This window comes from Phosphitispora fastidiosa (assembly GCF_019008365.1).
In the GTDB taxonomy this organism is placed as follows: domain Bacteria; phylum Bacillota; class Thermincolia; order Thermincolales; family UBA2595; genus Phosphitispora; species Phosphitispora fastidiosa.
In genome coordinates this window covers 1-57,671 of record NZ_JAHHUL010000014.1, presented here as the reverse complement: position 1 = coordinate 57,671, position 57,671 = coordinate 1, and the positions used below count along the sequence as shown (strand labels likewise).

Annotated in this window: 55 protein-coding genes (1 of these 55 running past the window's edge); 3 read left to right on the top strand and 52 right to left on the bottom strand. The window is 45.8% G+C overall.

Features of this window, described 5'->3' with window-relative positions; all coding sequences use genetic code 11:
• The 9 genes from Ga0451573_RS12925 to Ga0451573_RS12885 all read right to left on the bottom strand — a co-directional run.
• On the bottom strand, positions 1-202 hold the 5' portion of the coding sequence (locus Ga0451573_RS12925) for a glycosyltransferase family 2 protein (protein WP_231684544.1). 476 nt of this gene lie to the left of the window's left edge; the window shows 202 of its 678 coding nt (coding positions 1-202); its start codon is at positions 200-202; the stop codon falls past the left edge of the window.
• 11 nt (positions 203-213) lie between these two features.
• The gene (locus tag Ga0451573_RS12920) at positions 214-1,098 is read right to left on the bottom strand and encodes a copper transporter (RefSeq protein ID WP_231684543.1); all 885 of its coding nucleotides are present in this window, start codon (positions 1,096-1,098) and stop codon (positions 214-216) included.
• Positions 1,099-1,125: 27 nt separating this feature from the next.
• Positions 1,126-2,250, bottom strand: coding sequence for a putative cytokinetic ring protein SteA (gene steA, locus Ga0451573_RS12915; protein WP_231684542.1), 1,125 nt, complete (start codon positions 2,248-2,250; stop codon positions 1,126-1,128).
• 177 nt (positions 2,251-2,427) lie between these two features.
• Positions 2,428-3,195, bottom strand: a complete 768-nt coding sequence (gene spo0A / locus Ga0451573_RS12910) for a sporulation transcription factor Spo0A (protein WP_231684541.1) — start codon at positions 3,193-3,195, stop codon at positions 2,428-2,430.
• A 292-nt stretch (positions 3,196-3,487) separates the two neighbouring features.
• Positions 3,488-4,867, bottom strand: a complete 1,380-nt coding sequence (spoIVB, locus tag Ga0451573_RS12905) for a SpoIVB peptidase (RefSeq protein WP_231684540.1) — start codon at positions 4,865-4,867, stop codon at positions 3,488-3,490.
• Between the two features lie 420 nt (positions 4,868-5,287).
• Positions 5,288-6,979: a DNA repair protein RecN gene (gene recN, locus Ga0451573_RS12900; RefSeq protein WP_231684539.1), complete on the bottom strand. Its 1,692-nt coding sequence runs from the start codon at positions 6,977-6,979 to the stop codon at positions 5,288-5,290.
• A gap of 22 nt (positions 6,980-7,001) precedes the next feature.
• Complete coding sequence (gene argR, locus Ga0451573_RS12895) at positions 7,002-7,454, bottom strand: arginine repressor (RefSeq protein WP_231684538.1); 453 nt, start codon at positions 7,452-7,454, stop codon at positions 7,002-7,004.
• The gene (gene mnmM, locus Ga0451573_RS12890; RefSeq protein ID WP_231684537.1) at positions 7,451-8,041 is read right to left on the bottom strand and encodes a tRNA 5-(aminomethyl)-2-thiouridylate-methyltransferase MnmM; all 591 of its coding nucleotides are present in this window, start codon (positions 8,039-8,041) and stop codon (positions 7,451-7,453) included. Before mnmM ends, argR begins: the two co-directional genes overlap by 4 nt.
• The gene (locus Ga0451573_RS12885) at positions 8,034-8,900 is read right to left on the bottom strand and encodes an NAD(+)/NADH kinase (RefSeq protein WP_231684536.1); all 867 of its coding nucleotides are present in this window, start codon (positions 8,898-8,900) and stop codon (positions 8,034-8,036) included. The genes mnmM and Ga0451573_RS12885 overlap by 8 nt, the downstream gene beginning before the upstream one ends.
• Positions 8,901-9,070: 170 nt before the next feature.
• Here Ga0451573_RS12885 and Ga0451573_RS12880 point away from each other — a divergent pair, with 170 nt between their 5' ends.
• A complete protein-coding gene (locus Ga0451573_RS12880) occupies positions 9,071-9,586 on the top strand; it encodes a DUF4352 domain-containing protein (RefSeq protein WP_231684535.1) in 516 nt (171 codons plus the stop codon).
• A gap of 33 nt (positions 9,587-9,619) precedes the next feature.
• Here the strand turns inward: Ga0451573_RS12880 and Ga0451573_RS20085 are convergent, their stop codons facing one another.
• From Ga0451573_RS20085 to Ga0451573_RS12825, 11 genes are all read right to left on the bottom strand, one after another.
• Positions 9,620-10,558: an ammonia-forming cytochrome c nitrite reductase subunit c552 gene (locus Ga0451573_RS20085; RefSeq protein ID WP_231684534.1), complete on the bottom strand. Its 939-nt coding sequence runs from the start codon at positions 10,556-10,558 to the stop codon at positions 9,620-9,622.
• A 14-nt stretch (positions 10,559-10,572) separates the two neighbouring features.
• Positions 10,573-12,309: a methyl-accepting chemotaxis protein gene (locus tag Ga0451573_RS12870; RefSeq protein ID WP_231684533.1), complete on the bottom strand. Its 1,737-nt coding sequence runs from the start codon at positions 12,307-12,309 to the stop codon at positions 10,573-10,575.
• A 105-nt stretch (positions 12,310-12,414) separates the two neighbouring features.
• Positions 12,415-13,233 (bottom strand): TlyA family RNA methyltransferase, encoded by an 819-nt coding sequence (locus Ga0451573_RS12865; protein ID WP_231684532.1) that lies wholly within the window; start codon positions 13,231-13,233, stop codon positions 12,415-12,417.
• Positions 13,223-15,163 (bottom strand): 1-deoxy-D-xylulose-5-phosphate synthase, encoded by a 1,941-nt coding sequence (dxs, locus tag Ga0451573_RS12860; RefSeq protein ID WP_231684531.1) that lies wholly within the window; start codon positions 15,161-15,163, stop codon positions 13,223-13,225. The genes Ga0451573_RS12865 and dxs overlap by 11 nt, the downstream gene beginning before the upstream one ends.
• A gap of 5 nt (positions 15,164-15,168) precedes the next feature.
• Complete coding sequence (locus tag Ga0451573_RS12855) at positions 15,169-15,756, bottom strand: hypothetical protein (protein WP_231684530.1); 588 nt, start codon at positions 15,754-15,756, stop codon at positions 15,169-15,171.
• Positions 15,757-16,485: 729 nt separating this feature from the next.
• A complete protein-coding gene (locus Ga0451573_RS12850) occupies positions 16,486-16,929 on the bottom strand; it encodes a divergent PAP2 family protein (protein ID WP_231684529.1) in 444 nt (147 codons plus the stop codon).
• Between the two features lie 44 nt (positions 16,930-16,973).
• Positions 16,974-17,870 (bottom strand): polyprenyl synthetase family protein, encoded by an 897-nt coding sequence (locus Ga0451573_RS12845; RefSeq protein WP_231684528.1) that lies wholly within the window; start codon positions 17,868-17,870, stop codon positions 16,974-16,976.
• Positions 17,863-18,120: an exodeoxyribonuclease VII small subunit gene (locus Ga0451573_RS12840; protein WP_231684527.1), complete on the bottom strand. Its 258-nt coding sequence runs from the start codon at positions 18,118-18,120 to the stop codon at positions 17,863-17,865. The genes Ga0451573_RS12845 and Ga0451573_RS12840 overlap by 8 nt, the downstream gene beginning before the upstream one ends.
• Complete coding sequence (gene xseA, locus Ga0451573_RS12835; protein WP_231684526.1) at positions 18,107-19,321, bottom strand: exodeoxyribonuclease VII large subunit; 1,215 nt, start codon at positions 19,319-19,321, stop codon at positions 18,107-18,109. The genes Ga0451573_RS12840 and xseA overlap by 14 nt, the downstream gene beginning before the upstream one ends.
• Before the next feature lie 115 nt (positions 19,322-19,436).
• Positions 19,437-22,487: an EAL domain-containing protein gene (locus tag Ga0451573_RS12830; RefSeq protein WP_231684525.1), complete on the bottom strand. Its 3,051-nt coding sequence runs from the start codon at positions 22,485-22,487 to the stop codon at positions 19,437-19,439.
• An 887-nt stretch (positions 22,488-23,374) separates the two neighbouring features.
• A complete protein-coding gene (locus Ga0451573_RS12825) occupies positions 23,375-24,274 on the bottom strand; it encodes a DMT family transporter (protein WP_231684524.1) in 900 nt (299 codons plus the stop codon).
• 256 nt (positions 24,275-24,530) lie between these two features.
• Here Ga0451573_RS12825 and Ga0451573_RS12820 point away from each other — a divergent pair, with 256 nt between their 5' ends.
• The gene (locus Ga0451573_RS12820; protein WP_231684523.1) at positions 24,531-25,289 is read left to right on the top strand and encodes a sporulation protein; all 759 of its coding nucleotides are present in this window, start codon (positions 24,531-24,533) and stop codon (positions 25,287-25,289) included.
• 102 nt (positions 25,290-25,391) lie between these two features.
• Here Ga0451573_RS12820 and Ga0451573_RS12815 read toward each other — a convergent pair whose 3' ends face one another.
• The 31 genes from Ga0451573_RS12815 to Ga0451573_RS12665 all read right to left on the bottom strand — a co-directional run bounded on the left by Ga0451573_RS12815 (position 25,392) and on the right by Ga0451573_RS12665 (position 55,667).
• Complete coding sequence (locus tag Ga0451573_RS12815) at positions 25,392-25,577, bottom strand: hypothetical protein (protein ID WP_231684522.1); 186 nt, start codon at positions 25,575-25,577, stop codon at positions 25,392-25,394.
• Between the two features lie 489 nt (positions 25,578-26,066).
• Entirely contained in the window at positions 26,067-26,930 is an 864-nt protein-coding gene (locus Ga0451573_RS12810) for a bifunctional 5,10-methylenetetrahydrofolate dehydrogenase/5,10-methenyltetrahydrofolate cyclohydrolase (RefSeq protein ID WP_231684521.1), read from the bottom strand.
• A gap of 118 nt (positions 26,931-27,048) precedes the next feature.
• A complete protein-coding gene (locus Ga0451573_RS12805) occupies positions 27,049-27,672 on the bottom strand; it encodes a cyclodeaminase/cyclohydrolase family protein (RefSeq protein WP_231684601.1) in 624 nt (207 codons plus the stop codon).
• A 185-nt stretch (positions 27,673-27,857) separates the two neighbouring features.
• Complete coding sequence (gene gltA, locus Ga0451573_RS12800) at positions 27,858-29,252, bottom strand: NADPH-dependent glutamate synthase (RefSeq protein ID WP_231684520.1); 1,395 nt, start codon at positions 29,250-29,252, stop codon at positions 27,858-27,860.
• Positions 29,243-30,088 (bottom strand): sulfide/dihydroorotate dehydrogenase-like FAD/NAD-binding protein, encoded by an 846-nt coding sequence (locus Ga0451573_RS12795; protein WP_231684519.1) that lies wholly within the window; start codon positions 30,086-30,088, stop codon positions 29,243-29,245. The genes gltA and Ga0451573_RS12795 overlap by 10 nt, the downstream gene beginning before the upstream one ends.
• A gap of 259 nt (positions 30,089-30,347) precedes the next feature.
• Entirely contained in the window at positions 30,348-31,037 is a 690-nt protein-coding gene (locus tag Ga0451573_RS12790) for a PGRP and LysM peptidoglycan-binding domain-containing protein (protein WP_231684518.1), read from the bottom strand.
• Between the two features lie 296 nt (positions 31,038-31,333).
• Positions 31,334-33,316 carry a heavy metal translocating P-type ATPase gene (locus tag Ga0451573_RS12785; protein ID WP_231684517.1) on the bottom strand — a complete coding sequence of 661 codons (1,983 nt, stop codon included), beginning with the start codon at positions 33,314-33,316 and terminating at the stop codon, positions 31,334-31,336.
• Positions 33,317-33,574: 258 nt separating this feature from the next.
• Positions 33,575-33,934 carry an ArsR/SmtB family transcription factor gene (locus Ga0451573_RS12780; protein ID WP_231684516.1) on the bottom strand — a complete coding sequence of 120 codons (360 nt, stop codon included), beginning with the start codon at positions 33,932-33,934 and terminating at the stop codon, positions 33,575-33,577.
• 194 nt (positions 33,935-34,128) lie between these two features.
• A complete protein-coding gene (locus tag Ga0451573_RS12775; protein ID WP_231684515.1) occupies positions 34,129-35,739 on the bottom strand; it encodes a hypothetical protein in 1,611 nt (536 codons plus the stop codon).
• A 137-nt stretch (positions 35,740-35,876) separates the two neighbouring features.
• Complete coding sequence (locus tag Ga0451573_RS12770; protein ID WP_231684514.1) at positions 35,877-37,064, bottom strand: cation diffusion facilitator family transporter; 1,188 nt, start codon at positions 37,062-37,064, stop codon at positions 35,877-35,879.
• Between the two features lie 162 nt (positions 37,065-37,226).
• Complete coding sequence (locus tag Ga0451573_RS12765; protein WP_231684513.1) at positions 37,227-39,002, bottom strand: Ig-like domain-containing protein; 1,776 nt, start codon at positions 39,000-39,002, stop codon at positions 37,227-37,229.
• Positions 39,003-39,193: 191 nt separating this feature from the next.
• Complete coding sequence (locus Ga0451573_RS12760; RefSeq protein ID WP_231684512.1) at positions 39,194-40,162, bottom strand: Kae1-like domain-containing protein; 969 nt, start codon at positions 40,160-40,162, stop codon at positions 39,194-39,196.
• 51 nt (positions 40,163-40,213) lie between these two features.
• A complete protein-coding gene (nusB, locus tag Ga0451573_RS12755) occupies positions 40,214-40,645 on the bottom strand; it encodes a transcription antitermination factor NusB (RefSeq protein WP_231684511.1) in 432 nt (143 codons plus the stop codon).
• A 42-nt stretch (positions 40,646-40,687) separates the two neighbouring features.
• Positions 40,688-40,903 carry a DUF2273 domain-containing protein gene (locus Ga0451573_RS12750; protein WP_231684510.1) on the bottom strand — a complete coding sequence of 72 codons (216 nt, stop codon included), beginning with the start codon at positions 40,901-40,903 and terminating at the stop codon, positions 40,688-40,690.
• Positions 40,904-40,918: 15 nt separating this feature from the next.
• Positions 40,919-41,470, bottom strand: coding sequence for an alkaline shock response membrane anchor protein AmaP (amaP, locus tag Ga0451573_RS12745; protein ID WP_231684509.1), 552 nt, complete (start codon positions 41,468-41,470; stop codon positions 40,919-40,921).
• A 60-nt stretch (positions 41,471-41,530) separates the two neighbouring features.
• Entirely contained in the window at positions 41,531-41,932 is a 402-nt protein-coding gene (locus Ga0451573_RS12740) for an Asp23/Gls24 family envelope stress response protein (RefSeq protein WP_231684508.1), read from the bottom strand.
• A gap of 76 nt (positions 41,933-42,008) precedes the next feature.
• Positions 42,009-43,352 (bottom strand): acetyl-CoA carboxylase biotin carboxylase subunit, encoded by a 1,344-nt coding sequence (gene accC / locus Ga0451573_RS12735; protein ID WP_231684507.1) that lies wholly within the window; start codon positions 43,350-43,352, stop codon positions 42,009-42,011.
• A gap of 73 nt (positions 43,353-43,425) precedes the next feature.
• Positions 43,426-45,372, bottom strand: coding sequence for an acetyl-CoA carboxylase biotin carboxyl carrier protein (gene accB / locus Ga0451573_RS12730; RefSeq protein ID WP_231684506.1), 1,947 nt, complete (start codon positions 45,370-45,372; stop codon positions 43,426-43,428).
• A gap of 229 nt (positions 45,373-45,601) precedes the next feature.
• Complete coding sequence (locus Ga0451573_RS12725; RefSeq protein ID WP_231684600.1) at positions 45,602-46,195, bottom strand: SpoIIIAH-like family protein; 594 nt, start codon at positions 46,193-46,195, stop codon at positions 45,602-45,604.
• A 10-nt stretch (positions 46,196-46,205) separates the two neighbouring features.
• Positions 46,206-46,886 carry a SpoIIIAG-related protein gene (locus tag Ga0451573_RS12720; RefSeq protein ID WP_231684505.1) on the bottom strand — a complete coding sequence of 227 codons (681 nt, stop codon included), beginning with the start codon at positions 46,884-46,886 and terminating at the stop codon, positions 46,206-46,208.
• The gene (locus tag Ga0451573_RS12715; protein WP_231684504.1) at positions 46,883-47,635 is read right to left on the bottom strand and encodes a stage III sporulation protein AF; all 753 of its coding nucleotides are present in this window, start codon (positions 47,633-47,635) and stop codon (positions 46,883-46,885) included. The genes Ga0451573_RS12720 and Ga0451573_RS12715 overlap by 4 nt, the downstream gene beginning before the upstream one ends.
• A gap of 239 nt (positions 47,636-47,874) precedes the next feature.
• A complete protein-coding gene (gene spoIIIAE / locus Ga0451573_RS12710) occupies positions 47,875-49,140 on the bottom strand; it encodes a stage III sporulation protein AE (protein WP_231684503.1) in 1,266 nt (421 codons plus the stop codon).
• Between the two features lie 37 nt (positions 49,141-49,177).
• Positions 49,178-49,564, bottom strand: a complete 387-nt coding sequence (gene spoIIIAD, locus Ga0451573_RS12705) for a stage III sporulation protein AD (protein WP_231684502.1) — start codon at positions 49,562-49,564, stop codon at positions 49,178-49,180.
• A gap of 14 nt (positions 49,565-49,578) precedes the next feature.
• Positions 49,579-49,776 (bottom strand): stage III sporulation protein AC, encoded by a 198-nt coding sequence (gene spoIIIAC, locus Ga0451573_RS12700; RefSeq protein WP_231684501.1) that lies wholly within the window; start codon positions 49,774-49,776, stop codon positions 49,579-49,581.
• Positions 49,777-49,807: 31 nt separating this feature from the next.
• The gene (gene spoIIIAB / locus Ga0451573_RS12695) at positions 49,808-50,326 is read right to left on the bottom strand and encodes a stage III sporulation protein SpoIIIAB (protein ID WP_231684500.1); all 519 of its coding nucleotides are present in this window, start codon (positions 50,324-50,326) and stop codon (positions 49,808-49,810) included.
• A gap of 43 nt (positions 50,327-50,369) precedes the next feature.
• Complete coding sequence (spoIIIAA, locus tag Ga0451573_RS12690; RefSeq protein ID WP_331459420.1) at positions 50,370-51,392, bottom strand: stage III sporulation protein AA; 1,023 nt, start codon at positions 51,390-51,392, stop codon at positions 50,370-50,372.
• A gap of 165 nt (positions 51,393-51,557) precedes the next feature.
• The gene (locus Ga0451573_RS12685) at positions 51,558-52,022 is read right to left on the bottom strand and encodes a CD1247 N-terminal domain-containing protein (protein ID WP_231684499.1); all 465 of its coding nucleotides are present in this window, start codon (positions 52,020-52,022) and stop codon (positions 51,558-51,560) included.
• A 73-nt stretch (positions 52,023-52,095) separates the two neighbouring features.
• Complete coding sequence (gene efp / locus Ga0451573_RS12680; protein WP_231684498.1) at positions 52,096-52,653, bottom strand: elongation factor P; 558 nt, start codon at positions 52,651-52,653, stop codon at positions 52,096-52,098.
• Between the two features lie 76 nt (positions 52,654-52,729).
• The gene (locus tag Ga0451573_RS12675; protein WP_231684497.1) at positions 52,730-53,797 is read right to left on the bottom strand and encodes a M24 family metallopeptidase; all 1,068 of its coding nucleotides are present in this window, start codon (positions 53,795-53,797) and stop codon (positions 52,730-52,732) included.
• On the bottom strand, positions 53,797-54,234 hold the full coding sequence (gene aroQ, locus Ga0451573_RS12670) for a type II 3-dehydroquinate dehydratase (RefSeq protein WP_492207355.1): 438 nt from the start codon (positions 54,232-54,234) through the stop codon (positions 53,797-53,799). Before aroQ ends, Ga0451573_RS12675 begins: the two co-directional genes overlap by 1 nt.
• A gap of 89 nt (positions 54,235-54,323) precedes the next feature.
• Positions 54,324-55,667, bottom strand: coding sequence for a TldD/PmbA family protein (locus tag Ga0451573_RS12665; RefSeq protein WP_231684496.1), 1,344 nt, complete (start codon positions 55,665-55,667; stop codon positions 54,324-54,326).
• Positions 55,668-55,899: 232 nt separating this feature from the next.
• Between Ga0451573_RS12665 and Ga0451573_RS12660 the strand changes: the two genes are divergently transcribed.
• Positions 55,900-56,202, top strand: a complete 303-nt coding sequence (locus Ga0451573_RS12660) for a carboxymuconolactone decarboxylase family protein (protein WP_231684495.1) — start codon at positions 55,900-55,902, stop codon at positions 56,200-56,202.
• An 85-nt stretch (positions 56,203-56,287) separates the two neighbouring features.
• Here the strand turns inward: Ga0451573_RS12660 and ltrA are convergent, their stop codons facing one another.
• Positions 56,288-57,556: a group II intron reverse transcriptase/maturase gene (gene ltrA / locus Ga0451573_RS12655; protein WP_231684494.1), complete on the bottom strand. Its 1,269-nt coding sequence runs from the start codon at positions 57,554-57,556 to the stop codon at positions 56,288-56,290.
• Positions 57,557-57,671: the final 115 nt, after the last annotated feature.

The window sequence follows — 57,671 nt, the reverse complement described above, 5'->3', positions numbered from 1 at the left end:
CACCTTTCCCCAGATTTTTAGTCGTTGAAATGACCACAGCCCCCGCCTCAACCGCAAGTTTGGCGGTACTATCGGCGGAGGCGTCATTCACAACGATTATTTCACTGACTTCAGGGATACTGCTTACAGCTGATACGGTCTCAAAAATATACTTTTCTTCATTGTGAGCCGGAATTAAAACAGAAACTTTACTTTGAGCCACTTTTTTCACTCCTATTGAACTTCTGGCATAAGCTGCCTGGCAGTGGTCTTGATGCCATAATTTCCGGGTTTGCCATAAACTGACATTACCAGTGACAGCTGTCCCGGAATCATATCAATATTATCAACAGTACTGACCTTCAGCTTTTGGTATTCCTTCATATACGAATATGCAACATCACTTGTTTCCACGCCGAATACCGGGATGTTTCGTTCCAGAAAATAATTCATCATCGGTATATCAAGGTTAGCACAACGCTGCCCAACTTCCTCCTGACTACCGCCCACAAAAATCACCGCATCTATGGGGACCCCATAATCACCGGAATTTTTAATTAATCCCAGTTGTTCAAAATAATGTAGGTTCTCCAGGTTCTGAGCGCTGATAATTCCTTCAGCAATCTCCCGGGCCAATTCCTGGGAAACAGCCCCTTCCGAATCATCCTTAAGCATCAGCTTGGTCTTGATACTGTTTCTTATCTCTTCCTGGCTCAGGTCAAAACCATCGAGCACGGCAGTAATTGACACCACATTTGCCCCTGTTATCCCCAGATTCTCAATCCAGTCATCATGAAAACCATAACTGTTTGTTTCAATGACCGCTATTTGTTTCTCAGCTAATTTACCGGAAAACAGCGTCGGAAGAACCTGCTCCTCAAACTGTTTGCTGATATTCAAATCTGACTTGTAAGCTTCGATTTCCTCCTGAGCCACTTTATGGTCCTGTCTCATTTGTTCAAAATCACGGTTCAGATTGCTGACAATCTGTTTTTGCTGCTGTATTATGGCTTCATTGACATTTTCCCCCAAAAAAGACGACCCTACCAGAATACCAATACCCAGAGCCAGAAATACTGCAACAAGTGAGGCAACATGGTACTTGAAGTCAATAATCATTACAATGCCTCCCTAATCAACGTCAAATTATACCCCAAACACAATTTTTAGTTTTAGCCAGACGACTTGGAGAAACTGCCTGGTAACCGGAAACTGGTAAGCTACAATAGCGAACGTAACCGATGCTGCCGCTACAAGTTCTGCCAGATACCTGAATTTGACCTTACTCTTATATAGCTTATTCACACCTTTGGCATCAACCAATACGGAACCAACTTTCAATCGGACCAGAAATGTACTTGCCATACCTTTCCTGCCCTTTTCCAAAAAATCAATCATATTCGAATGGGTTCCCAAAGCTACAATTAAATCTGTCCCCTTGTGATATGCCAGTAACATAGCTATATCTTCACTGGTGCCTGGAGCAGGGAAAGTAACCGCTTTCAGGCCAAGGCCCGTAACCCTTGCCAGGCCTGGCGCCCTTCCATCGGAATACGCATGGACTATTATTTCAGCCCCGCACCGGAGTGTTTCATCACTAATACTGTCCATGTCTCCAATAATAATATCAGGTTTATGCCCAAACTCACGCAGAGCATCAGCCCCTCCGTCGACACCTATCAGCACCGGCTTGACTTCGTGGATATAAGACCTTAAGGCGGACAGGTCATCTTTGTAGGTCTGGCCTCTGACCACTATCAAAGTGTGCCTGCCGCTAAACGAGATCTTTGTATCCGGCATTTTTATATCACCAAGAATAAACTCCTGTTCCTGTTGAGCATATTCAATAGTATTCTGGACAAATTTTTCCAAAACCATACCAATATTTTTCTTGGTATATTCCATTTCTTTTTCTACTATATCTGCAGTCAGGACATCCCCTGATGCCTGCCACACATCCTGAACCGATATCCGGTCACCGGAAATCTCTACAACCTCTCCTTCATGGACCTTCTCCATAATGTCCAGGCCTACATTATCCAACAGGTAAATCCCCGCCTTCACAACCGCCAGCGGGCCAAGATTGGGATAGTTTTCACTAATTGAGGAAGATGCATTAACAACAGCCTTTACTTTAGCATCAATCAAAGCCTGAGCGCTCACCTCGTCAAGATCCTGATGGTTTATAACCGCAATTTCACCAGGCTGGAGCCTTTTTACAAGGTTTTTGGTTTTCCGGTCAACCCTGGCCGTACCTCGGATGACACCCATTGTAATTCACCTTTTCCAAAAAAATATAACCTAAGTATATAATTAGGACATTCCTAATTAACAATTGTACAATATTTACTATGTATAAGCAAGCAAACTATCCACAACAAGGAATTTGCCCGTGAAAACGAACTTTCCCTGATAGCAAGAAAACCTGACAAAGGTCAGGTTTTCTTATTAGCTGACTTTGCTTATCCGAAGCTTGTCAGCAACCATTGCAATAAATTCGGAATTAGTCGGTTTTCCTCTTTCCAGGTTTATGGTATATCCAAAGAATTTATTCATCATTTCGGTATTACCGCGATCCCAGGCAAGCTCTATGGCATGCCTGATGGCCCTCTCAACCCTGCTGGGAGTGGTTGAATACTTCTGGGCAATTAATGGGTACAGCTCCTTGGTTACCCCGCCCAACAAGTTGACTTCATCGACAACCATTTTGATGGCATCTCTTAAGTACTGGTAACCCTTAATATGCGCCGGTACTCCCATTTCATGAATAATGTTTGTTACAGCAACATCAAGATTGCGTGTTTTTACCGGCGGAGTATACTGGGGAATACTCTCTCCTTCAACAAGCTGTCTGATTCTGGTAGCCAGTACCGAAAAGTCAAAAGGCTTAAGAATATAATAATCTGCGCCCAGCTCAATAGCCCTTTGGGTGACACTTTGCTGGCCAAAAGCCGTTAGCATAATCACCTTAGGTCTTGGCTGAGTCCCGGATGTAACCAGCTTTTCAAGAACGCCGATTCCATCCAGATGAGGCATAATGATGTCAAGGACAACAACGTCCGGTTTCTCCCGATCAATAATTTCCATTGCTTCCACGCCATTATTGGCAATTCCCACAAGCACAAAATCGTCCTCCTGGGAAATGAATTCTTTTAACAATTCGCAGAATTCTCTATTATCATCGGCTATTAGAATTTTGGTACTCCTTACACTCATGAAATTCCCTCCTGATAAAATTTTCTAACTGCTTTGTTATCAAAGATTTTCGACGGATAATAGAGAAATCCTCCCCAGACATTAAAAAAAATGGGAATAATTTTAAAACAAATCAGGACAAAAACCCCTTTATAACGCGTAGTAGATGTCGAATGGAATTGTTATTTTATGTTATATTTTCTGTGGTTTTACGGTATTTGTCAAGTAAATATATGTAATTTTCTGTAATGTATTGCCGGTTTTTCTTTTATTATGGAGGTAATCATGACATCAAGGGGATTATACTGTTATGTTATAATCTTAAACTTATAGAGGAAATCAGGGGGTTTTTGTTACCCCCTGATTCCAATTGTCGACCGATTTTTGTTCCGGTTTCTTTTAGCATCCATTCTATCAGGCAGCCATAACCACGAGCGGGATCATTAATAAAAACATGAGTAACTGCTCCAATTATTTTACCTTCTTGTATCAATGGGCTGCCGCTCATTCCCTGGATAATACCACCTGTCCTTTTAAGCAGTCTCGAATCTGTTACTTCAACTATCAAACCTTTACTATCAGGAACACTTTGCGGTAACACTCTCTTTATTTCCACCTTAAATTTTTCGATTTTTTCACCATCCAGAACTGTCAGCATTTCAGCCGGTCCTGTTTTTACCTGATCTGCCAGAGCAATGGGCAGCATTTTACTGTAAAGGGGGTTTTTTAGTTTTCCCTCAAGGGTGCCATAAATACCATATTTGGTGTTTTTTTCAATCGTCCCCGAAAAGTCCTGTTCATTAATAAACATGCCGATTTTTTCTCCGGGAATACCGCTTCTTCCAGCCTGAATACCTTGTATTGAGGCCTTGACTATCCGACCGTCACTCACATCAATCGGTTGATTGGTATCCGCATCTGTGATCACATGTCCCAAGGCGCCATACTTTCCTGTACCCGGGTCGTAAAATGACAGTGTCCCGACTCCTGCCGCACTGTCCCTGATATAGAGGCCAATCCGGAATCTATCTGTTTCCCGGCAGCGTACAGGTTTAATATCTGCGGAAAATTTTTTGCCGCCTCGCTTTACTGATAATTTTAGCTTGTTATCTGATTTCCCTGCAGTATCAATTATTTTTGCTACCTGCTCATCACTGGTAACCTGCTGACCATTAATGCTCAGGATAACGTCACCAACCTCAATTCCCGCCTCCCTTGCAGGATTGAACTTAGTTCCGTTTTTATCCTCTACAATTGACTGGCCAACAACTATAACTCCTTCAGAGTGCAGGAGTACTCCAACGGAGTGACCTCCTGGCACAAGTTTAGTCTGTGGAACAACTTCTACCTTAACATTTTTTACCGGAACGATGCCAAACAGCCTGATTTGTATATTGGCTTTGCCCGGCGATGTCGCCACAGGCCAACCGTCAAAAAAGCTGAAAACCTTACCACTGATATCTGTACCGTTCAACAGGAGTACATTTTGTTGATTTGGTTCAACATAAAGACTGAATTGGTTGAGTAAATTTTGCGGAAACTTCAGATTAAACCTGATATGATCTCCTACGGTTACCCGCTGTTGAGCAGGGAGTGAAAAAAAACTCTTGGCGTGCGGGTTAAAGGTAGCTGCAACTATCAGTGCTGCAATAAGCAGTCCGACCGCTTTACGATATCCTTGATACGACAACAATTATCACCATCACTCTCCTGTTTAATTTTTGTCACCTCCATATTCTGCCTGCAGATGGTTTCTATGACAGCGCTGAATTACATCATGATGTATTGTTGGTTCTGAATTTAAATTAACCTAATTGGCGGTCTTTTATAACATGAAATATCACGGAAAATTTCCATTTAGTCAGTATGCTCATAAAAACTTGCAGCAATTCGTTTTTTTAACGTATTTTAAACTTTTTTGCCAACATGAAAGGTTTTTGCAATTACTTTTCTGTAATAAAAAAAACGGTTTCAACATTAGTCAGTTGAAAACCGTTTTGCATATTTTTTAAATACCGAGAAATAATATTAAAACACTACACTATTTATAAAAACATTATTTATAAAAATGTTGTGAGACAGCGGTAGATGTGTTCCGGATGCTACATTTTAATCAAAAATTTTGTTTAAGTATTTCTTCTGCATGCTCCCTTGACACAGAGGTTATTTTGCCCCCGGAAAGCATCCTGGCAAGTTCCTCGACCCGGCCTTGAATGTCAAGCTTGCTGACCCTGGTAAATGTCCGGGTTTGGTCAGTTACTTTATTGATATTAAAATGGTGATCTGCAATACCCGCTATTTGTGGTGAATGCGTGACACAAATAACCTGTCTATCCTTTCCCACTGCTGAGAGCTTCGCAGCTGTCGCATGTAGTGCATTCCCACCGATACCGGCATCAATCTCATCAAATATCAGAGTGCCCACTGGTCCGGTTTTGGCCAAAATTGACCGGAATGCCAGCATAATCCTGGAAACTTCCCCTCCTGATACAATTTTTGCAAGCGGTTTGAGGGGTTCACCCTTATTTGGTGAAATTAAAAATTCAACATTATCCTGTCCATTTGATAAAGGTTCTCTGGAGGCGATTTTAACATCAAAAGTGACATGAGGCATATTGAGTTCCCTTAGTTCTGCAGTGATACAGGTCCTTAAATCCTTGGCAGCTTGCTTCCTTGCTGCTGTCAGCCTTTCTGCCAGTCCCCGGTATTTTGAACCGATACTCTCAATCTCAGTCCTCAGACTGCTTACCTCGTCATCATAATTATCTATTACGGCCAAAGAGGCTGCTACCTGATTTCTGTATTCAAGAATTTCATTGATGGAGTCGCCATATTTTTTTTTCAGGAGATTAATGCGATTTAATCTGCTTTCTATTTCATCCAGCCGTACCGGATCGGATTCCAGCTTTGCGGAATATGTTTTTATATCTCTGGCTGCTTCTTCTACTTGGTAAACGGCCGATTCCAGCATTTCATAGACACCGTTAAGGGAGCTATCTACAACAGCTAATTCCCTTAATGAATTTAAAGCCGCATGAAGAAGTTCAGCCGCCGGTCTCGTAGAGTCACTTTCATAAAGCAGGGCATATGCCTCTGAAGCCAAAGAGGTTAACCTTTCTGCATTCGCCAGGATATTTTTTTCTTCGTCGAGCGCCTGGTCTTCCCCTGCAACAGGGCTGCAGTTATCAATCTCCTCAAGCTGATATCTGTACATATCTGCCATGCGTACCTTTTCCTTCTCACTGTCCTCCAACTGCCTGAGCTGGGCTCGTAAAGTCAGCAGTTGGCCATAACAGGCAGCCAATTCATCCTTTATCTCATGAAAATCCGAAAGAGACAAATTGTTTTCTCCATATTCATCCAGCAAATCAATATGCTTCTGTTGGTCCAGCAGGGACTGCTGGTGATGCTGTCCATAAATATCTATGAGATTTCCGGCAATTTCCCTGTATAAGGAAAGATTAACGATCCTGCCATTAATTCTACAGATGTTCTTTCCCGATTTCACCAATTCACGCGTCAATATAAGAGCCTCACCCTGTTCCGGCAGGAAACCAAACTGCTCTAACATTCCCATGATTCTCGAATTATTTTCAACTTCGAACACAGCTTCCACAATAGCTTTTTTTTCTCCGCTCCGGATAAACTCAGTAAGCCCCTGACTGCCTGTTACAGTGCCTACGGCATCAATAATTATTGATTTCCCCGCCCCTGTCTCTCCGGTAAGGACATTAAATCCCCTGAGAAAATCCAACTCCAGTTTATCAATAAGTGCGAAATTCTGAACAAAAAGCTTTACCAGCAATTGGTACACCTCACATTATGTACTATTTCAGATAGGAAGAAAACCTGTCCAAAACAGCATTGACAGCTGACTTTGGCTTTACGATAACCATTACAGTATCATCACCGGCCACGGTGCCGATAACCTCATCCCAGCCCTCAGTATCGACAGCCAGCGCCACAGGCTGGGCGGCGCCCGGAGTAGTTTTCACTACAATAATATTTTCACTGTGATCTATGTGCGTGACGGAATCCCTGAAAATCCAATTGATTTTACGGGGAGCGCCGCTAAATATACCTTCACCCGGCAGCGCATATCGGTAACAATCAGCCCCGGATGCCGCCTTTACCAGCCGAAGTTCCTTTATATCCCTGGATACCGTAGCCTGAGTCACCTGAAAACCCTGCCGTTTCAACTCAGCAGCTAACTCTTCCTGTGTTTCAATAATATCTTTTTGGATTATCTCTAATATTTTCCGGTGTCGCTCTGTTTTCATTTCAATCCTCCCATGGAAACCTCAGAAGCCTTTTCCACAACTAACAGGAATGGGGCTTTATTCCGGTTAAGGAAATCTATTTTACAGACATAATATAGTTTTTTATCCAAATGCCTCAGATAGGACTCCAGCCGTTCCTGCTCTTCAGGGCCGCCGGAATGCCCGGTATACATAACAATACACATAACCCCACCCGGTTTAAGCAGGTTGAGGCCAGCTATTACTCCCGTGAGTGTTGTCTCTGGAGCCGTAACAATGTTGTGGTCGCCTCCCGGAAGGTAACCCAAATTAAAAACAACAGCATCAACAGGTTCATTAATGAAATCACCCATGTTTTCATGACCCTGCTCAAAAAGTTTCACTAGCTCTGAATACCCATTCTCAATTACCGCCTCAGTAGTTCTTCTGATTGCTTCCGGCTGGATATCAAACCCGTAAACCCTGCCGTTTAAACCCACCAGTCCGGCCAAGAACAGGGTGTCACTGCCATTGCCCACTGTGGCATCAACTGCCACCCCTCCAGGCTTGACGACAGTTTTCAGGTAACCATGAGCAATGTTCACCGTACTCCTAAAAAGGTTAAACATCCGTGTTCCCGCCCTCTTTCAGCTTGGTCCGCAAAATCTCGTAAAAACCCCGCTGGTTCAATTTCATAAATTTTGCATTAAAAGGCGCTCTCTGTACTATTACATCATCAAAAGGTTCCAGCCGCAAGCCGCTCTGCCCGTCCATTGTAAGCATTACTTCTGCCTGAGTATCCTGCAGTTCAACTTTGACAATACTGTTCTTATCAATTACCATTGGCCTGGAATAAAGGGTGTGTGGGCAAATAGGTGTTACTATCATCAATTCCAGGTTCGGGGCTACCAGCGGACCTCCTGCAGACAAAGAATATGCGGTTGAACCGGTCGGTGTGGAAACTATAAGTCCGTCCGCAGGAAATATATCAACAAATTCATGATTTACATAGGTCTTCAGGCGGATAATCCTGGCAAAAGCGCCTTTGGTTATCACAGCGTCATTCAGGCCGTAAAATTTACTTATTTCCTTACCCTTCCTGATAACAGTGGCCTGAATCATCATTCTCTCTTCAATGAGGTAGTTTCCCGAAATTAATTTATCCAGTGCGGGGGTAATGTCAGGAAGTTCGATTTCAGTGAGGAACCCCAACTGACCAAGGTTGACCCCAAAAAGGGGAATGCCTCTTACGGAGGTATTTCTGGCTGTGTTCAGCAGAGTGCCATCCCCACCCAACACAATAATACAGTCAGCCTTTCCGGCAAGGTCGTCCTCAGAGTAAACTGTATAATTAGTTCCGGCACAAAAAGAACCGACTCCGGAAACAATTACTTTTTTGCCATGCTGCTCCAGCCATCTGACTATATTTTTGGTAATTGTTTCTGCTTCAGGTTTTTCCAGGTTCAAGATAATTCCAATACAGTCCATTGTTTTCCCCCTCGGGATAAATAATTCTACAGAAAAAACTGAACTCCTGTCGTAAAAAAATTATTGTTTCTTTCAAGGATAATAGAAACATCTGTCGAATATAAATATCCGTATTGCGGTATTATAACTCCCGACAAAACTGAATAATATACAGATAAAGGAGATGTCCTATGAAAAAACTGTTTACTTTGCTGCTGTGCTCTTTAATTCTAGTCTTTGCCGGCTGTGGAAAAACCGAAACAAAGAATCCCCCGCCCGCACCTGATACAGAAGATAAGGCAGATACTGCACACCTTACCGCTGAAGATAATGAATTTAAAATGTCAGTCAGTAAGGAGATTCGTTCCCTCACTGCCATGAATATCGGTACCAAAGATGGTTATGACGTAGTAAGTATCCTGGTAGCCATTGAAAATGTTTCTAAAGATAATGTACCCATTTCTCCGAATTTTGTGACCTTAAAAACATTAGATGGCGCTGAGTATAAGTATTCACAGGAACTTACCCAGAAGATAACCAGTAAATCGGCCTTCAAGGAGGTAGTCCTCCCTCCGGATTATCGGGGAGGCGGGCTGCTGTTATTTGAACTCAAAAAAGATTCGATACCTGAGACACTAACCTATAAAGATGAAGCTAATCACGAAATGACAATACAGTTTCCTACCAAAACGAAGACAAGCGTATAAAAAACGGGACTGCCAAAAGGCAGTCCCGTTTTTTTATTTCAAAAGGTTTTCCAGCTCCTGGTATCTTTTTTGTGTATAATCAAGGATTTTGGTGGAATAGTCGAAGTTGTGAATTCCCTTGCTTCCGTCAGCGACAACAAATGATAGATTGGTATAGACCACGTTGTATACTTCCCGGGCCGGATCCACCTGAATACCCTGGCTTCTCCGGATATCCAGCTTCTTCTTTGACTCTGCCAGTTTGTTCTCCAGATCCTCACAATTCTTCTCAATCTGCAGCTGCATTTTGGCAACCTCTTTGGCAAATTCCTCTTCAGACTGATCAGCATGACACATAACACAAATACTCTCGGTATGTTCCTTTAAAGCTTCCGCCGGAGTTTTGCCTTCAAAGCTATGGGCCTCATTGGGCATATGACATTCTATGCAGGTAAGCCCTGCTTTATATTTTGAATCTGGAATTACCGGTACACCGACAGCGCCATAACCCAGAAACATCTCTTTCTGGGGATGGTGGACTACTTCACCTGCCACAATTTCTTTTGTGGCATTATGGCAGGAAGTGCACGTTTCCAAAGGATCTAATCTGAGCTTAAACTCACTCTGGGTCAAAACATGACAGACAGCACAGGTTATTGAAAGCTTCACACCCGCAATATCAGGTTTCTGGTCAGGAGGGGCCAGGAAATATTCCGCAGCATGGCACTGGTAACATTCAGCAGTTGCATGATCGCTCTCCAGCAGGCTGGGAAGTGATTCTACATGGCTGCTGGTAGCATACTGCTCTTTAATAGGTATATATATATCCACCCGGTTCTTTTGCTTGTTCTGTTGGAACTCTTTTACCTGTGCCTCTGTAACCTTGGCCCTCACCGGCTCCTTATCATCCTGGTTTCCTTCCCTCTGTAAGCAACCGGCCAAAACAATTGCTAATACAATAATTAACAATAATACTGCGAATTTAGATTTCACAATGTTCCCCCCTCTCAAGAATCAAAGGTATCTTCGCGATTAACATTAAACTTGGAAACCGCTTCTTGCAGTTGATGTACCATACCGGCCAGACTGTTGGCTGCATCAAAGAATTCAATAACGGCTTTAGATTGGGCGATCACCAGTTCCGACATTTCCTGGGATGTCATTACGGTTTTCTTTGATATCTTACTGTTTTCAGTAACTTCCTGGACGATATACTGACTGCTGACAGTTATCTGCTGGGTGTTATTAACCACTTCCCTGGTCTGTTCAGATGCGGTATGGACAGCCTCAATTATTTCTGTAAGTATTTCTCCGGCATCATTGATAACAACTGTACCGGCTGCAACAACCTCCCGGCCTTCATCCATTGATAAGACAGCATCCTTAGATCGTTTTTGAATCTGGGCTATAATCTGGCGTATCTTTTCTACCAGCTGTCCGGAACCGGAAGCCAGTTTGCGGATTTCTTCGGCAACAACCGCAAAGCCCTTTCCCTGTTTTCCTGCCCTCGCTGCCTCAATCGCCGCATTTAGAGCCAGAAGATTTGTCTGCTTGGCAAACCCGGAGATCATATCAATAATCTCTGAAATTTTATTAACATCACTCACCAGTGTTTTGACATCCAATGACAGGTGATCTACCTTCTGTTCAATCAGGTTCATTTGTTCAATAGCCGCCCTGACTGAACCACCGCCCTTTTGGGCCATATCGGCTGCCGATGCCGTAGTTCGGTCAATCATCTGAATACTAAGATTGATGTTGTTGATTGCCTCCATAGCCGTTTCTGCAGATGCCTGCAGCTCTGCAATTCCATTAGCCTGTTGTTTGGCACCCTCAGATACGTCATTAATAGAACGGTCGATTTTTGTGTAGGCTGCAGCGCTCTGTTGGGTATGTGATGCAAAGGCTTCACTGGCAGAAGCAATTTCCCTGCTCCAGTCAACAATCCGCTCAATTATTGCCCTGAGGTTATCCACCATAATGTTAAACGACTTGGCCAGTTCACTAAATTCTCCAATGGAGTTATCCCTTATCTTCTGGGTCAGGTCACCTTCCGCAATGTTTCTGGAAACCCGAACCAGATTCATCAGCGGTGCGGTAATATTCTTTGAGGTTATGAATGTAAGGGTAAAACACCCGATAATGGCAACTACTGCAATTGAATACATGATGCTGCGCGAAGTCAGCAGGATGGTCCGACTTTTCTCTTGGGCTTCAGTGGCCTGTTTCTGGGTCCCTTCAACCAGTTGATTGGCTGTTTCAATCATTTTGTTTCCCGCCAACCGGTAATTTCCCCAAAGGGTGTCAACCAGATTATCCCGTCCGGCCTCCTCATATTTAAAAATATGATTAGCCACCAGATTAAAGTTATCATGTTCTCTTTTTACTCTATTAAGGCTTTTCAGAGTCGCTTCATCCCGAGGGTCACTGCCTATCATATCTTCAAACTCGGTTATCTTTGCTTTAAACTGCCTGTCCAGTTCCCGGTACTTTTCTTTGATGTTCTTATTGCCAACAGTAAAATCCCGGGTCAGCATCTGCTGTTCCTGCACAATAGATTTAATGCTGCCGGCAATATTTACCTGAGGCAGAAACTTATATGTACTGTCATCAATAGCCTGCTGAATCCTGGCCATATTGGTATCAGCAACAATCATAACCAATGTAAGCATTATGACTACACCCAGATATCCCATCAGAATCTTCAGAGTAACATCACTTATTTTAAAATTGGAATAACGCAAGTCGCCCACCCCCCTGTGTGCGTACAGGTTAAAATGCAACTATGTAAATATTCGCCAATATTTTTCAATTTCCTGTTATATCTTGAAACAATTATTAGAAATATGTTAGAAAAACGTGCACCCTGCTTCATCTACGGTTCTGGTTGCCAAAATCTTTAATTCCTCGGCGGTTTGATTAACCTGCGCGTCATCCTTTGATAGGTATGCCAGGTATTCAATATTTCCCTCAGGTCCTTTAATGGGGGAATAAGTCAGGCTATTAATCCTGAAACCTAAGCTCACAGCCTTTTCCAGCACCTTTATGATAACCTCTTTATGAATGTCCGGATCCCTGACTACTCCCTTTTTGCCTACCTTATCCCGGCCTGCTTCAAACTGGGGCTTTATCAGGACAACAGCCTCACCGCCGGTCTGCAGAATTTCCGATATTTTGGGCAGTACCAGCACAAGGGAGATAAAAGCCACGTCTACTGTTACAATGTCCGGGGTTTCGCCCAACAGAGCGGTATCAAAATACCTGATATTGCTGCGTTCAAAATTAACGACCCTGGGGTGTTGTCTAAGTTTCCAGTCAAGCTGCCCATAGCCTACATCAATGGCATATACTTTGACTGCGCCATTCTTGAGCGCACAATCTGTAAAACCTCCTGTTGATGCCCCGATATCTACCACTGTCTTACCTTCAAACTTAATCCCAAAATAACTTATGGCCTTTTCCAGTTTTAGCCCACCCCGGCTGACATAAGGATTGGCAGGTCCGGCAACTTCAATAACAGCGTTGACGGGGATTTCGGTCCCTGCCTTGTCGACACGCTGGCCGTCAACCATTATTAATCCTGCCATAATTGATGATTTGGCCTTTTCCCGTGAAGGGAAAAGGCCTTTATCTAACAGTAAAACATCCAGTCTCTTTTTACCGGACATGATAACACCTCTTTATATTGGCTTTACCCCGCCGGCTTTTTGTCTTTAAAGACCCTGACACCATGCCTTGTGCCTCTTCAAATATATTGGATGAAGTCAGCCCACACTGTTCCCTTAAGGTGTCCTGGGCGCCGTGACTGACAAACTTATCGGGAACCCCTATCCTCTTCACCGGAACCATGATCTCGTGTTTTTCCATCATTTCAAGGACAGCGCTGCCAAATCCGCCCTGTAGTACATTTTCTTCAACAGTCAGAAGCCTGCCGGTTCTGTTGATGCTTTTAAGGATACATTCCTCATCAAGGGGTTTCACAAAACGCGCATTAATTACTTCTGCGCTTGTCCCCAATTCTGCGAGTAATTCTGCAGCCCGCATCGCCTCATTAACCATTGGGCCAAGTGCTGCAATAGTGATATGGTTTCCTTCACGCACTATTTCTGCCTTTCCAAACGGAACGCCGGAGATATCCCCGAGATCCTCCAGCTTAACTCCGACCCCTGCTCCGCGTGGATACCTTATTACCGCCGGGCCGCCATACTGTTCAATTGCAGCTCTCAGCATCTGTCTAAGTTCACCTTCGTCTTTTGGAGCCATAACAGCCAGCCCCGGGATATGTCTCAGGAAAGAAATGTCAAATACTCCCTGATGGGTTTCCCCGTCTTCTCCCACCAGGCCGGCACGGTCTATGGCAAACACCACGTGAAGACCCTGTAAGGCAACATCATGCAGTACCTGGTCATAAGCCCGCTGCAGAAATGTTGAATACAGGGCCACAACAGGTATATACCCCGAAACAGCAAGCCCAGCTGCCAGGGTTACGGCATGCTGCTCGGCAATCCCTACATCGAAAAATCGACCCGGGAAACTTTCCCGAAACTCAGTCAGTCCTGTTCCCGTAGGCATTGCTGCAGTAATAGCAAGCACTTTTTCATTTGCAGCCGCAAGCTGGCAGAGGGTTTCACCAAATATTTTGGTATAAGTAATTTTTGATTTTCCCCTTACATTACCTGTTTTTACATCAAAGGGGCCGATACCATGAAACTTATCCGGGTTGTCCTCGGCAGGTTGATACCCCTTGCCTTTTTTGGTGATAACATGTACCAAAACAGGTCCATGGCTTTTCCGGGCACGTTCCAGTACTGTCCTGATAACTGAAATGTCGTGTCCGTTAATGGGGCCAAGATATGTAAAGCCAAGCTCTTCAAAAAGCATCCCGGGAACAACCAGGTACTTAAAGCTGTCTTTTATTCTTTCCATAGCCTTAACAACAGTAGACCCTATTGATGGGATCTTTTTCATCAGGAGTTCCATTTCTTCTTTGTGTTTATAGTATTTGGGGTCAGTTCGCATCCGGCTCAGGTATCCTGCCAGAGCGCCGACATTTTCTGAAATTGACATCTCATTGTCATTCAGGATTACTATCAGACTGCTGCCAATATGACCGGCATGGTTCAAGGCCTCAAAGGCCATCCCGCCGGTCATGGCTCCGTCTCCGATGACAGCAATAATATTATTCTTTTCACCACGGAGGTCCCTGGCGATGGCCATCCCCAGAGCAGCAGAAATCGAGGTACTGCTGTGGCCTGTATCAAAAGGATCACAGTGCGACTCCGCCCTTTTGGGGAATCCGCTGATCCCACTATACTGTCTCAAAGTGTTAATACCTTCACGCCTGCCGGTAAGTATTTTATGTATATAGGATTGGTGTCCGACATCCCAGATGATTTTATCACTGGGACAATCAAAAATACTGTGCAGAGCAATCGTCAATTCGACCACACCAAGGTTAGGCGCGATATGCCCCCCGGTCTCAGCAACTGTTTCGATAAGCAGTCCCCTGATTTCATCTGCAAGCTTGTACAACTGTTCTATGGAAAAACCTTTCAGGTCAGCAGGGGAATCAATTTTATTCAATAAAGGGGTATCCATCCATTTCACCTTCTCCTGTCCCTGCGCCGGTTCAGGGCAAATAGGTTCAGACCTGTCGATGTCTCAAACCAGGCCAGAATATGTCCCACCATACCTACAATTTCCCGAGAATCGTGCATGGCCTTGTTTTTAGCGAGAGCTTTTCCGCCAACCGTAAGTGAGGCCACTATTCCTGTCATCACCATTGTCATAATGGATTTATCCCAGGTCGGTCTTTCTGAAGCCAGTTGGAATACAATAGCTACTCCGAAAACACCACTGACCGTCCCGCAGATGTCGCCCACAACATCATTACAAATGGTAGCAACCTTTGCTGCGTGCCGAATCATCAGGATGGACTGGCCGGCGCCCCGCAATTTCTTGGATGCCTTGGCATGAAACCATTTTTCATCAGCAACTGCTACCGCAATTCCGATCATATCAAAAATTATCCCAACAAAAATAACAACTAACAATGATAAAAAAGACAGCATAATCAACTGCAGTTTTGGTAACACTATTTCAGAAAAAAAGCTAAAAAAAACGGCCGCAAAAAACGCCCCAGTTCCCATAAGTACTGCAAATTTGAGGGAACTAGGCTTATTATTACCCAAATATTTTCACCTCATACAAGCATCGGCAGCTTGGTACTGTTTTAAGTATATTGTAGGTGGCAGCACGATAAGTAAATATTGTGGCTTAAGGTCCAGCTGGTTTTCCCATTCATCTCCGTCGCGTTACCGCTCCGGCGGTTTCCCTTTATGATGAATCCGTAGCGTCGCCGCTTACGGGGCTGAATTACCACTTAGTCCACACTTTAATCCCTATCATGCCTTAGTAAGCCTAAACAGTCTAGGAGTTTTCCTCAACAGAACTGGAACACTTCTAGCCTCTTTTGCAGTGGTGGTTTCAGACAGCGGATCTATTGAAAGCGGGCCCGCATCCAATAAATCCGATAACCCATAATCCACCAGCACCACTCAAGGCAGGCTACACTGCTTTAAACACTGAACACAAAGAACAGCATCATATACGCAGGTTTCTCCCGGGAAGTTAACCTTGCTCAAACCGGTATACTTCCCGGGCCTCCACGGAGGCTGGGTCAACGCCTACATGCCGTTGTAGATCGCCCTTCCTCCTTACTCCCAGAACCGACCCCCAACTGGGCGTCAGCAGCCGGAACCAGGAACTTCATCGATATGCCCTTTGACGGATTTTTAGGCCCGCCTTCAAAGTGGCAGTCCTGACTAGAATACTGCGCCACCTACATTGTGTTTTCATCAAAGAAAAATTATATCATAAGTCAATTTATTATTCAATACATTTTAGAAAAGTGTAATAATTTAAAGAATCAGGGCAACCATCAATCCCAGTAAAGCGCCTGCAATAACCTCAACAGGAGTATGCCCGAGTATTTCCCTAATCTTTACCGGAGTAATGGCGGTTCTGCTGTACAAATCGTGCAGCAGGTCATTTAGAGTTTGTGCCTGAATGCCTACAGCCTGCCTTACACCTGCGGCATCATACATCACAATAAGGGACATAACAGCAGCTAAAGCGAACACTCCGGAGTCAAAACCATGCTGTTTGCCAACACCAACAGAAACAGCAGTAACAAAAGCTGCGTGACTGCTGGGCATGCCGCCGCTTTTCACTAATCTGACAAGATTTATTTCGCCGTCTGTTATAAGTCCAATAACAAATTTTAAAGCCTGGGCCGACAGCCATGAAATCATTGCTGCTAATAAAGCCGTATTTTTTGCTGTTTCCTGAAATGCTGTTTCCACTGAGTTCCTCCATTTGATGCAGTCAGTTATCCCGCTTGATGCAGTCAGTTATCCCGCTCCAAAAGATATCCCGCAATATACCTAAGCAAATCTGCTTCTCTGCCGAACATATCCAGTGCCCGCAGTGTCCTGTCCACCGCATCTGCGGCCAGCTTTTTGGATACCTCAAGCCCGTATAATGAGGGATAAGTAGCTTTTTTCAGTCTTTCATCACTACCGACTGTTTTCCCCAGTTTTCGCGAATCACCCTCAACATCCAAAACATCATCGGTTATCTGAAAGGCCAGACCGAGATTTTCAGCATACCTGGTCAACGCAGCCAACTGCTCTGCACTGCCCCCTCCCATAATGGCGCCCGCACGGACACAGGCCTTAAACAGAGCGCCCGTTTTATGTGAATGAATGTAGTCCAAAACCTCTTTATCTATAGATTGGTTTTCCGAACTTATGTCAGCAGCCTGTCCGCCAATCATCCCAAACGGGCCTGCTGCCAGTGACAATTCCTTAATTACGGTGACAACCGTTCCCGGCGCAATGCTCTCAGAAACGCAGCACTCAGTTATTAGCCCGAATGCCTCTGTAAGCAGCCCGTCACCGGCCAATATGGCCATAGCCTCACCAAAAACCTTGTGATTGGTGGGCTGACCACGCCTGAAATCATCATTATCCATAGCCGGCAGATCATCATGAATAAGTGAATAGGTATGTACCATTTCAAAGGCAGCCGCAGCCGGCAGCAGCAGGTCGGCATTTCCTCCAACTGCCTCTGCTGATGCCAGCAGCAGTACCGGCCTGAGCCTCTTCCCTCCGGCAAACACACTGTATCTCATTGCCTGATGAAGCGTTTCCGGCATTGCGCTGTTTGAAAGGTAATTATCCAAAGCCTGGTCGATTAACCTGACTCTATCATTTATTTCCCTCTTCAAGGTATCTTTATTCATCCTTTTGCTCCATTGCTCCGGCAGGTTCCAGAATTATTTCCCCACTCTCCTTACAGAGCAGCATTTCAATTCGTTTTTCTGCCTGTTCCAGTTTTTTATTACAAATCCTGGACAGTGAAATCCCTTTTTCAAACCTGGCCAATGCATCCTCCAGGTCCAGGTTCCCTCCCTCCATAAGCCTGACTATGTTTTCCAGCTCATTTAGTGCCTCTTCAAAGGTAGGTTCAGCATTTGTCTTATCTGCGGCCATAAGCGCCCTCCTTAATGTTTTTTACGACACAGTCAGCCGAGCCATCGGTCACAATAACTTCAACCGTGTCTCCCGGTCTGACACCATTAACACTGTTAACCACTCTCCCCCCCGGATCACGACAGATACTGTAGCCTCTTTTCATTGTGGCCAGAGGACTTAAGTCATCAAGCCGGGAAACCTGGAGGGCCAGACAGGATTTCTTCCCGGTTAAATTCAATTTTGCTGCCTGTGCCATCCTTCTAGTCACCTGATCCAGGTCCTGCATCATCCTGTATATTTTGTCCTGCGGCCTTTTCATAACAGGGCTACCGGTCAGGGAATTTAACTTTTCTCTCGATGTGTAGATCAAATTTTTCAGTCCAAGTATCATTCTCTGTTCCAGCATATCTATATTCTTTTGGATTTCCCTGAAATCAGGGACTACAATCTCGGCTGCCGCCGAAGGAGTTGGGGCACGCATATCGGCAACAAAATCAGCAATTGTAAAGTCAGTTTCATGTCCTACAGCGGATACTACAGGGACAGTGCTGGCAAAGATGCTGCGGGCCACCACCTCTGTATTAAAAGCCCATAACTCCTCAATAGACCCGCCGCCCCTGCCGACTATAAGGACATCCAGGTTTGTCATCTCATTTGCCAGACGAATCCCCTCACAAATCTGCCCGGGAGCCTCATCCCCCTGTACCGCAACCGGGAACAGAATAATATGTGCTTGGGGGTATCTTCGATGTATCACAGTAACAATATCCCTCACTGCTGCCCCGGTCTGCGAAGTAACCACACCTATCCGCTGTGGAAATCTGGGCAGGGGTCGTTTCCTTTGGGGGTCAAACAGCCCTTCTTTTTCCAGCTTTTCTTTTAACTGCAGGTAGGCCACATGCAGTGTGCCAACTCCCTGTTGATGCATTTCCTCAACATAGAGCTGGTACATCCCATCCCTCTCGTATACCGAAACATAACCCTTTGCTATAACTGCCATGCCCTCCTTGGGCTCAAAAAAGAGGCTGTTGTTCCTGCTTCTGAACATTACGGCTTTAACAGCCCCGGTTTTGTCTTTTAGGGTAAAATACATGTGCCCTGAGGAATGGTGCTTAAAATTGGATATTTCCCCTCTGACCCAGACATTACTCAGTAAAAAGTCAGAATCAAGTTTTTCCTTTATGTAACCGTTCAGATTACTGACAGAAATGATTTTCACTGTGATTCAGCGCCTTTCTATATGATTACCACCTATTATACCATAACAAAACCCGGTGGTTCCAGTGCAGTATAAAGATACACCCCACTGGAACAACACCGGGCCAAGACAAAGGTTAAATGCTCACCTTAAAAGCTGTCTGTTTTTGCAGCATTTTTTCGGTAACATCGGCATGTTCCGGTTTGCTGAACAGGTATCCCTGCATTTCATAACACTCCTGCTGCTCAAAAAAGGCCAGCTGTTCTTCGCTTTCAACTCCTTCTATAATCACATTAAGCTTAAGGTTTTGGGCCATAACTATGATGGTAGCTACAATAGCCGCATCCTCCAGATCTGTCAGCACATCATGCACAAACGACCGGTCAATCTTAAGAGTGGTAAGCGGAAACTTCCGGAGGTAACCCAGAGACGAATAACCCGTCCCGAAATCATCCATAGCAATCCTGATTCCCATTTCCCTTAGTTTCTTCATCATGACCAGACTGAACTCTACATCCTGCATGGCCGTACTTTCTGTTAATTCAAGTTCCAGCCACTTGGGTTCCAGACCCGTTTCAACTAATATAGCTGCTACCATATCCACCAGATTTCTCTGCCTAAACTGGTGTGCCGACAGGTTTACTGAAATCCTTACCGGGGGATAACCGGCATCCTGCCATGCCTTGTTCTGGGCACAGGCTGTTTTCAGAACCCATTCGCCAATCGGAATGATTAGTCCCGTGTCTTCCGCCACACTGATAAATTCCATTGGCAGGATAACACCTTTTAGAGGATGGTTCCACCGGAGGAGAGCCTCAAATCCGACAATCATACCTTTGCTAATATTGACCTGCGGCTGGTAATATATTTGGAACTCCTCATTTTCCAGGGCTTTCCGCAACGCCACCTCGATTTCCATGCGCTGCACATTCTTCAGATTCATTGCCGGAGTATAGAATTGGTAATTATCACCCTGTTCCTTAGCCCGATACATGGCTGTATCCGCATTCTTGGTGAGTGTTTCGGCATCTTCTCCGTCATTCGGGTACAACACTATCCCCACACTTACGGTAATCTGGAACTCATAACCGTTAAGAATCCATGGCTTTTTAAGGCCATGAATAATTTTTTTGGCAACCTTGACTGTATCCTCATCCCTGCTTATGTCTGGCAGCAGAATAGTAAATTCATCACCACCGACCCGGGCTACAGTATCATTTGACCTCACACAGGACTTTAACTGTTTACCAACCTTTTTCAGGAATTGGTCACCCATTGCATGACCCATAATATCATTAACCAATTTAAAACGGTCCAGGTCAAGAAACATCACAGCAAGCTTCTGCTTATTCCTTTTAGCATTTGCTAAAGCAACAGTAAGGCGGTCAAAAAACAGTACTCTGTTGGGAAGCTCTGTAAGTGGGTCGTGATATGCCAGGTAATTTATAGTCTCTTCTGCCCTTTTCCGATCCGTTATATCACGTACAATCCCAAGGAGTACCTTTTCATGCTCCAACACCGTTCCCTGTAAGCTCACCTCAACAGGCATAATTTTTCCATCACTTAGCTGATGCACTGTCTCGTAAAGGAGCCCTGCCTGTTCTGCCCTGTCAATCTGTCCCGCAAGCAGCGCTTTTGTCTGCTCTGCCCTCAGGTCGGAAACATTCATTGTTAGCAACTGCTCCCTGGAATATCCATAGGTGTTAACCGCAGCAGTGTTAGCTTCCAGTATTTTACCGTCACGGCGGAAGAAAAGTATGATATCATTCGCATGTTCAAACAGCAGCTGATACCTCTTTAACACCTCTTCAGCCTGTATCCGTTCCGAAATATCTTCACCAAAACAGGTCAGCCCGATAATCTCCTCTGTTGAATCTCTTAGTATTGTTGTGTTCCATGAAACCGTCCTCTGCTCCCCTGACTTAGTTTGAATTATAGTAACCTTGTGCAGGTCATCAGGTCCGGCATGCTCTGTGAACAACTTGAAAAAGCCCTCCCTGAACTGGTTTCTGGTAAACTCGGGCATAAATGTATCAAACCAACTGGTCCCCAGAATTTCATCACGCCGCCACCCTGTAATTTCAAGCAGAAAATCGTTACAGAAGGTAATATTTCCTTTCTTATCAAGGGTAACGGTTAAGAGTCTGACATTTTCCAAAATCTCCCGAAAACGCCATTCCGATTTCCTTAATTCTTCTTCGGCCTGCCTTCGCCTGGTAATATCCCTGGCAATTCCTTCAAACCCCACTAGACAACCGGTTTCGTCATAAAAAGGCACCGTATGGTGTTCGGTCCAAACCATATTTCCGTCTTTTCTGAAAGTTCGCATGATAACAGGTTTGCCCTGCTCAACTGTCAGAACCGGAAGCACGTTTAAAACATCCAGGTCATCGGCATGGGTTATTTTAAATAAAAGGTCTGGATCTGCATAATACTCTTCCGGAGTATAACCCGTAATATCGGTGGCAGCAGGGCTGACATATTCAAAACCACGGCTTGGCAGCAGGCGGCAGCGGTAAATAATATCCTGCGCATTTTCTGCCAGTCTGCGGAATCTCGCCTCACCTGAAGATAAGACAGCCCTCATTTTTTCAAGATATACCAGCAGGATACCGGTGGCAACAACAAACTCTAGCACTGCCGCTGTCAGGTATCCCCACGGTGCAAACCCGGGGATCATACCTGCAAAGGGGTAATTCAGCTTATGTATCCCCCATAACACAAATCCCCATCCGGTGAACAGCCTCCCCAGCCCTTCCAAATCCCTGGACCGGAGCAGCATCACGCCTGTCCAGATATAAACAAGTCCAAGGAATAAAAAGGTGGGCAGATTTAAAATATGCAGCGGTATATCCAGGAGAAATCCGGCAGTAATCCAGATACCGTCAACTAAAACGGCATACAGGGGCCACCTTGACAGATGTTTTCCCAGAAATGAATATGTCCCCCACATAAACAGCAAACCACTTGCCAGGGTTGTAAACTGCTGACCTGCAACAATCAAGATCCCGTTAGTTCCGAATTGCACAATTAGTTCTAAAGTAAACCTTAGAGCATAAACTGTCCAGCTCATTGCCCATATCTTCATAAAACGTTCACGGTACCTGAGAAATAAATACCAATATACATGTGTCAGCAATATTGTGCCTAAAAGTGTTGCCATGACAGAAGGAATTATCAAATCCATAATTATTCCACCCTTACAAAATGTCGTCATTTGTCTAATTAGGGTAATATATGGTATATTACGGCAGTAATTAGAATAATTCCTGCAAATTGAGTTTATATTTTTTATCCAGGCCTCTTCATTGATATGACGGGTATAAAGGACCTATCCTGCCTCTGGAAAAAGCAAAGACACCAACCCATTTATGGATTGGTGTGCAATCTTTTCATAATCAGATATTATCCAAATAGAATTTATGCGGTTGCTGTGCCTTAACAGCTTCCCGAGCAGCTGCTGCAGCCGCCCGCATCTTTTTCGGATACGCTAAAACCTTTGCCCATGTAATTATCAACCCAGTCTACAACGAGGTTTGTGTACATGTCATTATACTCCTTGCTGATTACAACCTTAAAACCTTCATATTCGAAAATTTCGTCATTGTCCTTAGCTGACTTTTCCAAAGCCAGACCAAAACTTGGGCCGCCTCAACCCATTCCGGCAAAGGCAACTCTAATCATTTCCGAATCATTTGCATCCAGCACTTTTTTCATTTCTTCCTGTGCTGCATCTGTAAAACTGATCAATTTGAATCGCTCCTTTTTTACTTAAGATTAATGTAGCAACATCATAATACCCTATGAGGGTATTATATAAAATTATTGGCAAAAAGGCAAGACCTGTCTGGAATCAGTGCTTCATTTGGTATTAATTAGCCATCAAACTGACATTTTCCTGCTAAGCTGACATTTTTCCTGCTAAAATTTGTTGACAATTTTGTGTTACAATAACCTTGATTATAGTATGTATCACTGGAAAGGAAAATAGTATGAAAAATGATTTTACCAAGTGCTACCTTGACCTTAATCTTACCGATGCCTGTGGCAAGTGTGTCACCCGCCCGTGTGCCTTTACCGGTTAATCGACTCAGCCGGGCTGTCCTGCTTGCTGTATTTTGTAAAGATATATAACCCCAGAATTATTATGGCCCCGGAAATCAGCTGCTGGGGAGTTGGGTTTTCTCCCAGGAAAACCGCTGCCCATAAAATGGCGCCTAAAGGTTCTCCCAGTATCGCAATCGCTACAACTGAGGCTTGGATATACCTGAGAGTCCAGTTGAAAACAGTGTGTCCGAGCACAGTACAGACGAAGGCCAGTCCAAAAAAGAGCGCCCATTCGTGCTGCGGGTAAGGATAAAACGGCATTTCAACCGCTGCTGTGGTTATGCCCAAAATGATGCTGCTGCTCCCATAAGCAAGTAAGGTATATACGGGAAGCCCTACCCTGCTCCTGATTCTCCTGCCGATAATGAGGTATCCTGACACCGCCACAGCACCGGCAAGGGCGAGAATGTCACCTATCAGAGCCGTTCCGCCTGTTTCAAAATCCCCCACACCGATCATGATACCGCCCAGCAATGCTATAGCTCCTCCGGCAAGGGCTTTAAATCCAATTTTTTCTCCGAAGAAAATATATGAACCAATTACAACCCAAATAGGCTGTGTCGTCACCAAAACCACCGAACTGGCAACACTGGTGTATTCCAGTGAAGTAAACCAGACAACAAAATGTACAGCAAGAAAGACGCCGCTCAGACAAGCCAGCAAACCGTCCCTGAAGGTAATCTCCCGTAAGCCGGTAATTTTCTCTTTCCATCCTATGGGAAGGAGAAGCATAAAGGTAATAAATAATCTGTAAAAGGCTATTGTAAATGAATTTGCATCTGAAAGTTTGACAAACAGGGAAGAAAAAGAAACTGCAATCACTCCAAAAAACACTGCTGAATAGGGATTTACTTTAGCTTGTTTCAATGTGCTCTCCCCTTGTGGTTGTAGTGTTTTGCCATTAACCGCCAGTTACTTAAGCAAGAATAATTCGCTTTAAGTATAAAAAACTCCTCTATTTGATTACGGTGCAATTAAATTCAATTAAAGGAAGGAGATTTTTGGATAATTGTTGAATAAAAAGTAATTAATTATTGTCAAGCTATATATCACAAACCAAAACATATTTTTTTAAGTCAGATTGACCCGAGAGACTACAAAATAATCCGGAGGTGTAAATTCTGTGCTAGAAAAAATGTTGGCCAGTATGGGTATTGGTGCGGCTACGGTCGACCTGGAAATACCCAACCCCCAAGTAGAACCGGGTGAGAGCCTGAAGGGCATCGTGAAAATCTCAGGAGGCAGCGTAGAACAGGAGGTTAAAAAAATTGAAATCAGCCTTATGCTGAAATCTGCTTATGAAGAACACAAGCAGTCGAGGCTGTTAAACAGGGAGGTTTCATCAGTAATCATCGCCGAAAACATGGTAATTACGCCTGGCTATGCAGAGGAAATACCTGTTAATTTCGAAATTCCTTTTGCCAGGAACATGCCAATTTCCAGAGGCAGGACGAGATACTATCTCCAGACAAAGATAGATATCCGTAAGGCTATCGACCCTGTTGACCATGATGATATATTGGTAATTCCAAACACTTACCTCAAAATGTTCTTTGATGCCCTGGCAACTCTTGGTTTTCATGAAAAAAAGCATTCCGGGGACTTTGACGGAGTTTTACAGGAATTTAGTTATGACCCCACTACGTTCTTTGCCCAGGAGCTTGTAGAAATTAAGGTCCATGCAAAAGTAAAAAAATCCGAAATAGATATAACAATTAAAATGGTTAAGAAAAACCGGGGATTAATTGAAAATTTGGTTGATGATATTGACCCAAATATAGCAGTCATTCAATTCACACTCATTTTTAGTAAAATGGAAAACACCCAAAAAACTGCCGATTATTTAAAAGAATTGTTTGAACAAGAGTGCCGGAAAATATAATCCGGTAATATGGTCGTCTGAATTTTAAGGGATATCTCTACAGTTGCCTGTATTGTAGTTTTTACAGGCGCTCCTGATGAGATATCCCTTATCTCTATCTTTCTACGTATAATAAATGGTTAAAGAAATTGTAAAGGTGACTACAGATAAAATTACAGCCAGCGCTAAAAATACTGCAACTCTGGTCAACGAACTCCTGATACTGAACTTCTGAAAAGTAATATATGCACTGATTGTGAAGCTGACCAGCAATATCAAACCTATTCCCATGGTAATAAAAGCTGACATTAGTCTCCCCCCTTCCCCTAAGAATACGTAGTCTTGTGGTTTCAGGGCGGCATATTGTGTGCAATTTCACAAATTGTGCCGGACTTATGTTCTGTTTATATGTTATTCCTGGTTAGCACCAAAAGTTACCGAAAACGAAAAAACTTTAGTGACGGAATATACACTAAAGCTGTCATTAGACCGGACTCATTTAACCATTTACATTCCCCCCTAATCAATAACCGGAAAGGAACTGCAGATACAGGATAAATGAACTTGTAATCATTTTCACATATTTTACCAATTATTTTTATTAATTATACCATAAGTTTCTGCAATTTTAAAGACTTATCTGTACAGATAATTAAAATTTAACATAGACAGGGGTGGATGTATTCCTCGGGCGGACCCCCAGACATCTCCGCCTGCCTCCGGAACACATCTACCCCTGTTATAACATCTTTAGAGTTCAATATTATTGACGCTGTAGCCCCTCAGAAATTGCTGCTCTTAAGCCAGTCCGTTTTGCATTTCACATGCCATTATGGTCTGCTTGCAGAGAACAACAGTAGTTACTGAGCCTACCCCACCGGGTACGGGAGTAATTTTCTGAACAATCGGCTCAACCACGGCATAATCTACGTCACCACAGTATTTCCCAGGGTTGTCGGGGTCTTCATTAATACCGACATCAATAACAACCTGACCGGGTTTTACAAAGTCTGCCTTAACCATCTTGGCACGGCCAACTGCTGCAATCAGAACATCGGCATCTGCACACACTGCAGGAAGATTCTCAGTGCGGGAATGGCAGATGGTAACAGTAGCATGTTCCCTTAGCAGAAGCATGGCAACAGGTTTCCCGACAACCAGAGAGCGGCCCAGGACAACTGCTTTCTTGCCTTTTAAGGGGATATCATAGAATTTCAGGATATCCATACAGGCAGTCGGAGTACATGGCGGGAAGCCTGTCAGGTCATCAGCAAATACCTTGGCTGCACTTCCAAGAGTCATGCAGTCAACATCTTTTTCTACCGGAATCAGCGACCTGATCTTACGCTCGTCCAGATGCTTGGGCAGTGGAGCAAACATCAGGATACCGTTAATTTCTTTGTTGGCCCCAACATCAGTAACGGCTTTTTCAAATGCCTCCTGAGAAATATCAGCAGGATACTCAAAAACTTCATAAGCCATACCTATAGTATCACATGTTTTCTTAGCGCCACCTTCATAAAAAAGGTCATCAGGGCGGGCGCCGACCCGAACAATCCCCAGCTTAGGCATAATACCCTTTGCTTTCAGTTCCTCAACTTTTTTGCTGAGGTCTTCCTTCATGGCATCAGCAACTGCTTTTCCGGCTAATCTTTCAGCCATTATTCTACCTCCTTATTATTGACAATTATAAATATTATTCCCCGGTGTCTAAGCAACCGGAATAATTCCCCGGTGTCTGTGCAACGGGGACAATTAGTTTGTTTCCATAGATCCCTGATTAGGCCAGCTTTTTGGTAACAAGTGCAAGTGTATCGTCTGCAACTTTGGTGCCTTCTGCCAGTAAGCGGTCCATTTCCTCTTGGGTGGCCTTGTTGAACTCAGCATCCTTAATAGAGTTAACATTAATAATGACGTTCATGCTGGCAGCAATGAGAGCGGCCTTCATGAAAACAACGCCACAGGCAACATCGGAAATTGCAAGCATTGTGCCGATTTCACCCATTCTGGCATGAATCTTAATGCCTTCAAAAGCTGCCCTCATAATGTCCATAGGAACTGAACAGGCTACCTTGCAGCAGTTCTCCAGGGTTTCATCCCTTTTCTGAGCCAGTTCCGGAGTATCTTTAGGCAGTCCATAAGCCTTTGACAGGGGCTCAAACACCTCAGCATCTTTGTCTACCAGTGACTCCAGGTCAGCTATTACCTTATTGCCCTTCTCGATTAATACTTTAACTTCATCTTCAACATCAGCATACTTCTTCTTGCCAACTGTAAGATTGCCTACCATATTGGACAGGGCCATTCCTACAGCTCCACCCATTGCTGCCGCTCCACCGCCACCCGGTACCGGAGCCTTTGATGCCAGGACATCAATAAATTCTTTACATGACTTGTCTAACATTGACATAAATACATTACCTCCCTATTCTACTAATAACTTATTATTATTTATTTAGCTGATTTTGATTCTATGCAGGATTACATTATGTTCGTGGAAACCGGTGGTTGTGAATTAATTCACTACTATGTAGGCAGGACTAGCCACCGGATAAATCCTAGTGGCTGTCCTGTTAAAACTCTTCATGATTATTTTTTGAGCAGCTCACAGATACTTGTTGCCGATACCCGGCCTGCTCCCATTGCCTTGATAACTGTAGCGGCGCCTGTTACGACGTCTCCACCTGCATATACACTTGGTTTGGAAGTAGCTCCAGTCTCTTCACTGGCAACAATGTTCCCTTTCCTGTTGGTATCCAGACCCTTAGTAGTCCTTGGAACCAATGGGTTAGGCCCTTGCCCGATAGCCACAACAACTGTATCCATTGGCATATGGAAGTCTGAACCTTCAACAGGAACAGGCTTTCTGCGGCCTGACTCATCAGGCTCACCAAGCTCATACTTGAGACAGGTCATACCTGTTACCCAGTTTTGATCATTACCTATAATCTCAGTTGGATTTGTCAGGATATCAAAAATTACCCCTTCCTCCTCGGCATGATGCACTTCCTCAACCCTCGCCGGCAGTTCTTCCATGGAGCGGCGGTATACAATATGAACCTCCTCAGCGCCAAGACGCAGAGCTGTCCTGGCACAGTCCATGGCCACATTACCACCGCCAAGAACGGCAACCTTCTTGCCTACCTTGATAGGAGTGTCATACTCGGGGAACAGGTAAGCCTTCATCAGATTCGTCCTGGTCAGGAATTCATTGGCTGAATATACACCGTTGAAGTTTTCCCCGGGAATACCCAGGAAGTATGGAAGTCCGGCGCCGGTCCCAATAAACACAGCATCAAAACCTTCGTTTTCGAGAAGCTCATCAACAGTATCAATTGCACCGATGACTGCATCTACTTCAACTTTGACACCTATCTTCTTCAGGTTAGCAATTTCAGCCTGAACAATGGCTTTGGGAAGACGGAATTCGGGAATACCATACATAAGAACTCCACCGGGTACATGAAGGGCTTCAAAAATAGTTACATCATGTCCAGCCTGAGCGCAGTCAGCAGCAACAGTCAGTCCGGCAGGTCCTGATCCGACAACGGCAACCTTTTTACCGGTAGCTGGAGCGCACTCAACAGGCTTTACACCCTGTGACCTTTCCCAGTCAGCAACAAATCTCTCCAAGCGCCCGATGCCAACGGGATCGCCTTTTTTGGCGCGGACACAGTACTTTTCACACTGGGCCTCCTGTGGGCAAACCCTTCCACAGACAGCCGGCAGGGCATTCTTGTCTTTAATGGTTGCGATTGCTCCCGCAAAATCATTCTCTTGAATTTTAGCAATAAACTGCGGTATTGGCACCTGAACAGGACAGCCCTGACGGCATGGTTCTTTCTTACATCCCAGGCAGCGGTTAGCTTCATCTAATGCCTGCTCCACGGTGTAACCCAGAGCTACCTCTTCAAAGTTCTTTGCCCTTACCTTCGGGTCCTGGCAAGGCATATCGTTCTTAATAGGGCTATTGTTTAGTGACATCCACAGCCACCTCCTCCACAACTTCCTGCTGCTAAGGCGCGCTGCTCCTCATCCTTGAAGATTTGGGCACGGCGCATTTGTTCATTAAAATCAACCAGGTGACCGTCAAACTCAGGACCGTCAACACAGGCAAACTTGGTTTCATCACCTACAGTAACCCTGCAGGCACCGCACATACCGGTTCCATCAACCATAATGGAGTTCAGGCTGACAAAGGTTTTGATCCCATATGGCTTAGTCAATTCGGCACAAACTTTCATAGCCGGAATCGGACCTATTGCTATAACATAGTCAACCTGCCCCTTCTCATCAATAATCTGCTTCAGAATATTGGAAACAAATCCTTTCTCCCCGGCAGAACCATCATCTGTACAGATGTGAAATTCGTCACACTGTGCCTTAAACTCATCAGTCCAGAACAGCAGTTCCTCATTCCTGGCGCCAGCAATCCCGATAACCTCATTACCGGCTTCTTTAAGAGCCCTGGTGATAGGAAAAACCGGTGCTATACCCACGCCGGCGCCGATACATACTACACGGCCGTACTTCTCTATCTCTGACGGCCGTCCAAGTGGTCCAACAAAGTCCAGAAGAGTATCCCCGGCTTCCATTTGGCCCAACTGCTGGGTAGTTTTGCCTACCTCTGCAAAGATAAGGGTAATAGTCCCTTTTTCCCTGTCAAAATCAGCGATAGTCAGCGGAATCCTCTCACCTTTTTCATCAATCCGAAGAATGATAAACTGTCCCGCTTGACATTTCTTTGCAACTTTTGGTGCATCGATTTCAAACAGTTTCAGAGTTGATGACAAAACTTCTTTTTTTAGTATCTTGTACATGAAAACTTACTCCCTCCCTTTTTCGAAAGAAACTTTTCGTAATTTTTAGTATATTCGGCGAAAAGTCGTCGATTCCTGCTATTCAGGTCAATTTTTTACCAAAAAAACAGCAGGTACCACTACCTATATATATTATTACAGACAGGCTTGTATAACAATATATTTATAATATTTTTTTCACAAACGCCGGATAATAACCAAAATTAGCTTCAAAAAAAAAAAAAGAAGCCGCCTGCCGGCAACTTAAGTCAGTTGACTCCTATTCCCTTATACCGAGACTGCTCCAGACATAATAATCAACCATACCGTTGACCGGCATGCTGCACTCCTGTTGAAACTTCGATACTGCTGAAACTGTTCCACGCCCATAGCGGCCACTTACACGGCCGCGGAAATATCCGAGCTCTTTCAGCCGTTGCTGCAGTATTTGAACATGTTTTCCCTGTTCTCCCTGCCTTACGATTTGTCCTGGCATAAATCCGGGCAGCCGGGAATCTAAACCACTCGGTTTACCGGAAATCCCCTCTCCAGGATACCCACTGGGACCAAGTCCCGGAAAAATCGGAACCTGTTGGCCAGGATAATTACCGGCCGGTCCCTCATAAAAACCAGGCATATCTCCTGAAGAACCGGGGACCATCCCTCCCTGAAAGCCGGGTAGCCCTGGGAAGACTGACACTCCTGGAAATCCTGACACTCCGGGAAATCCCGTTATCCCCGGATAACCAAACATCGTTCCACCTGGATAGGCAGCGCTGCCATCATCCGGCCCGGCTCCAGGAACCATGCCGCTGCTGTCCGCCGCAACAGGCACTTCAATCACCTGCCCCGGGTAAATAACATCAGGGTCCTGAATACCTGGGTTTCCCTTGACAATTTCCGCAAAGGGAATGCCAAACTGTTTGGCAATACTGTACATACTGTCATTCTTTTTAACAGTATACTTCATCTTTCAACCTCCTTACATCGGGTTCAGTCGGCAGTTCAAACCTGTATCCCACGTCAATATCAGCTTATGTATGACAACAGCCAATGGTTACAACCGGCTTGTCATTTTTTCACGGGAACAGGGCGCACGGCTGGCCGTAACCACAGGCGTACTGAACGAAGCCCCCATTTTGTTACCGGAACCCCGGCTCCTGCGGAGCCGCCGTCCCGACAAAATGGGGGGACCCCCGACGTCGCGGATTACGGTCAGCCGCGCAACGATGTCAGGGAGCATTTTCCCCTACATTCACAATATTTTTAAAAGCGGTGGCGGGCCAACCTCATCCCATTAAGGGTCACCAAAACCGAAGCCCCCGTATCAGCAAACACCGCCATCCAGAGATTTGATATCCCGGCAAGTGTCAGCACCAGGAATATCAGCTTCAAGGCAACAGCTGTGACAACATTCTGTCCGATAATTGTCCTTGTCCTTCTGCCGAGTTTAATTACAGCTGGAATATGCAGTAGTTCGTCATTCATCAGGGCCACATCCGCCGTTTCCAAGGCTGTATCAGTGCCTGCCGCTCCCATGGCTATACCCACATTGGCAACTGCCAGAGCCGGGGCATCATTTACCCCGTCCCCAACCATTACTGTCACACCTTCCCGGGTGAGGGCCTCCACTTCCCTGACCTTATCATCAGGAAGCAGATTGGAACAGTATTCTTTAATCCCCAATCTTCCGGCAATATTAGCCGCAGTAGCCTCATTATCCCCGCTGAGCATAACAATCCTCTCAATGCCGAGCTGCTGCAGCTGCTTTAGGGCATCCCCCGCTAAAGCCCGGGGAATATCCTCTATCCCCAAAATACCCAGCAGCCTTCTTGAGGTTGTGACAAATATGATTGATTTCCCTGCGTTCTCCAGAGCTGCTTCCATCTGTGCAATTTCCTCAAATGGAATGCTCAGCTCAGTTAGCAGCCGCTTGTTTCCGGCATAAATTTCTCTGCCTTCCACCTTGCATACGGCGCCCTTCCCGGGAAATGAGCGGAAGGAATCCGAATCTGGCAGAGATATTTTCCTTTTTGATACTTCAGCCATCACCGACCTGGCCAGAGGATGTTCGGAAAACCGCTCCACAGCGCCTGCGGCCTGTAAAAGCTGCTTACTGTCAATACCATTAACAGGGTAGACGTCTGTCACACTCATCATACCTGTTGTTATGGTCCCGGTTTTGTCAAAAGCAATGTTTTTTACCTTTCCGAGAGCCTCCAGGTAGATGCCGCCCTTGATTAAGACACCGTTTCTCGCTGCATTGCCGATTGCTGACACTATAGATACCGGAGTGGAAATAACCAGTGCACAGGGGCACGAAATAACCAGGAGTACCAGGGCCTTGTAGAACCAATCTGCAAAGGGCAGGCCCAGCAGCAGCACAGGTATTGCAACAACTAAAACCGCACCTATAATGACTGCAGGGGTATAATACCTGGCAAAGACATCAACCAACTGCTGTGAAGGCGCCTTTTTAGCCTGTGCCTCTTCAACCATCTGGATCATTTTTGCCAGAGTGCTGTCTGCAGCCAGATGGGTACATTTAATAAAAAGACTCCCCTCATTATTAAGGGAACCCGCAAAAACCTCTTCCCCTTCAGTTTTTTCCACCGGTTTGGACTCACCTGTTATTGAAGCCTGGTTCACCCAGGACAGGCCTTTGGTTACAGTTCCGTCCACAGGTATGCTCTCTCCCGGCTTCACCAGAATCATATCCCCAACATTAACTGTTTCCGCCGGCATCATGGTTTCGCTTCCGTCATCTGTGATTACTCTTGCTTCCTTCGGCGCCAGCTGCATCATTTTTTTTATTGAATCCCGTGTTTTTTCAATGGTATATGCCTGAAGCAGGTTACCCACACTGAACAGGAACACCACTGTCGCTCCCTCTGACCATAGTCCCAAAAATACTGCTCCAATAGATGAAATACTCATCAGAACATTCATATCCAGAATTAGGCTCTTAAGTGAGTTTAGTGCTGTTTTGTAAACGAAATACCCCCCTGAAGCCATAGCCGCGGCATATAAAAATACTTGAAAATCACCAGCAGTCCAAGCCCATTCGGATACCAACCCCGCTCCCAGCATTAGACCGGAGAACCCGGCCAAAATCATCCTGATTCCGGGTTTTCCGGCAGGCTTGGCAGCATCCCGGGCCCCACCCTGGACCCTGGCATCATATCCATTGGACTTGATAAGCCCGATAATATCCTCAACTGATGTGTTTTTGTGTACTGCCTTGATCAAACCTGCTCCAAAATTTAGCTGAACCTCAGCCACTCCGGGAAGCTGTTCAATTTTTCTGACCAGCTTCCCGGCACAGTCCAGTCAGTCTATTCCAGATATTTCGATTACAGAATTATTTGTCCCGGCCATGGAACCGGCCACTCCAGATTCAATTGCATCCCCTTCAGAAACATAGCCGTTTTTCATAATTTCTCCTCCTAATTATGTCAGTTAATACCATCTCGCTTTTATACCTGTAGAATCCATCGCGGCTCTTGGTTACTCATGAGTTACGTGATCCAGGCACTGGTTAAACAACCCGACAATGTGGGCATCATCAAGTGAATAATATACTACTTTCCCCTGTCGGCGGAATTTCACCAGCCTGCGGCTGCGCAGCGCCCTCAATTGGTGAGAAACTGCTGATAAACTCATCCCCAGCAGTTGGGCCAAGTCACATACACACAATTCTTCCTGGGCCAGAAATCTGATAATTTTCACCCTGTTAGGGTCCCCCAGTGCCTTAAAGATGTCGGCAATATTCCTAATTACCTCTTCATCAAGCATTTCCTTGCGGACGCGGTTTACAGCATCATGGTTAATACAAACTACCTCACACCTGTCCAGCGCTTTCCTCATAAATACCTCCCGGTAACTATTATATTTCATTACTTGAACAATTGTTCAACTGTTCTACTGTTATTGTAAACCAGCCGCACAATTTTGTAAATACAAAAAAAACCTCCTATTAGGAGGCATAAGTCTCTCGGAAATAGAATTTCCTTTATGTTCAAGGCTTTGTACCGGTCATTTCCGAGAGCCTACGAGGCATATTACATATATTCAGGGTCCACTCTGATATCGACACCGTTTTTCAGATTATTTATCGCAGATGAAATGCTCTCAAAACACATTCTCCTGATAAACGGATGCTGTTCAATAGGTACAGAGTCAAGCGTAATCAGGCAAACAACTGCTTCCTTGGCAAGAGTCTCTTTGCCCGTCCTGTGCAGAAAATCGATTGTAATCTTGAGACGTTCTTTAATTACAGGCAGCAGGGGCTTAATCACCCTATTAATGATTCGGTTCTCCAGTTTCATAACTTTTCTGGCATAGGTCTGACCGGTGTTTTTGTCAGCTAATGCCATAATTTCCTCAGCCGTATCATAAACCTCAGGTGTCTCTTCATACCAAACCGCAAATTCCCGTTCCTCAAAAAGCATCTCCAGGCGGTCATAGGAGTCCTGTATCTGCTTCTCTGTCTCAGGAATAAAATCATTATATATGGGAACATATTCCTCAGGATAAATATCATTATCCATACACCGGCGCCAAAAAGCAAACTCCAAGGGTACCCGGTATCCTTCTGAAAGGTTTTTTTTCAAAGCCCCTCTAACCAGGGACAGGCAGTATTTATAGTCATTTCTTAAAACAACGGCACTAAGGGATATCTCCTGAATCATGTTTTCAAAATCCTTTTTAGTCAGCACCGGAATACCAAAACAGTCCTTAATTCCTGTAGCTGTATTTAATAGCAGATTAAAGGCCACTATCCTGTTCTTTCGGTTTGGCAGCGTCCATGCAAGCCAAACAGCCCTGTTACCCTGTCCATCTACTGAACTGACAACCGCATCATATAGCTCTCCATAGGGTTTTTCCCATTTTCTGCGTGACGGCTTACGGCTTCCGTCCTTGTTACACTCTGAGAGGACGCGCCTGGCCAGGGTGCTGATAAACTTGTCATTACAGGATGCAAGTTCATTCAGCACACTCACTTTTCGCGCCCTGAGATTCTTGCCCAAGAGACTTACGGCCGGAGCAGCGATACCGGTTTCATAGGCATATGCCAGAATACCCAGCATTTCAGCAGCAGCATCGGTATTTTCCTCAGCAAGCTGTTTCATTATTTCCTCCTGCCCCTGGTCATCAAAACCGCCAAACTCCTGTAAGAAAAGCAGCTTATCCCCAAGATCTCCCCTGATAAGACCGATCAGGTTATCAGTTGCAAACTCAGCCATTTCCGCCAGTTCGTCAAGATCAAAAAGTGTCGCAATTATCTCTTCCTCCATCCCGATATCAACAAGGAAAGACAAAAAAAGGATTTTGATGTCCTTACTCACCTGACGGGATCTGGTAACTGCCATTATTTCATTTAAGACAAACTGTTCCCCGGAATAAATTTCTCCAATTATCGACAGTAAATTATTGACCTTTATAAACCTGTAGGGGTCTGTTTCATTAAGAACTGTCTTTTTTAAGCGAGAAACAGAGGAAAGCAGCACCTGTCTGTCATCAACCCCAAACAGGCCGGGGAAACTATCTGTTACACTGACTCTTTTGTTAAGGGACATCAATGTATCAATATTATCTTCAATAACCTTTTTATTGAGAAGTCTGTAACTAACTGTTCCGTAGCTTTTCTTTTTACAACCGCTGTACACCATTAAACCTCCACTAAGTAATACTATTTAAAAGTTAAATAATGATATTTTAAAGCCATATGATGATATTCGTCAAAATATCTTATTTACCTTTAACATTTTACGTAGTTTTTATATATTACTCTCAATAAAGCCACATGTTACTTTTTAGTCTTTTCACCCTTTACTTCACAGTCCGGGCAAACCTCACAGTCAGTACAAATACCCTCACAGGGTTCTATATGAAAATGCATATTTGCATCATCAAGTTCGGTCTTAATGTCCCGTTCAATGTCATCACAGTACTCCCTGGCTCGGGAAACAGAGATATCCTTGGGCAGGACAACATGTATGCTTACATCAGTTCCTCCCGGCCCCCTCCGGACAACAAGGCTGTGGTATCCCAGTATTCCCGAACTCTTCTTACCCATCAACCGGATAACTGCCTGTTCTGTTCTAAGAATGCTGCTGTTCACGGCTTCCCAATCATCCTCAGGCTCAAAGTGGACCAAAATATCGTTACTGTGTCTTGACAGCTTTTCCTCCACCAGTGAGGCAATGCGATGCCCTTCCACAAATGATATGTTCCTGTCAATAACCACATGCAGATCACCGTGAATTCGGCCTCCAGCCTCACGGAGACGCACTTTATGAACTCCGACGACCCCAGGTGTCTCCATTACTTCAGTGGCAATATCCCTGTCCAGGCCGCGCGGAGCCTTGTCAAGTAAAGCATTAACCGTTTTCCAGGTCAGACGCAAACTGGCCACAATGACAATAACCGCAACAATAAACGCTGCCACCGGGTCAGCATAGTTTATCCCAAACCGAGCAAAAACCAAACCAACCAGCACTACAGCCGAGCTCAGAATATCACTGGAAAAGTGCAGAGCATCAGCTTCCAGGGCCTGGCTGTTATATTTTTCTGCTGCTCTGGAAAGGGCCCTTGACCGGGAAAAATCGACCACAATAGAAACCACCAGGATAGTAAAGCTCCATACATTCACCTCAATTGGCACATGTACAAAAAACAGCCTGCTTACGGCTTCCTTAATAATCCACACACAGGTAAGGAGGAGCAGCAAGGCCTCGATAAGGGCGGAAAAATTCTCCACCTTGGCGTGCCCGTAATGATGCTCCTCATCGGCAGGTCTGTCTGACACCCTGACGGCAAAATATGTAACCAGGGCAGCAAAAAGGTCCATGGCCGAGTGAGCGGCTTCTGAAAGTATACCCAGGCTTCCGGTATACAGCCCAACAGCCATTTTCCCACCTGTAAGTAACATTGAGGCAAATACTGAACTCAAAGCAACAGCTTTTTTTTCAGCGGTCTGCTGTTCAAGCGTCATAAGACATCCCCCCAATTAATAAAGCCTGTGGTTCCGTTGAGGTCCCACAGGCTATCCTGCTGCATAGAAGCCCGGCTCACCAGATTACCCGGCTGCCTGATCCCTTATTAAAAGTATATCATAGGGCTTAAAATTTATGCAATTGGTTTTGAGAAAAAAGATCTATTTATACACCATTTCTATTTTATGGCCTATAAATTCATCTGCCGGATCATGGGTTTCTCCTGCATAGAAGTTGATAGTAACCATCCTGTTTTCCTTAGTATAAGTTACTGAGAAATTATCTGCAGTATTGATGTTTTCCCTTACACTGGTCCAACCGTTCTGACCCAGTTCCTGTTGATACCACAAGGCGACATCGTTCCCATCAACTGACTGCAGCCTGTCTGAAATGACTATTTTGGCACCGGCAGATGCATACTGGCTGTCAAACCAGAGCTCCCCTGCAAAGATCCGGGCATCCTGGGGAACGGTCCACTCAAATCCAGGGTACAAAGGTATATCTTCGGGAACCTTAGCTACCATATTAACATTATGCCCCTCATTGTGGCAGGAAAAACAATTTGTGCTGCCGGTGTCAATAGAATACTGCACAATTTCCGGTGCATTTTCACTGTGGCATACCTGACAGCCGTTCTGGCTGTGAAACTGGGATTCACTTAGTATCGAGCTCGAATGACACGTCTGGCAGGCTGCATCCAGCCCTCCCTCGTGTGCCGGATGGCCTCCCGACTCACCCAAATCGTGACATGCCGCACATGATGAATCGTCATTGGTGATAGCATCCTGAACCTTGGCTGCTTCATTGGTGTGACAGGTGTTACAGGTCAGGCTGTTACCGGAGCTGTCAGTCCTTCTGTAGTGTTCCCTGGTGAGGCTTTTAGCATGGCATTCCTCGCAACCGGCAGATGATGTCAAGTGACGGTCAGCCGTATCTGTAATGCTATGATACTGGGGGATACCTGTCTGCCAATTCTTATTATGGCATGCGGTACAGCTGTCGGTCGCCTGTACGGGATGATCCGGCGCCACATAAACCGGTAATCCGCTGCTGTGATAGATAGCCGGATAACCAGGTAATTGGAAATGACATTTATAACAATCATCAACCGGATAAACCGGCTTGCCGGCATTCAGATTAGTCCCGTGACAGCTGGCACAGTTGGTCATCAGGTGTTCTGACCGCGGGTGGCAGGATTGACATGTTTCATCATTCACACTAAAAGCCATTTCCTCATATGTATTTGTCTTAAAGGTCCATTGGGCCTGTACCGTACTCCCTAATTGACCGGAGACCTTCAGAGTCACCGTATGAACTGCTTCGTTGGCAATATCTGCGGACGGTGTAAAAGAAACCCTGCCGGTGGCAATATCGAATTCAGGGCTTACCTTTTTTCCGTCGAAAGTCATTTCCAGAGAGTCTGCATCAATTACCTCAATGTTTTTCACAATAGCTGAAATCTCGGGTTTTAAATTAGTCACGACAGCGCCCTCAACAGGGGTCTTTGAAGTTATCTGCGGCGGCGCCGCCACTGTTAAGGACCACGTGTGTTCAGTGAAATTCCCCTTAAGGTCTTTGGATCCCACATATATTGTATGGTCTCCCTGTGACAGGTTGGCCGGGTAATAAATATTTAGCGTTGTCAAATCGTCTTCCCATTCACTTAGCCAGCCATACTCTTTTATGGGTGAAACCGCGCTCCCGTCTACCTTCATAATGACTGAAGCATCACTCACCTTATCAGTGTCTTTGGCAGTAACAGATATAGTAACTTTTCCCGTACTTAACTGTGCCCCCTCTACAGGACTGATTTTCGCATATGAAGGGCCTGTGGTATCAGCAAATGCGGGACCTGTAAAGGTAACATTAATGAACAGAGATAACATGATAACCGGAAACAGAACCCCCCTTAAAAACAGCGGCTGCAATGTTCTCATCTTTTTCGCCCCTTTATAGCTTATTAGTAGGTCCGGATAGCTGATAACTTACTTTTCACCCCCAAATCCAATTACCATATAACTGTATAAAAGTACATTCGACAAATTTCGACATTTATGCCAGGTATTCCTGCCTAATATAAAACTTTTCTTAAAATAAAAAGCACATGCAGCCGCATGCGCGTAAGAACCTACCATTTATTTGTAAATCTGCTCATTCCGAGGAGGGCCGTCCCGACTGCATTATCCCCGCTGAGTTCCCGTGAAGCGAAATAAACCCTGGCTCCCACTGTGCCGTGCTGTAAACGCTCACCCAGCCTTTCCCGGATAAAGCGGTTTGCCGCAACTCCGCCCACTATCAATACTTCCCTGATACCGGTCTCCATTACGGCCTTCCTGATTACCTTTTCCAGGGTGTTAGCTACACATTTTTCAACCGCCCTGGCAATTTCAGCCGGTGGTATACCACGCCCAACCAGGCGCAGCGCCGCAGCTTCCGGTCCCGAAAAGCTGATATCGCAGCCCTTTACGGAAGAAGGAACCGTTATCTCCCCCTGAGCCTTGGCAGCCAGCTGTTCCAAATGCGGTCCTGCCGGAAAGGGAAGTCCCAAACGCACTCCAACCCGGTCAATAAACTGCCCGGCGTGGAGGTCCCTGGTTTCGCCGATAATAGTAATTGCAAAATTTGGTTCATCAGGGCGGACGCCTTTTTTGACCCGCAGCAGTTCGGTAGTCCCGCCGGAAAGGTGTATGGCAAGAAACTCACCGGTTCGCGGACCGCCAGCCGACATAATACCTGCTGCCAGATGCCCTTCCTGGTGCGAGACATCCGCAAAAGGTATGTTCAGCATTGCCGCAATTGAATTTCCATAACTTTCGGCAACCCTGAATACCGGCATATAAGAACTCTTTACCGGCCTGGGGCGGACACTTGCCGCAATTCCGGCAAAACTCTCTCCGGATGTATTTATGGCAATGTGCTCAAAAAGCAAGGGCAGATTATTGATGTGCTGGAATACCGCCTCACTCTGGGCAAGGCCTCTTGCGCCAATACGGACATCCAGTATTTTTCTGGCCTCAGAAAGTAAATTTCCCTCACCGTCGACAACAGCAAGGGAAGTCGTATAGCAACTCGTATCTATTCCCAGGAATTTTTCCATCCCATGCACCCCGCACCTATACTCACGTCTACAACCGGTCTCTACTCACCATTATAATCCTGAATTAGTTGTCACCCGGCGATAATCGTCAAGGTTCTTGACGACCCTGCCAAGAATTCCGTTAATGAACTTGCCTGATTCGGCAGTACTAAACGTCTTTCCCAGTTCGATGGCTTCATTGACAGCAACATTTGGCGGTATCTCGGAATAGCATATTTCATAGAGAGCCATCCTGAGAATACTGCGGTCCACCCCTGCCATACGCTCCATATCCCAATCCACAGCAATTTCATTAATAATCTGGTTTAGTGCATCCATATGTTCAAGAACACCGGAAATAGTGTCCCTGATAAACTGTACCTGCTTCTGGTCCAGTTTGTTCTCTGTGACAACAAAATCAAGGGCATTATCAAATTTAGTCTGCCCAATATCCATCTGGAAGAGTACCTGTAACGCCGCTTGGCGCGCTGCCCTTCTGCTCATGTGGCCCTCCGGAAATCTTTTGGTATATTTAGTGTATCCCTGTTATCGCTTAAATATCCTGTCAACAAAGGCACTCAGACCGTCTCCTTCATCAAGCTGCTTGCCAAATAGGTATCCCAGAATAATCAGGACAATAACGAAAAGGGTTGGCAGCACTCCATATTCAATAATCATCCATCCTAACAGCAGGCCAATAAATACGCCCAGCAGTTTCCCAAGATTGTTGGCAAGAAATTCCTGTAATGTTTGCCCTGACAAAACAACCACTCCTTTCTAGATCAGCCTCCGGGAGCCCTGGCTGTCGTCTGTGGCAGATACACTTTTTACCAGTATCTTAACGGCCTGAACCTTAATCCCGGCAATCTCCTCAATATATGCCGCTACCTTTTGCTGGATTTCGTCAGAAGTACCGGGAATGTTAGTCTCAGGCGCCATGGAAACATGCAAAAAGACACTTACCCCCTCAGGCAGGCAGGCAACCCGGGGTTTTACATCCCTGACACCCTTTATCTGTGCCGTAACCCTGCGCACCATGTTTTCCAGAGCATCAACAGAGACCCTGACCTGCCCCATCCCGGTTTCCTGGACCACTGCCTGAGCAGGACGTTTGGCGCTGGACAGCGCCAGGAAAAGGAACCTGACACTGACGATAAAATACACCATAGCTGTCACACCTAATACCAGGCGGTTATTCATGTGGAGCAATGCTACCCGTAACCAGTCCACAGGGGTTGTCCAACCTGCAGCAGCCAGTCCTGCCAAAAGCAGAATAAACATTATACCAAGTGCATATAACGACAACAGGACCCTGTCGAAAAACTTCAAACTGGCTCAACTCCCTTCATCTAAACCGTTTAAACCCCCTGAATAATCAGGGGGTCTGTTTTACTTTACCCTATGGTCTTCCTCCTTGGACTCAGGGGTCGTGAATACCACTCCCTGGATGTGGACGTTTACTTCAACGACATTGAGACCTGTCATACTCTCAATTGCTCTTTTAACACTTTCCTGAATCTGAATAGCTACATCAGGAATCCTGATTCCATATTCGACGATGATAAACATATCCACTGCAGCTTCTTTTTCTCCGACCTCCACCTTAACACCCTTTGACAGGTTTTTCCTGCCAAGGATTTCGGCTATTCCGCCTGCCAGGCCACCGCTCATTCCGGCAACTCCATTGACCTCGGTAGCTGCCAGTCCGGCGATAATGGCCACAACCTCATCAGCTATACGGATACTTCCAAGCTCAGTGTCATGGCGTTCTGCAAAGTCCTTTTTTTCCATCAGGTTACCTCCTTTGTCCGTGGTAACTGCTATTATATGAATATTATACCAGATACACAGTTATTTGCAACTTCGTCTAATCCTCGAGCCGTCTCTGAATAAAGTTTGTATAGAATTCACCGCGCTGGAAAAACGCATTCTCAAGGATACGAAGCTGAAAGGGTATAGTAGTCTTCACCCCGTCAATGACATATTCCTCCAGGGCTCTTTTCATTCTAACGATAGCCTCATCCCTGTCCCTGCCCCAAACTACCAGTTTGGCAATCATAGAATCATAATAAGGCGGGATATGGTAACCGGTATAAGCGGCGCTGTCAACCCTGACTCCTGTACCCCCGGGCACCAGGTATTCTGTAATCTGCCCCGGTGAAGGCATAAAATTCCTGTGGGGGTCTTCGGCATTTATGCGACACTCAATAGCCCATCCATTAATCCTGATATCTGCCTGAGTATACCCCAGCTTTTCGCCGGCTGCAATCCTTATCTGTTCTTTTATCAGGTCTATTCCCGTTACCAGTTCGGTTACCGGGTGTTCAACCTGTATCCGGGTATTCATTTCAATAAAATAAAAGTTGTTGTGTTTATCGAGGAGAAATTCCACAGTACCGGCATTTGAATAATTAACAGCCTTGGCAGCCCGCACAGCAAGCTCCCCCATCTTCTCCCGGAGTTCCGGCGTTATCGCCGACGATGGCGCCTCTTCCAGCAGCTTCTGGTTGCGTCTCTGGATGGAGCAGTCCCGTTCGCCAAGATAGACAGTATTTCCGTAGTTGTCCGCAAGAATCTGGAACTCTATGTGTCTGGGTTCCTCAACATATTTCTCAATATATACTTCAGCATTGCCGAATGCGGCCTGAGCCTCAGACTGGGCTGTCTGAATGGCCTGGACAAGGTCATTTTTTGATTGGGCGACCCGCATTCCTTTACCGCCGCCGCCTGCAGATGCCTTAATCATGACCGGATAGCCTATTTTCTTGGCTATTTTAACCGCCTCACCCATGTCTGAAATTATTCCTTCAGTGCCGGGTACAACAGGAATACCCGCTTTAATCATGGTTTCCCTGGCCACTGCCTTGGCGCCCATGTTTTCCAGGGCCTCCGGTCCTGGTCCGATAAACCTGATCCCACTTTGTTCACAAATCTCAGCAAAATCTGCATTCTCTGCCAGGAAACCATAACCTGGGTGTATCGCATCCGCCCCTGAAACCTGAGCAGCGCTGATAATATTGGCCTTATTCAAATAACTGGATACCGACTGGGCCGGACCAATACAGTATGCCTCATCGGCAAACCTGACATGGAGCGAATCCCGGTCAGCCTGGGAATAAACAGCCACGGTAGCGATGTCCATTTCCCTGCAGGCCCTGATGATTCGCAAAGCTATTTCCCCTCTGTTTGCTATAAGAATTTTATTAAACATCTTACACCTCCGTTATCGGGTACGTTATCGGGTATGTTTTTGGGAACATTGCTGAACTGACATATCCTGCCCCTTAAACCTTTTCTATAAGGAACAGTGTCTGTCCGTACTCGACGGGATGGTTATTATCCACGAGAATCTCAACAATACGGCCGGAAATTTCGGCCTCAATCTCATTCATCAGCTTCATGGCCTCAATGATACATACCGTTTGCCCTTCAGTCACCATCTGTCCTACTTCTACAAAAGGAGCAGCCTCAGGAGCCGGGGAGCGGTAGAAAGTCCCTACCATTGGCGCTACAACCGGAATCAGATTCTCCCTATCAGCACCCTTTCCCCCTACAGGAGCTCCGGCAGCTTCAACTGCCACAGCTCTGCCATTATTAGCAGCGGCTTCAGGAGAGGCGCTGAAGCCTGTTCCCGGCGCAGTTCCGGATTTTCTGATGGCAACTTTAACTCCGGCGCTTTCCAGTTGGAGTTCACAGATGTCTGTTTCATCCAGCATTTTAATAAGTTCCTTGATTTCTGATAAGTTCATGGTTTTTCCCTCCTTAGTCACTAAACCGTCTGAGTCATTGTTTACCTGTACACTGCTTTCCGGAAGACCGGCCTCCACATCCCTGGGCGTTTCTACAGCGGGAAGTGCAACAGCCGCGTCTTCGGTATCCAGGCCCCTGTTCAGCCGCCACTCAAAGAACTTCCTGGCAACCGGGGGATACATCGCATATGACAGCACATCCTCTTCAGACTCTGCCAAATCCTGTATTTCCTTTTTCATTTTATCCATTATCGGCGCTAACAAGTCAGCAGGCCGGCCTTTTATCAGCTTTACATTACTGTCTCCCAGGATTTGTTGGATAATTTCCTCTTTTATGGGAGCAGGCGGTTTGCCGTACTGTCCCTGAACATAAGCACGCACTTCACCGGGGACCAGCTTATAACGCTTACCTGTAAGTACATTGAGCACAGCCTGGGTTCCGACTATCTGACTGGTTGGGGTAACCAGAGGCGGATATCCCATATCCTCCCTGACCGACGGTATCTCTGCCAGTACTTCATGAATCCGGTGCAGGGCCTTTTGTTCCTCAAGCTGGGATACCAGGTTGGAGATCATGCCGCCGGGTACCTGGTGCTCAAATACCCTCATATCGGTAAGTCTGGTAACTCCACGTTCATAACCGTGCTTCTTCCTGAGGTCCTCAAAATACTTGGATACCTCAAACAGGGTATGGATATCCAGCCTGGTATCATGTGGCGACTCCTGCAAAATCCTGACAACAGTTTCCACAGGCGGCTGGGATGCTCCGAAGGCCAGTGGCAGCGCCGCAGTATCAACTACATCAACACCGGCATCTGCTGCCTTCAGGTAAGCCCCTACAGCGAGGCCGCCGATGTAGTGGCTGTGCAGCTGCAAAGGCAGATTCAGGTGTTTCTTGATGGTTTTGACCAGGTCATAGGCTACATGTGGCGACAACAGTCCTGCCATATCCTTGATACAAATGGAATCCGCGCCCATTTCGGCGAGCTTTTGCGCTGTTTCCAGATAGTGATCCGGGGTATGTACCGGGCTGATGGTATAGACAACTGCTGCCTGAACATGGGCTCCCGCCTTTTTCGACATTTTAATAGGTACTTCCAGATTTCGGATATCATTAAGGGCATCAAAAATACGAATTATATCAATCCCGTTCTGTACCGCCTTATCTACAAAAGCCTCAACCATATCATCAGGATAGTGTTTTAACCCCACCAGAGACTGGCCGCGCAGCAGCATCTGCAGGGGGGTATTTTTCACCGCTTTTTTTAACTGCCGCAATCTCTCCCAGGGGTCTTCATTTAGAAATCGCAGGCAGACATCGAAGGTAGCTCCTCCCCAAACCTCCAGTGAGTGGTAACCCACCTGGTCCAGCTTTTCACATATCGGCAGCATATCTTCAGTTCTCATCCGGGTAGCCCACAGGCTTTGATGTGCATCTCTTAAAGTGGTATCGGTTATTTCTACCTTATTGGGTTTTACCATAATTAATCCCCTCCATCGTTTGTCCTAATTGTCACAAATCCTGCCTCTCATAAACAATATAAAATCCCATCATAAACAACATAAAACTCAGGTTGTGTTTTTACAACCTGAGAATATAGATTTTGATGTTAAAGCCTGCTTTTTATAATTATATGCGGTGCAATACCATATTTCAATATGTTTTACACAAGTATACAATATTACGAGTGTTACAAAACCGTACGATTGTTTACAATTTTGCAAAAACTGCAATGTTATCGGCATTAATGCCGGTAACCCGTGCAGTGATGGCTGTCAGCTTCTCCCTGTCAGGCTGTGTAAGTACGGGTGACTGTATTATTATTGTAACCGATTTTTCCTCAACAAAAACTACGGCATCCTTAAAATCTTCCGCCCGAATCAGATTCTCCAGCTTCATTTCCGTGTCAATGGCTTGTGAAATGGCCAACAACCTCGTCTGGGCCTCATTCCTGATATCATCTGAAGAATTACTGTTATTTACAATCTCCCGCAGCAAATCTATCTGCTGGCTTCTGGTCCGGTCACGTTCCAGCCTGTATTCAACGAAAAAAGCCCCATTTTCAGCACCTTCAGCACAGTTGCTGCCGGCTGCGCTTTCAGGTGCATCCCCGGTGACAGCGCCTGGGTTTCTGATATCCCCGGTATCAATGTCCGCTATTCCAGCATCTGCGGTCCCGGTATCCATGGTTCCGGTGTCACCGCTTGTTGGAATCCCGCTAAGCTGAAACAGCCCTGCTGCTATAAAGAATACCCCTAATATCAAAAGTGCGGTCCATAAGCCTTTTTTCTTTATAAATAACATACTCACCTGATCACCTGCTTTCCATTGGTAGGACCATTACCTTGTACAAAGGGACATCCAGGTAAACCTGTACTGCCATCATCAGGCTAGCCTTTATCTCCGGGTTTCCGGCTCCTTCCGAGACCACGATTACCCCTTTAACCTCAGGTTTGAGCTCCTTCACAACCACCGGCATCTCGCGGCTGCCCTGGGTTTCCCTGACCAAAACAATCTGGCCGTCTTCATTTATCTCCGTTATCGTGCGGTTTGCCCCCTTCTGGTCACGTTCCAGGGTGTCTTTTTTATTTGTAGTCGTATTCACAGCATAGTCCTTTTCAGTTGTGGAGGCCAGGTTTACGGTGACCCTGGTTTCACCGGCACCGCTGATCCGGACCAATGCTTGTTCCAGCCGCTGAGCCAGGAGATTTTCCAGGTCGGTAATCCCCGCTGAAAGACCTTCTGTCTGCTTGCTGCTTTCATCCAGGCTGACATCGCCATTTTGGCCTGACATAATCCCCGGGGCTGACTGCTTATTTGAAGTCTCATCCGGGTCATTATTCCCGCTGCCAAAGGTATTTGCCAGCACTATCAGCAGGACTCCTGCAGCTGCCGCAAGCATCAGCGTATTCATCCTCCTGGCCGCAGGATTTTTTTCTCCGGCTTCATTATCACTCCCCAGTAATTTCCGGAAAAATTCCATTATCTTACTCATGGTGACACCTCCTGATTTCTAATTTCAATTTGCTCCGGTGACAGACCATAAAAATCAGCAACCATTTCCCTTAATCCCCTGTCAGTGCCGGGTTTCTCCGAATTCTCCGGGTCTGCAGAATTCTCTGTTTCGCTCTGAGCCACCTCAATATTCACCTCAACTTCATCTACTCCGACCTGCCCCTGTATATCAATCTGTCCCTGGTTTTTTCCGCTGTCCTTTTCCTGGCTGCTTCCGGTGTCCTTTTCCCGCTTGCTTCCGCTGTCTTTTGACCTGCCGGTCACGGCATCTTCTCCCGCACTGTTTACTGTTGCCGAATCATCAATCCAGAGTACTATTTTATTTATTTTCCCGAAGTCAGGCGCTGCCGTGTCTGCCACCATATCAACCTGCACATCTGTCACATTGTTATTCTGATAGAGTCCTGACAAGGACCTCACCTGCTTTTCCAGCTTCTCTTTATAATCACCGGCAACCCTATTGTCCCTGGCTCGCGCAATATCCCTGCCCTGGTTTATCAGGGCCTCGGTATCCCCGGTGATCCCTTCCGGGGCAGCACTGAGGACCTCAAAGTCAAAACCGGTATTAAATATGGCCAGAATCGGATTTAAAACAGCAATTATAATAAACAACCCTATAATCAGATTGATATATCTCTTAATATCACTTCTGGGTAAAACGATTTCCAGGAAAGCAGTCATCAATATAATAATCAGGATGCTTTTGACCATTAACCGCAGTGTTTCCATGAAAAGTTTCCTCCTGGAAATGATTTAATTCTTTGGGTATTACTTTTTCTTTCATTTTCGAGGCATCAGATCTCAGATTTTTTCTACGGCTGCCTCCGGAAATGACCATGAAATATGGTGAGGTGTTGTACAAGATTTTCCTGGCACTGCCGCCGTTATGAGTCTAGCTGCAAAGCTCCGGCAACAAGGCAGGGAGTCCCCGCATGTCCAAAGATGGCGAAGGCCGCCGGGGAATGAGCCTACCTTAGCATCAGGCTGAAATCCCCTGCCCCAACCACTATGGCAATTACAAAAAAGAACATAATCCCAACCGCGGTCACTGAAGCAAATACTATTGTCAGGCTGTTCCCCATGATGTTCAGGGAATCGGCAATCAGCGTATCTCCTATCGGCTGAATCAGAGCAGCTGCAATTTTATAAATAAGCATCAACGCTAATATTTTCAATACCGGAAAGGCGCAAATAAAAAAAACGGCCAGAATTCCCACCAGTCCCACAGCATTTTTCAGCAGCAGTGATGTCCCCACAACAGCTTCCAGGGCATCGGAGAATAGCTTACCCACTACAGGGACAAATACCCCAATACCAAATTTGGCCGTCCTCATAGCAACACCGTCAGCAACCGAACCGGCGATGCCCTGAACCATCATGAAACCGAGGAATACCGTGAAGAACAGCCCCAACAGCCCCATACTCCAGTTTTTCAGCAGGTCTGCCAGTTTGGAGACATCGACCCTGGTAGTAATTTTATTGGCAAGTCCCAGGATTACCGAAAAAAATATCAGTGGGAAAATTACATTTTTGATCAGGGTGCTGATAGTACTCAGCACCATCAGTGTCAGAGGGTGAAAGAGTGATGCCGTGGTGATATTGCCCATTGCCGTAAGCAGTGTTATCAATACCGGAAGCATTGCATGCATAAATGAAACCATATCTTCTATAGCCTGCCGACCCGTCTGCATAGCTATGGTAAATGAACCCAGCGCCAGGGACAGGAGGGCCAGAAAACACACAGACCAGGCCAGCTTCCCTACAGTTCCCTTTTCAAAGGCTGACTGGACATTCTGCAGGATAGCACAAAGCACGGCAAGTATCAGCAGCTGCCCCATCAATCTCGAATTTGCCACCATTTCTTTAAAAAGGTATTTTAACAGTCCCGAAAAGATGTCTCCCAAACTAACACCCAGTTCCCCATGTGCCAGCTTTGCCAGCATCTCCTTGAGGTCTAGCTGGGGCATATAAGTATTCATGTCCCGGTTCAGTTCAGTAAGGTGTTTCTCAATTGTTTCCATGTCAAGTCCCGTCATTTGTTCCTTCAGTTCGGCTGCTGAACTTGCTGCAGCGGTGTCACCATTTACTTCAACTGTATCACCGGGTGAGGCATTTTCATCCTGCGCCGCCAATGCCGCCGGCATGCCAATAAATGAAATGCCAATCCACAGGAGAACAGACAGGCTTAATATGATCAGTGGTATAAATCCCCGGAAAGCGGATTTATTAATCAATTTGTCCAACTCCCTAAAACTCTTTTATGAAAAATCACTAAGGTATCAATTTCAGCAGTGAATCAAATACAGCCACAATAACCGGAATTGCCAGTACAATCACAATTACCTTGGCCGCAAACTCTATCTTTGAGGCTACCGCCCCTTCTCCGGCATCCCTGCAGATCTGAGCCCCGAATTCGGCTATATAGGCTACCCCGATTATTTTCATGATTGTCCCCATATACAGCACACTGACATTTGATTTCTGGGCCAGATCCTTCATCAGAGTCACCACTGAATTAATTTTCCCCAGCATCATGGAGAAGATAACTACTCCGGTGATAACACTTAACTGAATGGCCAGTTCAGGCCGCTGTTGTTTTATAATAACTATGAGGATGGTTACTACAATACCCAAGCCGACAATTTGAATGATTTCCAAGAGAGCTTCACCTCTTAATAAATTTGAAAAACGGAGCGCACTGTCTCAAACAACCCGGCAATCTTGGGAATAATCATAGCCAGGACAACAACGATGCCCAGTAAAAGAGTGGAAAAGGCGAATTCATCCCTGCCCGCCTGCTTCAATACAGTATATATAACTGTTATTACAATACTGATTCCGGCTAATTGAAAAATCAGGTCGGTATCCATTTACAGACCCCCCTCAATAATGTGTTTCTCTTTAATATAGAATCATGACTAGAAGTAAACCACCCAGAAAACCCAGATATCTATACACAGTGGCATTTTTCCTGGCGGCAGCTTCGGCTTCGGCAGCCGCCAGTTTTAGCTGACTGAGGGCTACTTTGAGGTGTTTGGCCTGGTCTTCCCTGTCCGAGGCCCCCAGCGAGACACCAAATCTCCTCAGAATGTGCAGGTCCTTCTTGGCCAAAGCCGTTTTCACAGAATATCTGGCAATTGCCCTGTCCCATGCTTCCCCTGCAGTTAGACCTTCCATCCTGCGCAGCTCTGCTGCAGTGCAGCTGAAGAAACCGCTGACCTCGGGACTGCAGTTGGCAGCAACCTGTTCCATGGCTTCCGGAAGAGGGGTGGCCCCGTATAAAATCTCTGTTTCCAGAAGCTGCAGCCCCTGCCCCAGATATATCAACTGCTGTGGGCGCTTCTCATATACCCCCGCCCACGTAAATCCCATCGTGGCACAAGCGCCAAGGGTTACACACGCGCCAATTATTTTTATCATCAGGCCTCACCTCAATCTGCTTAAAGGGAACTCATGAACCCCATCATAAAAGGGATTTCTCAGTCTTACAGTCTATGATATCTTCTATTGTGCCGACACCCCTGGACCGCCCCAGGATAATCAGCCTTTCAAAAATCCCCTGTTCCATGATGTACCTGAGTACCGGCCTCTGGGATATTTCCTCCCGCCCGGACCCGTGGGCAGTGGTTAATACTTTAATCCCCGCATTCAGCGCCTCTTCAAGAGCGGCGGCATCTTCCTGCCTGCCGATTTCATCAGCTGCAATAATCCGGGGTCCCATGGCCCTAATGAGCATCATCATTCCTTCCGCCTTGGGGCAGCCGTCAAGCACATCTGTTCTGAGCCCAACATCCTTTTGCGGAATCCCATGATAACACCCGGCGATTTCAGACCGCTCATCAACCACTCCAATAGGACAGCCCCCAAATTCCAGTTTAGGTATCCCGGTACTCACCTGCCTGATAATATCCCTGAGCAGTGTGGTCTTCCCACACCGGGGCGGTGAGATAAGCAGGGTATGGCAGAACTCCCCGGAAACAGGGTCAATCAGGTATGGCAGGACCCTGTCTGCGGCCCCGGTCACTTCCCGGGCTACCCGGATATTTAATCCCGTAATATATTTAACAGTTTTAACTTTGCCGCGGTCAACAACTACCTTCCCTGATATACCCACCCGGTGGCCGCCCCTGATAGTGATAAAACCGTTTTTCAGTTCTTCTTCAAAAGCATATATTGAGGAACCGCTGATTAGCTGGACAGTCCTTTTCATGTCCTGATCAGTTACCGTATAGCCAAACTCCGGGACAGTGGTCACCTGTCCCAAGGGGGTTACCAAGGCATCCTCCCTGGTGATGCCGACAATCAGGGGTTTACCCTGGCGCAGGCGGATTTCCTCAATCTGGTTGAGGATATCCCCGGGCAATTCCACAATGATCTCCCTGATCTTGTTGGGCAGGACAGGAAGTATATCACGGGAAATCATGCATACCATCGTATCTCTGCCTTTTATACAGCTCTTGCTTTGAACAACAGTGCCGTCAGCCATACTTTGTCCCCCTTCCCTATATAGTTATGGTTGTGGTACAAGTTTTATGATTAAAAATGGGCGTAAAAAAACAGGGGGTACACCCCAAAGTTTTTGCAAAAACTTCGGGATATACCCCCTGGCATAATATCCTATAACGTTTCAAGCTTGGCAAAACCCTATCCTCTAAATATCCTCATCCACACTGCTGACCAGTGAAATTCCCCTGTCATCGGTTAAAGATAGCCCTCTATCGGCTCCCAATCCCTCAATGAGGTCCTGGTCATTAATAAATACCACCTCATCACAATTAGGGCAGGTAACCTCTATCAGATCCTCGTCATCAATGATATCTGCTTCAAAACAAACAGTCTCTTCACACCTGGGGCAGACCACTTCTACAATATCCTCATCGACCAGGTCTACTTCACCTAACAGGTCTCCCTCGAGGTCATAGAGGTCTTCATCAATACTCTCAACATAATCTTCCAAGTCCTCCTGGGCAATTTCAATATCTTCTATTTGTTCCGCCAAATCATCAAGAATCGAGATTATTCCTGACAGCACCTTACCTTCCTTGGATGACTCTTCTACATCCAAACCCCGGGACAGTCCCTGAAGGTAAGCAATTTTTTCCTTAGTGTTTTTCAAGAGATAAACCCCCTTCAAAAAGTCTTTTTGACTTCATTAGTATAACTTTTTTCAGGGGAATTTAAACAGAAATTTACACCCGCTTGATATAATTCCCGGTGCGGGTATCAATCAGCAGGACATCGCCAACCTCTACGAAGAAGGGAACCTGTACAACAGCGCCGGTTTCCACCGTTGCCGGCTTGGAACCGCCGGAAGCGGTATCCCCCTTTATACCCGGGTCAGTGGCAGTAACCTCAAGCTCCACCTGGTTGGGAAGGTCGATCCCGATAAGACTGCCTTGGTACATAAGGACACTCACATTGGTGTTTTCCTTCAGGTACTTAATGGCATCTCCGAGTTGTTCCCTGGTGATGCTGATCTGATCATAACTCTGGTTGTCCATAAAATTAAAGGCATCCCCGTCACTGTATAGGTACTGCATTTCCCTCCGGTCAAGATGAGCCCTGGCCATTTTCTCCCCGGCATTAAAGGTTCTTTCCACTACTGCTCCGGTTTTGACATTTTTCAGCTTGGAACGCACAAAAGCAGATCCCTTGCCCGGTTTAACATGCTGAAAATCCACTACGGCAAATACCTCTCCATCAATTTCAACAGTTACACCTGTTTTAAAATCATTGGTAGAAATCATGTCCTAATCCAGACCTCCTCAGTAATTTATATCTATTATTCCCAATAGACCTGCTGCCTGCGCAGCTGCAAAGCATTTATAGTGCGATAAGTTCCTTGGGTGACCTGGAAAGAACATCACAGCTACTGCCTGTCACCAGTACCAAATCCTCTATTCTGACCCCGCCCCAGTTGCTCAGGTAGATACCTGGTTCTACTGTCAGAGCCATTCCGGGCTGTAAAACAGTATCATCCCTGGGGGTAAAAGCGGGTTTTTCATGTATTTCCAAGCCCACACTGTGTCCCAATCCGTGCCCGAAATTAGCGCCATAGCCGTTTACGGCGATAAAGTCACGTGCCACCAGATCCACCTGTGAACACCTGATGTCCGGCTTAACAGCATCTATAGCGCGTTTTTGTGCGGTCAGGACTATATCATAAATCTTCTGCTGGTCAGCATCTGGCTCACCGAGGACAACAGTCCTGGTCATATCTGCATGATATCCGGCAAAAACTGCTCCGAAGTCAAGGATTATCAGTTCGCCTGCCGCCAATTCCTTGTCTGTGGCCACACCGTGGGGAAGCGCGGCCCGCGGTCCTGAAGCCACAATAGTCTCAAAAGCTGATTTCTCTGCGCCCTTTTTCTTCATATAATACTCAATTTCCAGGGCTATTTCCGACTCTTTGACACCTGGTTTGATAAAATCAAGTATATAGTCAAAGGCCATATCGGTAATGGAAGCAGCCTTCCGTAAGGCTGCAGTTTCACGGTCATCTTTTACCTGACGTATTTTTTCCACAGCCTGGATTAAAGAAACCCATTCCACATCAGGAGTTTTTTTGCTATAATCTGCATACTGGGCATACGTAAGGTCATCCCCTTCAAACCCGACTCTGCTCAGCCCAAGACTGATTACCTGATCCACCATGGCATCTTCAACCAGGGTCCGCGGCTTAATAATATGAAAACCCTCTGTTTCCAGCTGTGCCTGTTCCAAATACCTGAAATCAGTAATAAAGTAATTATCAGATAAAGTGAAAATTAGGACCGCACTTGTGCCGGTAAAACCGCTCAGATACTGCCAATTTTGCTGTTTGGTGATAACCAGTCCGTCTAGCCGGTTATCCTCAATTATTTTACGAACAGCTTCTATTCTTTGGTTCATTATACTACCTCTTCTGCCAGCGCCCTCAGGCCAAGAATATAACTTAGGGCTCCAAAACCCGAAACCTGGCCCAGGCAAACTGGGGCGATTACTGATTTACTTCTGAACTCTTCACGGGCATGGATGTTGGACAAATGCACCTCGACACACGGAATACCTACTGCAGCAACAGCGTCACGAATGGCATAGCTATAATGAGTAAGAGCTCCGGGGTTAATAAGAATACCGCCAATGCCCGAAATACACCTGTGAATTATGTCAACAATCTCGCCCTCATGATTGGACTGAAAAAAGTCTAATTCCAGTCCCAGTTCCTTGGCAAGCTCTGCCAGCTTACCATTAATATCCTCCAGGGTCTGTGAACCATAAATGTCCGGCTCTCTTTTCCCCAGCAGATTTAAGTTAGGACCGTTAATCACGAGTACTTTTGGCAACATTATCACTCCAGACTAATATCTTCCACTATGAAATTTTAACACAATTTTTCTGATTTGAATAGTATTTATTTGCTCCCGCTGATGCCTGCTTATGAACCGCTGATCATCATTTGGGAGACTCTGATGGTTGGCGACCCCTTGCCGCCAAAAAACGTCAGGTCAGAACCGACCTCCTCCACTTCATTAAGGAGGTCCAGAATGTTCCCGGCAATAGCTACACCCCTGACAGGCTTGGTAAACCTGCCGTTCTCAATCCAGATCCCGGAAGCGCCGACAGAAAAGTCACCCGAAATGGGATTAGCTGTATGCATGCCCATCACATCAGTAACATAAAGTCCGCTGGTAATATCCTTGATAAGGTCGTCAGGGTGTGTGGTCCCCGGTTCAATGTAAAAATTTGTAGTTCCCACCTCAGGAGTGCTTTTAAAAGAATTTCTGATACCATTGCCGGTTGACCATACCTTGTCTTTTGCGGCTGTATAAGTATTGTGCAGATATCCTTTGAGTTCTCCGTTTTGGATAAGGACAGTTTTCCCAGTCGGCACACCTTCCCCATCAAAAGGCGCCGAGGCAATTCCACCCGGCATTGCGCCATGGTCTGTAATAGTAACCTTATCTGAAGAAATCTTTTGGCCTACCTTGCCGGCAAACAGTGATTTTCCTTTTTGCACTGCCTCGGCCGACAGCGCCGGAGCAACAATTCCCAGAAAACTGGTCCCGATATGCGGATCAAAGACTATGACTGCCTTCTGAGTATTAATTGATTTGGCCCCCAGCTTCCTGACTGCCTTCCGGGCTGCTTCTTCCCCAATTTTTTCGGGGTCCAGGTCGTTAAACTTCAAGCCAATTTTCAGGGCAAAACCGGTTTGATTATCACCGTCTTCCTCAGCAACCAGGTCTGCGTAACAGCCGCAGTAGGCGCCCTGATAAGATGTCATAATCCCCAGGGAATTGGCCAGGATAACCTCATATTCGGCATCAAAATATGAAGACCTTTCGGTAATGGTAATACGGTTATCAAAACCGGCAGCAGATTTTTCAATCCTTCGAGCAATTTCTATTTTCTCATCAACCGAAACCTGCTGAATGCGGGGATCAAAGAGGTCCATTTCATTATACGACCCTCCGGGCGCAGGCATTATATTAAAATCATCAGGACTGGTCTTATCGGAATTGGCCAGCGCCTGCCGTACAATTTCATCAACAGCAGCGTTCCCCAAATCTGAGGTATAGGCGAAACCGATGCGCCCATCACGGAATACCCTAAGGCCAAGCCCGCGATCCTCGGCAAGTTTTAATGTCTCCACAGACCCCTCCCTGACGTCAATGCTAAGATCTTTTGATTTAATCAAAAAAGCTTCCGAGTGGCTGGCGCCCAACCCCTGGGCCTTGTCCACCACCTGCTTTGCCAATGCGGCAAAACTGCTTCCCATACAGAATCACTACTCCTTTCGTGCTCTCTAAAGTAGTATAATTCAATGGAAGTAAGAATATTCCTGCACCATAGGCTGTCGTAAATGACAGCACACCATATTCCACGGTCATTTACGACGGCTATTGAAGCAGAATATTCTTCTAAATTGTTTTTAATTAAAGGGGAATATTAGTACCATCGCGAATAATTATCACCAAACAAAATCTGTTTTTTGGAAAGGAGTGAGCATCATGGAATTACTGCCTTTTATTGCCGCCATTAAAGACCGGGACGAAAAGTTCTTTGAATTGATGAAGGGTCTGCAGGAGCTGGTATTTGCTGAAAGCTCCCTTGACATCAAGACAAAACTGATGATTTCCCTGGCGGTTGACGCCGCAGAAGGAGCTGACAGGGGAGTGGAATCAATTTCCAACACCCTGCGCGGAATGGGTGTCAGTGAAGAACAGATTGCCGAAGTACTCAGGATTACCTACTTTGCTAAAGCAAACTCAATATTGGCAACTTCAATGGCTGCAGGAAATCGAGTAAGGTAAAGCCGAAGTAATTTGCTTCGGCTTTATCCTTCTCCCAGAACCGTACGTACGGGCCACGTATACGGCTCCTGATAAATCTCAGTAACTACTGTCTGTAGTTATGCAAAATGCCGACCTTGTATTTTTCCAGATTTATTAGTCCGAGTTCATCAAACCATGCATTTGGTAGGGCCATGCTTATTAGCGGACTTGCTGAGTTTCTCCATGTTGTCACAGATATTTTCTCAAACGTGCCTTTGTAGCCCCTTCTTCGCAGTGCTTTATGCAAGGCCTTCCACGTTTTCCACTCCTTCATCTTTTTCATCCGCAGCCTTCGCCGTATCCATCCCATTAGCTTCCCAAAGTGCTTTTGGCAATTGGCCACCCTAAAGTAATTGGCCCATCCCCGAAGTATGGGATTTAGACGCCGCACCATTTCTGCTACATTCATTCCATGATTTCTAGGAGTCATTTCCCTGATGGTTTCTTTGATAGCTTTTAGTTTCTTGGGATTAATGCTCAGGTGCTTGGCGTAGATTACAAAGCCCAGGTAGGGAACTCCCTTTTGGTTGTTCGTGAGGTGCGTCTTTTCCTTGTTGACCACTAACTTAAGGTTTTCTTCCAGGAAACTTGTGGCTATCTGCTGGTACTGCTTAGCTTCTTCATATGTTCGAGCAAACAACAGAATATCATCCGCATAGCGCACTATGCGGATGTTCCTGCGCCTCATCTCCTGGTCAAACTCATCCAGGTAAATATTGGCAATTAGTGGGGAAATCCCGCCTCCCTGTGGACTCCCGAGACCTGTTTCTTCCCACGCTCCGTCTTTCATTACTCCCGCTGTCAAGAACTTCTTAACCAGCTTCAAGATACTCCCATCACTAACTTTTCGGTTGACTCCCTTTAGGATTAATTCATGGTCCAGCCGGTCAAAGCATTTGGACAGGTCCATATCCACTACGTGGCATAGCCCATATTTGTTTATGAACATTTCTGCCTTGGCTACTGCCTGGTGACAGGAGCGCCCAGGTCTGTATCCATAGCTTGATGGATGAAAGTCGGGTTCAAAGATTGGTTGTAGAATGTTTAGAAGGGCTTGCTGGACTACCCTATCTTTTACTGTGGGTATCCCTAGCGGGCGTTTACTTCCGTCCGCTTTCGGTATTTCCACCCTCAGCACTGGGTCTGGTTCATAAGTGCCGGTTTTCAGTTGGTGCTGAAGTCGGTTTAGTCCCTCTTGCAGATTTATTCCGTATGCTTCCACGGTCACCCCGTCTACTCCGGGAGCCCCATTGTTGGCTTTTACGGCTTTATATGCTTTTTCCAGGTTTTCCATCCGGTAAACCTTATCGATAAGACTATACCATTTCTTCATCACGTCGCCTCATTTCGCTATGCTTCCGTAGTTCTTTGCGATTTCGCGCCAGTTCCTTCTTGTGACTTTCCGGGCGTCTCTAGCTCTCTGGCAATCTTACCTTTCCAGCCACCTT

Coding starts and splice junctions, on each gene's coding strand:
- Ga0451573_RS12920 (WP_231684543.1), bottom strand. CDS start 1,098: ATGATTATTGACTTCAAGTACCATGTTGCCTCACTTGTTGCAGTATTT.
- Ga0451573_RS12805 (WP_231684601.1), bottom strand. CDS start 27,672: ATGTTAGACAAGTCATGTAAAGAATTTATTGATGTCCTGGCATCAAAG.
- Ga0451573_RS12760 (WP_231684512.1), bottom strand. CDS start 40,162: ATGGAAAAATTCCTGGGAATAGATACGAGTTGCTATACGACTTCCCTT.
- ltrA (WP_231684494.1), bottom strand. CDS start 57,556: ATGAAGAAATGGTATAGTCTTATCGATAAGGTTTACCGGATGGAAAAC.
- Ga0451573_RS12660 (WP_231684495.1), top strand. CDS start 55,900: ATGGAATTACTGCCTTTTATTGCCGCCATTAAAGACCGGGACGAAAAG.
- Ga0451573_RS12830 (WP_231684525.1), bottom strand. CDS start 22,487: ATGGATTTGATAATTCCTTCTGTCATGGCAACACTTTTAGGCACAATA.
- aroQ (WP_492207355.1), bottom strand. CDS start 54,234: ATGTTGCCAAAAGTACTCGTGATTAACGGTCCTAACTTAAATCTGCTG.
- Ga0451573_RS12865 (WP_231684532.1), bottom strand. CDS start 13,233: ATGTCCGGTAAAAAGAGACTGGATGTTTTACTGTTAGATAAAGGCCTT.
- Ga0451573_RS12815 (WP_231684522.1), bottom strand. CDS start 25,577: ATGTCAGCTTTTATTACCATGGGAATAGGTTTGATATTGCTGGTCAGC.
- spo0A (WP_231684541.1), bottom strand. CDS start 3,195: ATGAGTGTAAGGAGTACCAAAATTCTAATAGCCGATGATAATAGAGAA.
- Ga0451573_RS12720 (WP_231684505.1), bottom strand. CDS start 46,886: ATGAGTAAGATAATGGAATTTTTCCGGAAATTACTGGGGAGTGATAAT.
- Ga0451573_RS12810 (WP_231684521.1), bottom strand. CDS start 26,930: ATGGCTGAAAGATTAGCCGGAAAAGCAGTTGCTGATGCCATGAAGGAA.
- Ga0451573_RS12840 (WP_231684527.1), bottom strand. CDS start 18,120: ATGGCCGCAGATAAGACAAATGCTGAACCTACCTTTGAAGAGGCACTA.
- Ga0451573_RS12790 (WP_231684518.1), bottom strand. CDS start 31,037: ATGAAGTATACTGTTAAAAAGAATGACAGTATGTACAGTATTGCCAAA.
- Ga0451573_RS12775 (WP_231684515.1), bottom strand. CDS start 35,739: ATGGTGTACAGCGGTTGTAAAAAGAAAAGCTACGGAACAGTTAGTTAC.
- argR (WP_231684538.1), bottom strand. CDS start 7,454: ATGAAAACAGAGCGACACCGGAAAATATTAGAGATAATCCAAAAAGAT.
- efp (WP_231684498.1), bottom strand. CDS start 52,653: ATGATTTCTACCAATGATTTTAAAACAGGTGTAACTGTTGAAATTGAT.
- Ga0451573_RS12740 (WP_231684508.1), bottom strand. CDS start 41,932: ATGGAAAAAAAGGACTTTGCAGAACGCCATGACACTGAGCTTGGAAGT.
- accB (WP_231684506.1), bottom strand. CDS start 45,372: ATGGTAAAACCCAATAAGGTAGAAATAACCGATACCACTTTAAGAGAT.
- accC (WP_231684507.1), bottom strand. CDS start 43,352: ATGTTTAATAAAATTCTTATAGCAAACAGAGGGGAAATAGCTTTGCGA.
- steA (WP_231684542.1), bottom strand. CDS start 2,250: ATGGGTGTCATCCGAGGTACGGCCAGGGTTGACCGGAAAACCAAAAAC.
- Ga0451573_RS12725 (WP_231684600.1), bottom strand. CDS start 46,195: ATGTTATTTATAAAGAAAAAAGGCTTATGGACCGCACTTTTGATATTA.
- Ga0451573_RS12715 (WP_231684504.1), bottom strand. CDS start 47,635: ATGGAAACACTGCGGTTAATGGTCAAAAGCATCCTGATTATTATATTG.
- Ga0451573_RS12765 (WP_231684513.1), bottom strand. CDS start 39,002: ATGAGAACATTGCAGCCGCTGTTTTTAAGGGGGGTTCTGTTTCCGGTT.
- Ga0451573_RS12880 (WP_231684535.1), top strand. CDS start 9,071: ATGAAAAAACTGTTTACTTTGCTGCTGTGCTCTTTAATTCTAGTCTTT.
- gltA (WP_231684520.1), bottom strand. CDS start 29,252: ATGTCACTAAACAATAGCCCTATTAAGAACGATATGCCTTGCCAGGAC.
- mnmM (WP_231684537.1), bottom strand. CDS start 8,041: ATGTTTAACCTTTTTAGGAGTACGGTGAACATTGCTCATGGTTACCTG.
- nusB (WP_231684511.1), bottom strand. CDS start 40,645: ATGAGCAGAAGGGCAGCGCGCCAAGCGGCGTTACAGGTACTCTTCCAG.
- spoIIIAA (WP_331459420.1), bottom strand. CDS start 51,392: ATGGCTGACGGCACTGTTGTTCAAAGCAAGAGCTGTATAAAAGGCAGA.
- Ga0451573_RS12780 (WP_231684516.1), bottom strand. CDS start 33,934: ATGAGGAAAGCGCTGGACAGGTGTGAGGTAGTTTGTATTAACCATGAT.
- Ga0451573_RS12795 (WP_231684519.1), bottom strand. CDS start 30,088: ATGTACAAGATACTAAAAAAAGAAGTTTTGTCATCAACTCTGAAACTG.
- dxs (WP_231684531.1), bottom strand. CDS start 15,163: ATGGATACCCCTTTATTGAATAAAATTGATTCCCCTGCTGACCTGAAA.
- Ga0451573_RS12665 (WP_231684496.1), bottom strand. CDS start 55,667: ATGGGAAGCAGTTTTGCCGCATTGGCAAAGCAGGTGGTGGACAAGGCC.
- Ga0451573_RS12675 (WP_231684497.1), bottom strand. CDS start 53,797: ATGAACCAAAGAATAGAAGCTGTTCGTAAAATAATTGAGGATAACCGG.
- Ga0451573_RS12885 (WP_231684536.1), bottom strand. CDS start 8,900: ATGGACTGTATTGGAATTATCTTGAACCTGGAAAAACCTGAAGCAGAA.
- spoIIIAB (WP_231684500.1), bottom strand. CDS start 50,326: ATGATAAAAATAATTGGCGCGTGTGTAACCCTTGGCGCTTGTGCCACG.
- spoIIIAC (WP_231684501.1), bottom strand. CDS start 49,776: ATGGATACCGACCTGATTTTTCAATTAGCCGGAATCAGTATTGTAATA.
- Ga0451573_RS12770 (WP_231684514.1), bottom strand. CDS start 37,064: ATGACGCTTGAACAGCAGACCGCTGAAAAAAAAGCTGTTGCTTTGAGT.
- Ga0451573_RS12845 (WP_231684528.1), bottom strand. CDS start 17,870: ATGAATAAAGATACCTTGAAGAGGGAAATAAATGATAGAGTCAGGTTA.